Below are 57671 nucleotides of genomic sequence, written 5' to 3' on the forward strand. Positions count from 1 at the left end.
CCGGCGCGCACACCCACACAAACCCCGCTTGCGATTAGGCCTCTTCACTCGGCAGATGCGACTGCGGCTTTTCTGTGCTTGCTCGCGCAGTTCCCCGCGCCCCTACAGGGCTACGGCACGTGGACCCACTGGGCCTTGCTCGGCGTGCCCTGATCGTCCGTCACGAACAGCATGTACCAGCCCGATTCGACCATGCTGCGGTTCTTCGGCACCGTCACCGTGACCGAGTCCTTCGACTTCGTCAGGTCGAGGGCGATCGACGTCTGGTCGATGTCCGTCACATGCGTCGACGCACTCGGCTTGATGAGACGGGCCGTCTTGATGGACGAGGCATGCTTCGTCGGGAACGTGCCCGACTCGCCCCGCCGGATCGTCTTCGGCCCCTTGTCGAGGCTCGGCTGCGAGCCGTGGTAGAGGTACGGCGGCGTGTAGATCTCGATGCGCTGCTCGAACTCGCCCGGCTTCGTGTTGGCCTTGTCGGCGTAGAGCGAGTCGGAGCCGAAGAACATCACGCGGCCGTCGGGCAGCAGGATCGAACCCGAGTGGTAGTTGCGGCCCACCTCGGGGTCGGCCACGCGCCGCATCTCGCCCGTCTTGGCGTCGTAGATCCGCGCCTGGTGGATGTTGGAGTCGCTGCGCCCGCGGTAGTCCTCGGAGCCGCCGGAGATCAGCACGGTGTCGTCCGGCAGCGTCGAGATCTGCGGGTAGCGCGTGCCCTTCTCCAGTTCGGGGCCGTCCACGAACTTCGGGGCGTCCGCCTTCAGGTCGACGATGCGGGTCTTCTTGCTGGACTCCTTGGACTCGCCGACACCGCCGCCGCCGACCACCATGTACTTCTGGTCCTGGGCGGGCGGCAGTTCGACCGTGCCTGAGGTCTCCATGAGCTTCTGGTCGCTCAGGCCGGGGATGCCCTGCCACTTGTTGGTCTTCAGGTCCCAGATGCCGGGCTTGCGGCCGACGTCGTCGGGGCCGTACCCCGCGTTGGAACCGGAGTAGAAGAGCTTGCCGTCGGCCATCTGGAAGATCGCCGGGTAGGTCGGGAACTGCCGGATCCCCTTGGTGTACGTCCACTTCTTGGTCTTGGGGTCGTACACCTCGTTCTTGCCCGGGACCAGCTGGCCGATCTCGTCGAGGCCCGAGGTGGAGAGGATCTTGCCGTCCGTGAGCGTGGTCAGCGTGGGGTACCAGCGCGCCTCGTTCATCGGGTCGACCTTGATGTACCGCTCGGCGATCGGGTCGAACTCGAAGGTGTCCTTGATCCCCTGGAAGTCCTTCTTGTCCAGGGCGAGCTTCTGCGCCATGCCGTAGACGTTGCGGGTGTCGGAGCCCTTCAGGCCCTGGATGCGGTAGTTGTCCTGGGTGCCCGTCTCGTACTTGGCGCCGCTCCTGGCCGCCTCCACATAGACCCTGCCGAGGCCGGGCTCGGTGCGCAGGAACTCGCCCGTCTGCTTGTCGAAGACCTTCTTCGCCTTCTCGACCAGGACGTTGTCCTGGGAGACGAACGTCTTGCCGTTCTTCTTGCCGGTGAACTTCGTGCCCGCAGGGATCGTCTTCGGCTCGTCCGGGTCCTCGTTGTGGACGATCATCAGGCCGCCGGCCTTGGTGATGTCGCCCTTCAGCTTCTCGTAGCGCTGGGTGCCGCCCGCGATCAGCAGATTGCCGTTGCCCAGCTGGGTGTGGCCCGTGCAGAACAGGTCGGTGGGCGTCGGGATCTTCTTGATGGTGTTCTTGACCGGATCCCACAGCCGGGTGTCGAACTTCTTCTTGTCGAAGTTCTTCTGGTTGTTGCCGGACCCCGCGACCAGCAGGACCTTGCCGGTGTGCAGGAGAGCGGCGTGGATCGTGTTCTGGCGGTACTCCTCGGGGAAGTCGATGACCTCCCAGTGGCCGTTGTCCGCCTTGTACTCCGGCTTGTTGATCTTGTAGTCGTGGTACTTCTCCGAGCCCACGCGCCAGAGCCACGGTCCGTTCATCCCTGCCAGCGCAAGGACGACCGCCGCGCCTATCGCGATGCGACGGGCGCGGCGGCGGCTGGAACGGTCTTTCATTTCTTACGTCCCCCAAGGGAAATCTGCATGGTCTGGTCGGGCGCTGCCCAGCTGGGCTTCTGCTGCGGCGCGTGCGGGGCGGAGTGCCCGCCCGGCGGGGCCGGTTGGGCCTGCGGCAGCGGTGCCGTGGCGTCACGCTGCTGCGGGACCATCGTCTCCGCTCCCGGTGGCGGTGCGGAAGTACCGGATTCCACCGCCGACTTGGCCTTCTTCTTGTCCTGGCGCATGCCCCAGCGCCACGCGAAGATGGGCGCCGCCGTGATCAGCAGGGCGAAGGTGGCCCAGGTGATCATCGCGGGGTGGGAGTGCCCGTACACGAAGGAGGCCGCCATCGAGGCGCCGAAGACCAGAATGAAGAACAGGTGGATCCGGAAGGTCCCGAACAGCGTGTCGGGGCTGGCCGAATCGCCCTTGGGGGTCACCACGAACTTGCTCTTGCGGCGCAGGGCGGCGTCCATCAGCGAGCGGGCGTAGACCGGCGCGGAGAGCGCCGACATCACCATGCCCGCCACACCGCCGGAGCCCTCGGGCTCGTGCGGGGAGACGTTGTGCCTGCGGTTCCAGATGTAGAGCCCGATCTGCAGCGCCGATGCGTTGCCGTACAGCATCAGCCAGATGGTCGGGTCGATGTTCACGCCGGATGCGCCGAGGCCCAGGAACAGCGCACAACTCAGCGCGGCCAGGATCCAGTTCATGGCGGACATCGGGTAGAAGATGACCATCATCGTGTAGTTGAAGAGACGGCCGGGCGGCAGCGAGAAGGGCGCCTTCCAGAACTGCTTGAGGATCGTCTCGTACGTCCCCCGGGACCAGCGCAGTTGCTGCGTGAAGAAGTCGGTCCAGGCGTTGGGGCCCTCGCCCACCGCGAGCACGTCAGGCGTGTAGACGGACTTCCACTTCTTGCCGGTCCCCGGGTTGGTGGCGCGGTGGATCTCGAAGCCCGTCGCCATGTCCTCGGTGATCGAGTCGTACAGACCGCCGATCTGCTTCAGTGCCTTGATGCGTACGGCGTTGGAGGTGCCGACGAACATCGGGGCGCCGTAGGCGTTGCCGGCGCGCTGGATCAGCGCGTGGAAGAGGAACTGCTGCGACTCGGCGGCCTTGGTGACGAAATTGTCGTAATTGCCGTAGACCTGCGGGCCGATGACGAAGCCGACGTTCTCGTCGCGGAAGAAGCCGAGCATCCGCTCCAGGTAGTTCGGCATGGGGACGTGGTCGGTGTCCACCGATGCGAAGTAGTCGTAATCGTCGCCGTGCGCGTCCAGCCAGGCGTTGTAGTTGCCGTGCTTGGTCTTGGCGCGGTGCGGGCCCTTCGCCATGTTCCACTTCGCGACGCCCTTGCGGGAGAAGTGGTGCACGCCGAGCCGCCGGCAGACCTCCTTGACCTCCGGGTCGTCACCCTCGTCGAGGAGCCAGACATGCATCGGACCGCGGTGACGGATCTTGACCGCGGCCTCCAGGGTCTTCGTCACCATCTCGATCGGCTCCTTGCCGGGCACGAACGAGGTGAGGAAGGCGACTCTGGTGCCGGTTTCGGGCACCACCGGTATCGGGTCGCGGGCGACGAGCGTCGCATGGGCGTTGGAGAGCACGTTCATGCAACGGAAGAACTCGATCAGGCCGATCGAGACGAGCATGACGACGTCGAGCACCGGCAGCCATTCGTTGGCCACGTAGTCCCGCTCGGTCCAGTGCTCGGGCTGCAGGAGCCAGGCAAGGAGGACCAGGGAGAGCAGCGGGGCCGCGCCCAGCATCAGCGCGGCCCGGATGCGGTGCGGCTCCTGGGAGAGCAGCGAGCGGTACTGGACCTTGTACGGCTTGCTCGGGTCGGGCTGGGTCAGCGGCCCGGCGAGACGGCTGTAGTGCTCGTAGTCGTACCGAGGCAGCGTCTTCTTGATCCGCCGGAAACCCCCCGTCCTGTGCGACGGCACCCGCAGTTGGGTCGTCTGTGACGGGTCGTTGTGCCGCGCGCCCGTCGGCGTCGACGTCATGAGTCATCCCCCCGCGCGCGGTCGCCCGCGCGTTCGTTGGTCCTTCCGCCCGGTCGGGTCCCCCTGCAGACCGTCACGAGCGCATCAGTGGCAGGCCACCGTCCCCTTAGACATAGAACGACGACCTTCCGGTTGCATGATGCCCCCCTCGGCATCGCTTCATGAACGGGACCCCCGTCCCTGCCCCGCCGCGGACCGGACGGGCCCCCAACTGCCCCGTATCGTCCGCCTCATGAGAGCCAATGGCTCCAGGACAGGGTTCTACGCCGCACAGCATGATCGCAAGGGCGATACAAGGTGTTTACCGGTCATACGAGCGATTTGAGGCAACCACTGAGGTGGGCGAGGTCAGACGCGTGCGGATGTTACCGAAGTGTTCCCGTATGGCTCGCTCCGCCCGGACCACGTCGCCCGACTTCACGGCGTCGAGGATCTCCCGGTGCTGGCGGCAGGTGACCCTGGGATCCTGCGGTACGTCCACCAGATCCGTGCGGACCCGGTGGAAGGCGTCCCAGAACGCCTCGAGGACCTCACCGAGCAGCTGGTTCCCCAGGCAGCGGTAGAGCGTGGTGTGGAACGCCCGGTCGGTCTCGGCGCGCACCTCGCCGTCCGGGGACGTCGCCTCGGTGTCCATCCGGTCGACCAGGGCGTCGAGTTCGGCCAGGTCGGCCGCCGGTATACGACCCGCGAGACGCGCGATCAGGCCGGTCTCCACGGCCTCCCGCAGCTCCAGGAGCTGGAGCAGGCTGTCCTCGCCGCGGTAGTGCCCGGCGACGGTGCGAAAGGTGAGGCCCTCGATCATCGGCGCCATCGACATCGGGCCGACGTAGGTGCCGAAGCCGTGCCGGATCTCGACGATCCCCATGGCCTGGAGCGCCTTGAGCGCCTCGCGCACCGAGTTCCTGCTGACGCCGAGGAGCTCCATCAGCTCGGGCTCGGTGGGGAGGGAGGCCCCGGAGGGCAGCCGCTGGTCGATGATGAGCTTCTTGATCCGCTCCTGGATGTCGCGCGCCATGGCGCAACGGTAGCGGCAGGGGAGTGCGGGCGGGCACGACGAAAGCCCCCCGCCGAAGCGGAGGGCTTTCGCTGTCTGTGCGCCGCCAGGGACTCGAACCCCGGACCCGCTGATTAAGAGTCAGCTGCTCTAACCAACTGAGCTAGCGGCGCCTGCTGACCTGGATAACTCTACCGGACGTCCGGGGGTGCTCCTGACCAGCCGGGGGCCGTCCGGCGGTCGGGGGCGCGCGACGGGGCGGACGGGGGGTCCGGGAGCGGGCACCGCCCGACGGGGGCGATCCATCATTCGGACCGTCAACATGCGGTATCCCGGGACAGTTGAGAAACTGACGGACGTGCAGATGCGCGGACATTCTTTTCTGGGGTGTGAGGGGAATCGCATGGAGGACGCTCCGGTATTCGAGGAATTCGACCCCGAGAGCGACTGCGACTGCCCCGGCTGTATTCACTGGCGCCGCACGACGGCACACGCGCTTCCGCTGCGGCTCGGGGGCCACCCGGCGGCGCACGGCGCGCGCCGGGTCCTGGTCCTCGCGGCGGCGGCCGGCACGGTGCTCGGCGGGCAGGCGCTGCCCGCCGCGGCATCCGTCGAGGTGGGGGACCATCCGGCGCGGCCGGGTGCGGGGCCTGCGGGTGACGAGCCGGACACTCCGCAGGGCGGTAAGAGTGCGCTGCACGGTTCCTCCGGGAGCCCGGCGGCGGGGGCCACGGCCGCGGCCTATCGGTCGACCACCCGGGCGGCGATCATCAACCGGGCCAAGAAGTGGGTCGCGGCGAAGGTGCCGTACAGCATGGAGAGGTACTGGTCCGACGGCTACCGGCAGGACTGCTCCGGCTTTGTCTCGATGGCGTGGAACCTGAGCGGCAATGAATGGACGGGGAGCCTCGACAAGTACGCGGTGCGTATTTCCCGGGATCAGTTGCAGCCCGGGGACATTCTTCTCTTCCACAATCCGGCGAACCCCACGAAGGGCTCGCACGTGACGATTTTCGGGGGATGGACGGACTACACGCGCACGCATTACATCGCGTACGAACAGGCCCGCCCGCACGCCCGGAAACAGGCCACGCCCTATGCGTACTGGTCCTATGGGGACCGCTATCTGGCCTATCGCTACAAGGGGGTGACGGGCGGCACTCCCGGGGGCTCCGCCACGGGATCGGGATTGGGCTCGGGATCGGGTTCGGGGTCCTCGGCGACCAGGTATCCGGGGGCGGGGTCCTTCGGTCCCGGGGCGAACAACAGTCATGTGACGCAGCTGGGCAAGGCGCTGGTGGCGCGCGGCGGCAAGCGCTTCTACCGGTCGGGTCCGGGGCCGCGCTGGAGCGAGGCGGACCGCGGGGCGACCAGGGCGTTCCAGCGGGCGCAGGGCTGGCGGGGCAAGGACGCGGACGGGCTGCCGGGGCCGACGACGTGGTCGTACCTGATGAAGGGGAAGGGGCGGAACATCCCCGCGGCGGGCGCGGGCGGCGGTCCGGCAGGTGACCCGGCAGGTGGCCCGACGGGCGACAGCGCGGGCGCCCCCGCGTATCCGGGCCGCGGTGTCTTCCGCCCCGGCCAGTCGCACACGGCGATCGAGCAGCTCGGCAGACAGCTCCTGAAGAAGGGCTTCGGCAAGCACTACGCCCGGGGCCCTGGCCCGCACTGGGCGGAGAGCGACCGCCGCAACGTGGAGGCGTTCCAGCGCGCCCAGGGCTGGCGGGGAGCGGCGGCAGACGGCTTTCCGGGGCCGGAGACGTGGCGGCGGTTGTTCCGGTGAGCGGGGTGCGCATGAGCTCCGCTCAAGGGGAGCCGCGTGTGAGACCCGGTCACGGGTGTGACTCAGGCACGGATGGGATCGAGGCACTAATGACGCGGAGGCACGGATGAGTGCGACGGCAGCTTCACAGCCACAGTCACCGCAGTCCGACGGGGCGCCCGAGGCCGGGGGTGCGCGGACGGCTCGGGTGATTCAGAGCGAGGCCACCACCGAGATCCCCGTCCACCTTCTCTTCCGCGACGACCCGGACGACGCGACCGGGGTTCCGCTGTCGCCCGCCGTGGTGCGGCGCAGGCAGGGGACCGGGGAGCAGCCCCGGGCCGCGGCTCGGCGGCCCGCGCCGCAGCCCGCCGCCGTGGTCGCCGAGCCGGTGGTGCGGGCCGTGCCCGACGTCGACCCCGCGCTCGTGGAGCGGCGGGCGCGGGTACTGCCCGGGATCGCCGGGGTGCTCGGCGGGTGCGCGGGCGTCGCCGGGTGCGCGCTCTCGCTGTGGTGGGCGGGGGTGCTGCCCGAGCCCGCGGTGCGCGCGGCGGGGCTGCCCGGGTACGGCGGCGCCGGGCTCGGCGCCGCGCAGTGGGCCTCGCTCGCCGGGTCGGGGACGCTCGGCCTCTTCGGGTTCGGCGGCCTGGCCCGCGGCAGGGTCGGCCGCGCCTGGGTGCTCAGCCTCTTCGGCCGCTACCGGGGCACCGTCCGCCGTACCGGCCTGCTCTGGGTGAACCCGCTGCTGCTGCGCCGTCGCGTCGACGTACGGCTGCGGCATTGGAGGAGTGAGCCGATGCCCGCCGTGGACCGGTGCGGGGTCGCGCTGCGCGTCGTCGTCCTCGTCGTGTGGCGGGTGAAGGACACCGCGCGGGCGACGCTCGCGGTCGAGGACCACCAGGAGTATCTGCGGGAGTGCGTGGAGGCGACCACGGCCCGGGTGCTCTCGCGGCTGCCCGCCGACGCCTTCCACGACGACGCCCCCACCCTGCGCGACGCCGAGGCCGTCGGCGCCGCGCTGACCCGGGCGCTCGCCGCCGACGCGGAGGCGGTCGGCGTCGAGGTCTTCTCGGCCCAGCCGACCCGCATCGAGTACGCCCCCGAGGTCGCCGCCGTGATGCAGCGCCGCCGGGTCGCAGCGCTCGACGCACGGCACCGCGACACCGTCCTGACCTCGGTGGTCGACTCCGTCGAGGACACGGTGACGCGCCTGACCACCCGGGGCCTTGTGGAGCTGGACGACTACGAGCGCAAGGCCTTGGTGAAGGACCTGACGGTGGCGTTCTATACGGGCCATGGAGAACACCGATGAGCGGAACGCCGATGGGCCGAGCGCCGATGGGCTGAGCGCCGGTGGGACGCGGGGCCTCGCCGCCCTCGCCGCCGACGCCTGGAAGCTGACGGCGGGCGTCCCGCGCGCCGTCCTCGGCATCGCGGGCCCGCCGGGCACGGGCAAGTCGACGCTCGCGCGGGCCCTGGGCGAGCGGCTCGGCGAGGGCGCCGCGTATCTGCCGTTGGACGGATTCCACCTGTCCAACGCCCAGTTGGCCCGCCTCGGCCTCACCCACCGCAAGGGTTCGGAGCCGAGCTTCGACGTCGCGGGCTATGTCGCGCTGCTGCGCCGGGTGCTCGACGACCCGGCGCACGACATCTACGCACCCGACTACGACCGCACGCTCCACGAGCCGATCGCCGCCCGTCACCTCGTGGCGCCCACCGCCCGGCTCGTGATCACGGAGGGCAACTACCTCGCCTGCGATCTGCCCGGCTGGCGCACGGCGTACGACCTCATGGGGGAGTGCTGGTACCTCGACTCACCTGGAGAGGTACGTCAACAGCGACTGGTGGAGCGGCAGTTGGCGGGCGGCAGGTCGCCGGAAGAGGCCGCGGACTGGGTCGCTACGAACGACGACCCCAACGGTGAACTCGTCGCGACGTCCCGTGAGCGATGCGGACGGATCCTCTCCACGATTGGTATGGACATGTTCAACTAACGGCAATAATCTGAACTTGGTCTAGACCGCAGTGCGCGCACGTCCCACGGAACTCCCCACGTTCAGCAGGAGCAGGAGCGGCACATGCGAAACAAGAAGATGTACGCGGCCCTGGTCGGCCTCGGCACGGCCGGCGCGTTCGCACTCTCCGCCGGCGGTGCGAGCAGCCACGGCTACACCGACCTGCCGGCCAGCCGGCAGATCAACTGTGCCAAGGGTGTGGTGACCGGCTGCGGTTCGATCCAGTACGAGCCGCAGAGCGTCGAGGGCCTCAAGGGCTTCCCCGCCGCGGGGCCGGCGGACGGCAAGATCTGTTCGGCGGGCATAGCCGGCTTCGACCAGCTCAACTCGCCAAAGACGCCAGGTGGCGGGGCCTGGCCGACGACGAAGGTGAGCGGTGGTCAGAACTACACCTTCCGCTGGCAGTTCACCGCGCGGCACCGCACCACGGACTTCAAGTACTACATCACCAAGCAGGGTTGGGACGAGAGCAAGCCGGTGACCAGGGCGGCCCTGGACACCACGCCGTTCCTCAGTGTCCCGTACAACAGCCAGCAGCCGCCCGCGACGCTGTCGCACAGCGGCACGATCCCCGGTGGCCGCAGTGGGCACCATGTGATCGTCGCGGTCTGGACGGTCGCGGACACGGCCAACGCGTTCTACGCCTGCTCGGACGTCCAGTTCTGATACCCCCTCGTCAGTTCTGAGCAATGCTTGAGGAACTTCCCCACACCCCACGGGTAGGTTCTGCGCACGCCGTGCACGACCTCACGGCGTGCGCGGAGCCGTGTGCATGAGCCGTGCGGGCGGCCTCGCGGGCCGAATCGAATATCGGGGGATTCTCATGGAGTTCATGTTCTACGTCGTGCCGGGGTTCATCGCCGTCGTGGTGATCCTCATGGCGGTCAAGGTGATCAAGCGTTCCGCCGAGGTGAGCAGTGCCTGGAGCAGCGGTCTCACGGCCGAGGCGCGCTGTCTGCGGACGTACACGACGACCAGCGGCCACGGCGACAGCAATCACGTGTCCACCACGCTGCACCACGTCTACGAATTCACCACCCGTGAGGGCCGTGCCGTCCGCTTCGAGGAGGAGAACGGACCCGCGACGACCGTCGAGGGCGACATCGTCACCGTGCACTACACGGACCGGCGCCCCGAGGCGGCGACGGCCCACGCGCCGCGTCCCTTCACGATGGCGGCGAGCACCATCGGGCTGCTCTGCTTCTTCGGCCTGATGCTGATCTTCTGCGTGTACTTCATGGTCTCGGCGAACGACTTCTTCGGGGACGACGTGTTCAGTGACATGCCGTGAGGCGAGACCTCGGCCCTCCCGTCCTTCCGCCGCCCTCGCCCTCCACATCTGACGGGCTGTCAATTATCGTGCGCGGCCATGAAGAGCACCGGGAACACGACGGTCGCGGAACTCGTACAGGCGCGGTGGGGCGACCACCGCACCGGGCTGCGCCACGCCGGAGGGGAGCTGAGCCACCACCGGGTGACGGCGGGCGCGGCGGCCAGGGCGGCGCTGCTCGCGGACCTGCTGCCCCGCCGGGGCGAGCCGCATGTCGGCGTCCTGCTCGACAACACCCCTGAATATCCGATGTGGTTGAGCGCGGCGGCGCTCGCGGGCGCGGCGGTGGCGGGCATCAATCCGACGCGGCGCGGCGCCGAACTCGCCCGCGACATCCTGCACACCGACTGCCGGGTCCTGGTGACCGAGCGGGCGCATCTGCCGCTGCTCGACGGGCTCGAACTCCCCTCCGTACGCATCCTGGTGACCGACACGGACGCGTACGAGGAGCTGCTCGCGCCCTACGCCGACGCGAAGCCGGAGATCGCGCGGGGGGCCGGGCCGAAGAGCCGGATGCTGCTCTACTTCACGTCCGGTTCGACGGGCGCGCCCAAGGCGGCGATCTGCAGCCAGGGCCGACTGGCCGCGGCGGGTGCCTCGCTGGTCGAGCACTTCGGGGTCAGGGCCTCGGACACGCACTACATCTGCATGCCGATGTTCCACGGCAACGCGGTGATCGCCGACTGGGCGCCGGCGCTGGCCGCGGGGGCGGGGGTGGCGCTGCGGGCCCGCTTCTCGGCGTCGTCGTTCCTTTCCGACGTACGGGACTTCGGGGCCACGTACTTCACGTACGTCGGGCGGGCGGTGCAGTACATCCTGGCGACGCCGGAAGGCGCCGACGACCGGGAGAACCCGCTGCGGGTCGGGTTCGGGACCGAGGCGGGGGCGGTGGACGCGGCGCGGTTCGAGGAGCGGTTCGGGGTGCGGCTCGTCGAGGGGTACGGGTCGTCCGAGGGCGGGGCGGCGATTCAGCGGACGCCGGGGACGCCTGCCGGGGCGATCGGGCGGGCGGCGCCGGGGGACGACCTCGCGGTGGTCGATCCCGGGACGCGGCGGGAGTGCGAGGCTGCGCGGTTCGCGGCGGACGGGAGGCTGCTGAACGGGTCCGCGGCGATAGGGGAGTTGGTGAACCGGGGGCCGAATCCCTTCGAGGGGTACTGGCGGAACGAGCAGGCGCAGGCGGAGCGGGTGCGGGGTGGGTGGTACTGGACGGGGGATCTCTTCTACCGGGACGGTAACGGGTTCCTGTACTTCGCCGGGCGTACGGATGATCGGTTGCGGGTGGACAGCGAGAATCTGGCGGCCGCGGTGATCGAGGGGATTCTTGCGCGGTATGAGGGGGCCGAGGCGGTCGCTGTGTACGCGGTGCCGGATCCGGTGGCGGGGGATCAGGTGATGGCGGCGGTTGCGCCGCCGCGGGGTTCTTCTTTCGATCCGCTGTCCTTCTCCGAGTTCCTGCTGGCGCAGGGGGACTTGGGGACGAAGATGGCGCCTCGGTTCGTGCGGGTGGTGGAGCGGATGCCGGTGACCGCGACGAACAAGGTGGCGCGGAGTGAGTTGCGGCGGGTCGGGTTTCGCTGCGGGGGGTTGGTGTGGTGGCGGCCGCCGGGGGATGCGGAGTATCGCCGTCTTACGGCGGCTGATGTGGTGTCGCTGGTTGCGCAGTATCGGGTGCGGGGGCGTGAGGCGTTACTGGACGTGTGACGTTGGTTGGTTGCTCGGGGGTATCTCCTGGCCCGCCGCTCCGCGGCGGATGTCTCCCACCCACCCGCCCGTTCACCCCGCAGTGGATTTGCGGGCGTAGGAGCAGAAGGGGCTGCGGGCGGCGGTCGCGCTCAGGGAGCGGCGGCCGACGCTGCCGGTCCTCGTGCTCAGCCAGTACGTCCAACGGTCCTACGCCGCCGAGCTCCTGGACATCGGGGACGGCACCGGCGTCGGCCATCTGCTCAAGGACCGCGTCGGCCAGGTCGAGCAGTTCGTCGAGGGACTCACGCGGGTCGCGGAGGGGAAGTCGAACGCGGCGATCGCCGGGGAACTGGTCGTCTCCGACACGGCGGTGGGCAAGCACATCGGCAACATCCTCGGGAAGCTGGACCTGCCCCCGGCGGACGGCACGCACCGCAGAGTGCTCGCGGTCCTCGCCTGTCTGAGGGCCTGAGGGAACCGAGCCCGTCTGCGGGCGTGAGGGATCCGTGGGGAGTGAACGCAAGTGCGGCCCGACGCCCGTACGAACGATTACGATCCACGTTCATGAGCACGTCAGACCAGCCCGAAGTCACCGCGGATGTCACGGCGGATGTCACGGCGGAAGCCACCGCCCTGCCCGGCCCCACCCCCGCCGCCCGCGCCCGACGCGCCCGCATCGCCGCGGCCTCGTTGCTGATGGCCGCGGCGGCGGTGGTCCTCGCGCTGCGTCTGGCGAGCCGTTCCTCCGTCCTGGTCGTCGGGGTCTACGGACTGCTGCTGATCCTCTGCGGCGGGGTCATCGAGCTGAGCCGCCGCGGCCGGACCAGGCTCGGCACCTGGCTCCTCGCCGCGGGACTCGCGGCGGCGCTGGTCATGGACGGGGTCGTTCTGTCGTAGGAGCGGCCGCAGTTGGGGTTGTCGGGGTGAACTCCCTTATCCCGTACCGCCGGTGGAAGCGCCGCATCGGGCCCGGTGCCCACCAGGCCCGGCGGCCCAGCAGCGTCATGGTCGCCGGGACGAGGAACATCCGCACCACGGTGGCGTCGATGAGGACGGCCAGGGTCAGGCCGAGACCGATCTGCAGGATCGGTGAGAAGCCGCCGGTCATGAACCCGGCGAAGACGATGGCCAGGAGCAGCGCCGCACAGCTGACCACGCGGCCGGAGCGGCGCAGGCCCTCGACGACGGCGGTGCGGTGGTCGCCGGTCTCCACCCAGCTCTCCCGCATCCGGGACAGGATGAACAGCTCGTAATCCATGGCGAGTCCGAACGCGATGGCGATGATCAGCGGCGGCGCGGTCAGGCTCAGCGAGCCGAGCCCCTCGCCGCCGAGCAGCGAGGCCCCGTGCCCGTCCTGGAAGACCCAGGTGACGACGCCGAGCGCGGCGCCCAGGCTGAGCAGGGTGGTGACGAGGGTGCGCAGCGGGATCAGGACGGATCCGGTGAAGGCGAAGAGCAGCCCGAACAGGCCGACGAGGACGGTCAGTACGGCCCACGGGGCGCGGTCGGCGAGCATCGAGCGGAAGTCGACGAGGCGGGCGGCGTTGCCGGTGACCCGGACCGGCTCGTCGCCGCGCAGCTCGCGGATCCGCTCGACCAGACCGGTCGCGGTCGGGCCGTCGACGGAGCCCTTCGGTGTGAGTTCGAGCAGGACCGTGCCGTCGGAGAGCCGTTGGCGTTCGGCGGCGGCGATGCCGGGCAGGGCGCGGATCTTGCGCTCGCAGTCGGCGGGGGCGCCGGGCCTGATGAGGACGCCGACGGGGCTGGTGTCGACCTCGGGCGGATAGTGCTCGCGCACGGTGTCGTAGAGCTGCCGTGCCTCGGTGTCGTGGGGCAGCTGGCGGGCGTCTCCGATGGTGATCCGCATCCCGAAGGCGGGGACGGCGAGCAGGACGAGCGCGGATCCGACGAGGACGAGTACGGCGAGGGGGCGGGCGGCGGAGAAGCGGGCGAGGCGGGCGAAGAACTCGCCCTCACGCCCGGCAGGGACGGCAGGGGCGGCAGGGGCGGCCTTGCGCAGCCGGGACCTGGCGGAGATCTTCCCGCCGAAGCGGGCGAGCAGCGCCGGCAGCAGTGTCAGCGCCGCCAGCATGTCGACGACCACCACGGCCCCGGCCGCGAGGCCCATACTGCGCAGGAACGGGCTGGAGAACCAGATGAGCCCGGACAGGCTGATGGCCACGGTGAGGCCGGAGAACAGGACGGTGCGCCCGGCGCGGGCGACGGTGGCGTGCACGGCCGCCGCCACGTCCTGGGTGTGCGCGCGCTCCTCGCGGAAGCGGACCACCATCAACAGGGCGTAGTCCACGGCGAGTCCGAGCCCCAGCATCGTGACGATCTGGACGGCGTAGACGGAGATGTCGGTGAACAGGCTGAAGCCGTAGAGGATGAGGAACGCCCCGGCGACGCCGCTGACGGTGACGAGCAGCGGGAGTCCGGCCGCGCGAAGGCCGCCGAAGATCAGGAGCAGCACGATCAGGACGGCGGGCAGGGTGATCAACTCGGCCTTCGCCACGTCCTCCTGGGCCCGCGTGCCCATCTGCTCGCCGAGCAGCGGGCCGCCGCTCACCGCCACGTCGGCGGCGTCGATCTCCCGGATCAGGTCGGCCGCGTCGCCGACCGTGTCGTCCTCGGCGTCGTCGTCGAGGCCGCCCTTGAGGGTGACGGGGATGAGGAGCGCCCGGCTGTCCTCGGCGACAAGGCCGTGCCTGTCGTACGGGTGGGGGACCTCGGCGACGCCGGGCAGCGCGCGCACCGCGGCGACGGCGCGGTCGACCTCGGCGCGCAGCCTCGGCCGGTCGACGCCGCCGTCGGTGGAGACGACCGCGGTGATGGAGGCGCCGGACGGGTCGAGGTCGTCGAGGAGTTCGTCCGCGACGACCGACTCGCTGCCCGGCACGTCCTCCACCGTCGAGGTCAGGTCCCCGAAGACCCGGGTGCCGAAGCCGAGTCCGAGGACGAGCAGGCAGATCCAGACGGCGATCACGGTGAGCGGGCGGCGGGTCGCCGTCCTGGCGAAGGTGGCGAGCATGACGGCTCCTTGGCGGTTTTCGGGATACGTGACTCAGAGTCGTCCCGGAGCGCCGCCGCCGGATCGCCGCGCGGAGCGGTCTTGCGGCCTCCCTCGCGGGGACGAGGCCTCACTCGCGCGAGGGAGACGGCCCTGCCACCGGAGCGGCGCCGCAGCCCCGGCGCGGCGGACGCCCCGACGCCGTGGGCTCTCCCGCGCAGGGAGAGCCCGCCTGCGGAGGGAGAGCCCGCCTGCGGAGGGAAAGCCCGCCTGCGGAGGGAGGCACAGCCGCGAAGGGAAGGCCCACCTGCGGAGGGAGGCGGGGCCTGCCGAAGGCCGCCTGAGTGGCGTCGCTCGCCCGGCGCGGCGGGAGTCCCTGCCGCGGTGAGGGGGCTCGGTCGTCGTCCGTCCGCTCACCGAGAGCGTCCGGGCGCCGTGCCGCTCTCCTGCGAGGGGGAGGACCCGTGGTGGGAGGGCCCGCCCGTGGTGGGGAGGCCCCGTGGTGGGAGGGCCCGCCCGTGGTGGGGAGGACCCCACGGTGGCAAGGCCCCACGAAGGCAAGGCCCCACGAAGGCAAGGCCCCACGAAGGCAAGGCCACCCGCGAAGGCAGGCTCAGCCGTCGTCCGGCTCGCCCGCGATGACGAGGCCCGTTTCGTACGCGCAGATCACCGCCTGTACGCGGTCCCGCAGCCCCAGCTTCGAGAGCACGTTGCTCACATGGGTCTTCACGGTGTGCTCGCTGACCACGAACGCCGTCGCGATCTCCGCGTTCGTCAGGCCGCGGGCGAGCAGGCGCAGTGTCTCCTCCTCGCGGGCGGTGAGCACGGTGAGGCGTGCGGAGGGCCGCGCGCCCCCGGCGCCCGCTCCCGTGCCCCGCAGGCTCTGCCCGCGCCGCACGATGTCCGCGACCAGGCGCCGCGTCACGGTCGGCGCGAGCAGTGACTCGCCGGCCGCGACGACCCGCACCGCGTGCACCAGGTCGTCCCTGCGGACGTCCTTGAGCAGGAAGCCGCTCGCTCCCGCGTACAGCGCCTCGTACACGTACTCGTCCAGGTCGAAGGTGGTCAGCATGACGACCCGGCAGCTGGACTGGGCGCAGACCCTGCGCGCCGCCTCGATGCCGTCCATGCCGGGCATGCGGATGTCCAACAGGATGACGTCCGGGGCGTGTTCGCGGACCGCGGCGACCGCCTGGGCGCCGTCACCCGCCTCCGCGACCACCTCGATGTCCGGCTGCGCGTCCAGGATCATGGAGAAGCCGCTGCGCACCAGCTCCTGATCGTCGGCGACCACCACCCGGATGCTCATCCCCCAAGGATGCCGTGGGCAGCCGCGCCACGACACGGAATCCTCCGTCCGGTGCGGGGCCTGCCTCCGCGCGGCCCCCGCAGGCCGTGGCCCGTTCGTGGACGCCGATGAGGCCGTGCCCGCCGCCCGCACTCCCGGTGGGGCCGCGCCCGTCGTCCGTCACGGTCACCGTCAACTCGGCGGCAGACCAGGCGAGTTGCACGCGGACGCGGGTGGCCCTCGCGTGCTTCACCGTGTTCGTCAGCGCCTCCTGGGCGATGCGGTACGCCGCGACCTCGGCGTCCGGGCTGAGCGCGCGCGGCAGTCCTTCCACCGTCAACTCGGCCTCCACGCCCGCCAGTCGGACCTGTTCGACCAGTCCCGCGAGGGCGCCGAGGGTGGGCTGCGGTCCCCTCTCGCCGCCGCCCCGCGGCTCCTTGAGCACCCCCAGGATGCGGCGCAGCTGCGCCATCGCGTCGCGGCCCGCGGCGGCGATGGCGTCGAACGCGGCCTCCGCGCGCGGCGGATCGCTGCGCACGACCACGGGCCCGGCCTCCGCCTGTACCACCATCAGGCTCACCGCGTGGGCGAGGATGTCGTGCATGTCCCGTGCGATGGTGGCCCGTTCGAGGGCCACGGCCCGCGCGGTCTCGCTCGCCCGCTCCCGCTCCAGGCGCCGGGCCCGGTCCTCCAGGGCCGCGGTGTACTTGCGCTGCACGCGGGCCAGGCTCCCCAGTGCGTACGCGCTGACGAGGCTCAGCAGGTGGAAGGGGTACTCGTAGGGCTCCGCGCGCTCGTGGAACGCCATGGTGACCGTCGTGCCGATGAGCCATCCGGCCAGCATGATCCGCCGCTGCCACGGCTTCGTCAGGGCGGCCACCGTGTAGAGGGCGACGAGACCGCCGTACACGATGTCCGGCGGCGGCCGGTGGTACAGCGCCATGGCGGGTGTGAAGCAGGCGACCAGGCAGGCCACGAGGAAGGGCGCGCGGCGCCGCCACACCAGCGGCACCGCCGTCCCCGCGGCGAGCAGGAACCCCGGCAGGGACAGGGCGTCGCCGCCCTCCTCGGGGAAGAGGAACTGCAGGGAGACGGCGAGCAGGACGAGGGCGGCAAGGGCCGTGTCGACCGCGTACGGCGGGGCGGCGCGCAGCCGCGCGGCGGTCCGCGAAAGGCCGGTCCGCGAAAGGCCGGTCCGCGAAAGGCCGGTCCGGGAATGTCCGGGCCGGGAATGTCCGGGCCGGGACAGGGGGCTCCGGGACAGGGGGCTCCGGGACAGTGCAGGCATACGGCGGCTCCTCGGGACAGGAGAGCCGTGCCAGTATCACGGCGTCCGCCCGGCGCCGTCCTCACCGGTGCGAGGGATATCCCGCGGCGGACAGGACGGCGCCTCAGGACTCCAGGTACCGCAGCACCGCGAGCACCCGGCGGCTGTATCCGGTGGTGCGGGACAGGCCGAGCTTGTCGAAGATCGCGTTGAGGTTCTTCTCGACCGCGCTCAGCGAGATGTGCAGCTTCTGCCCGATGGCCGCGTTCGTGTGCCCCTCGGCCAGCGCCTCCAGGACGGTGCGCTCCCGGGGCGTGAGGCGCGTCAGCGGGTCGACGTGCGTGGTGCGGATCAGCAACTGCCGTACGACTTCGGGGTCGATGGCGGCGCCTCCGGCATGGACCCGCTCCAGCGCGTCGAGGAACTCCTCGACCTGCGCGACCCGGTCCTTGAGGAGATAGCCGACCCGCTCGGCGCTCGACGTGAGCAGCTGCGCCGCGTAGTTGCGCTCCACGTACTGCGACAGGACGACCACTCCGATCTCGGGGCGCGTCTCACGGATCTTCACCGCGGCCCGCAGGCCCTCGTCGGTGTGGTCCGGGGGCATCCGGATGTCGGTGACGACGACGTCCGGGGTGTGCGCTTCGACCTCGGCGAGCAGCGCGTCGGCGTCGCCCACGGCGGCGAGGACCTCGTGGCCCTCCTCGGCGAGCAGCCGGACAAGGCCCTCCCGCAGCAGGGTCGAGTCCTCGGCCAGGATTACGCGCACGGCAGCTCCGCGGTGATGGTGGTGGGTCCCCCGAGGGGGCTGTCGACCTGCAGTGTGCCGTCGAGCGCGGCGACCCGGCTGCGCAGCCCGGTCAGTCCGCTGCCCGCGGGGTCGGCGCCACCGACGCCGGTGTCGCGTACGAGGACGGAGAGCGAGGCCCCGTCCCTGCGCACCCGCACGAAGACCTCGTCGGCGGATGAGTGCTTGGCGGCGTTGTTCACGGCCTCGGAGACCACGAAGTAGGCGGCGGTCTCGACGGCCGAGGGCAGCGGGTCCGGGACGTCGTACTCCATGCGGACCGGCACCGCGCACCGCTCCGACACCCCGCCGAGTGCCTCGCGCAGGCCCAGGCTGTCGAGGGCGGTGGGGTAGACCCGCCAGGCCACCTCGCGCAGTTCGGTGAGGACTTCCTGGGCCTCCTTGTGAGCCTGCTCCAGGAGGGCGTCGGCCCGCTCGGGGGTGCGGCCGCGGCGGGCCCGGCCGAGCAGCATGGCGAGCGCGACGAGCCGCTGCTGGACGCCGTCGTGCAGATCGCGCTCGACCCTGCGGCGCTCCACGTCCACGGCCTGGACCACCGCCGCCCGGCTGGTGGCCAGCTCGTCGATGCGCCGCTGGAGCAGCTCGCGCTCGGAGGGGCCGAAGCACTCGCGGGCGAGCCGGGCGTCCTGGTCGGTCAGCGCGCGAAGGCCCTGCACGGCCAGGAAGAGCAGGGTGCCGCCGAGCACGATCTGGCTGAGCAGGTCCACCCAGGTCATGGAGGTGTCGACGAGCGAGACGGCGAAGATCCCGGCGAGCACGGCACCGAAGTCGACCAGGCCGACCACCACGGCGCACAGCAGTCCCGAGTACGTACGGAGCGCGAGGTAGCGCAGGATCTGCTGGTCGGAGGCGCGGTGGTCGGGGAACGTGTCGTGGAAGAAGAGCGACCTGCGCCGCCGCTCCAGGGCGGTGAGCCTGCGCGCCCCCGAGGCGAGCAGCGCGTGGGCGCGGGAGCGGGTGCGCGGCCAGAGCAGGAAGGCGCCGAGCGCCGCGCCGGCGACGACGAAGTAGATCAGCCCGAGCACGGCGGTGAGACAGCCGACGAGCACACCGGTGACCCTCAGCACGAACGGGGCGGCCACGGGCTCCTTCACGTCGTCCGACATTAGTCGACCCCTAGTCGACGCGGCGGTGCCGGGCCCCGGCACCGACCTCGGGCCGGTTACGGGAGCGCACGCGGACCACCACGTACGCCGCGACGCCCGCGAGGGCCAGGACCAGGACGACCTTGGAGAGCAGACCCACGTATGTCTCGACCGCGTCCCACTGGTCCCCGAGCCAGTAACCGGCCATGACGAGCACCGAGTTCCAGACCAGGCTGCCCAGCGTGGTCAGGGCGAGGAAGACCGGCAGCCGCATGCGCTCCACGCCGGCGGGCACGGAGATCAGGCTGCGGAAGATCGGCACCATCCGGCCCAGGAGGACGGCCTTGGTGCCGTGCTTGGCGAACCACGCCTCGGTGCGCTCCAGGTCGGAGATCTTGACCAGCGGCAGCTTCGCCCACAGCGCGTGCATGCGCTCGCGCCCGAAAAGCACGCCGATCCAGTAGAGGGCGGCCGCGCCGACCACCGAGCCGAGCGTGGTCCACAAGAGCGCGGAGAACAGGCTGATCACGCCCTGCCCCGCGGCGAAACCGGTGAGCGGCAGGATCACCTCGCTGGGCAGCGGCGGGAAGAGGTTCTCCAGGGCGATGGCGAGCCCGGCGCCGGGACCGCCCAGCGTGTCCACGAGGTCGGCGGCCCAGCCCGCGATGCCGTCGGCGGGCTCCTTGGGGAGGGCGAGCGTCATGAGGTCCATGGAAGCAACGCTAGAAAGCGCAGGTCAGTAGCGGTATGGGGGTTGCCGTCGAGCCGGGGTGCGGTTTTCCGCACCCCCGTGGGCGCGCGGGCCGGTGGAGGGCAAGGCCCTGGCTCCGGTGGCTTGACAAGCGTATATTGCATGAGAAAGCTTCAGCTGACAGGTACCCCCCCAGGACGGCAGAGGTGAGCCATGACCAGCGAGGAGCTTCTGGCCTTCCTGGCTGCCGTGGGTCACGCCCAGCGTCTGCGGGTCATCACCGAGCTCGCCGACGGCCGGATGTACGTCAGTGAACTGGCCCGCCGTCTGAAGATGTCCCGGCCGCTGCTCTACATGCACCTGGAGCGCCTGGAGAAGGCCGGCCTCGTCGAGGGGCACCTGGAGCTCTCCGCGGAGGGCAAGGCACTGAAGTACTTCGAGCTGGCGCCCTTCGACCTGCGCCTGAACGTGGAGACGATCCTTGAGGCCGCAGAACAGGACCGCAGGGCGACCGAGGCCGTGGACGCAGCCGCCGAATCCACGGGTACGCAGTAACTCAATGAACCTGAAGGGGAAGCGCACATGACCGGCGCTGTCATCGCCATTGCCATCGTTCTGATCGCCGTCGGCGGCATCACGGCGAGTGTGGCCGCGTACTTCAGACTGCAGCGCCACCGCGCCGACGCCGTGGCCATGGCCGAGTACCGCAGGCTCGCCGAGGAGGCGGTTGCCAACCAGGTCGCCCTGCAGGGGCAGTTGGCCGAATTGCACGACAGGGTCAAGTCCGTCGAGAGCCTCCTGCGCAGCGTCGACTGACAGGCAGGCCGACAGTCAGCGCCGTGTCAGCGGGCGCCGGGAGCATGGGGTTCGGGCCAGGGGCCCGAACCCCATACGACTCGGACATCGGAGCGCGCGACGTGTCGAACCCTTTTGACGACCAGGACGGAACGTTCCTCGTGCTGGTGAACGACGAAGGCCAGCACTCCCTTTGGCCCGCGTTCGCCCAGCGGCCGCAGGGCTGGCAGGTGGCCCTCGACGAGGGACCGCGCGACGCCGCGCTCGCCTTCATCGAGGAGAACTGGACCGACATGCGCCCGCGCAGTCTGCGCGAGGCCGCCGGCGCCCAGGCCTCTTGAGTTCCCGTCGGTTCGCCCGGATGCGGGAGGAACAACAGTGAGCATGGCGATTCAGGCGGAGGGGCTGCGCAAGCGCTACAAGCAGCACGAAGCGCTCAGCGGAGTCGACCTGGAGGTGCCGGCCGGGACGGTGTTCGGCCTGCTCGGCCCCAACGGGGCGGGCAAGACGACCACCGTGCGCATGCTGGCGACCCTGGCCGAGCCGGACGGCGGGCGCGCCGAGGTGGCCGGGTTCGACGTGGTGCGCAGGCCGCACGAGGTGCGCAGGCGGATCGGCCTCGCCGGGCAGTACGCGGCGGTGGACGAGCTCCTCACGGGGCGGGAGAACCTCGTTCTCATCGGCAGGCTGCTGCACCTGGGCCGGCGCGCGGCGCGGGAGCGCGCGACGCGGCTGCTCGACCGGTTCGAGCTGACCCACGCGGCGGACCGGCCCGCGCACACCTACTCGGGCGGCATGCGGCGCCGCCTCGACCTGGCCGTCTGCCTGGTCACGAGGCCCTCGGTGCTCTTCCTCGACGAGCCGACCACCGGCCTCGACCCGGTGAGCAGGATGGCGCTGTGGAACGCGGTCCGTGAGCTGGTGACCGACGGCGTCACCGTGCTCCTGACCACGCAGTACCTCGACGAGGCCGACGCCCTCGCCGACCGGATCGCCGTCGTCGACACGGGGCGGGTCATCGCCGAGGGGACCCCGGACGAGCTCAAGCGCAAGGTCGGGGACGAGCGTCTCGAGATCGTGGTGGCACACCCGGACGACGTGGCCACCGCCGTCACCGCGCTGCGCAGCAGCTCCGCGGACGAGCCGTCCGCGGACCCGGAGAGGCGCACCGTCTCCATCGCGCTCGGCGACGGCATGACCGGCATCGAGAACGCCGCGTCCGCACTGCGGCAACAGGGCGTGGAAGTCGTCGACTTCGCCCTGCGCAGGCCGACTCTGGACGACGTCTTCGTGACGCTCACCGGCCAGTCCGCCTGATCGCTTCCTCTCGTACGCGTACGAGTTCTTCGTCACGAGGCTCCTTGAAAATCCCGCCCCTTGGTCAGGGGCGGGACATATCCGCTCGCAGCAGAGCCCGAGCCGGTTCAGAGACTCTCATCACCTGCGGAACAGCTGACCAACGGGGGCAGTAACCCATGCAGAGAATCCACTTCACCGCTGCCGACATAGCCAGAACCAGGCTGAAGACGACCACGGGGCCGCTCGTCGAGACGGCCTTCGCCTACGGTCTGCTCGGACGGTGCGTGGGACCGCCGTACGTGCGCTGGTACCGGCAGGTCGCCAAGCGTCTTTCCGTCCGGCCGCAGGGGAGGTCCGGGGGCATCGGCGCGGTGAGCGACCCCGCGGCGCTGCTGCGGCTGATCGAGCGCGACGAGGCCGCCGGGCTCTCGGAGGTCTGGCGCGAGGGGATCGCGCCGTACTGGGACCGCATGGTGGCCTATCTGGAGGCCGAGAGCGAGGCGCGCTGCCGCGTGGTGATGGGCGGCGGGGTGGAGCTCCTGCTGGCCACCCTGCACCCCCGGATCACCTGGCGGGCGCAGGTCCTCGAGATCCCCGGCGGCCCCGACGAGGACGTCTTCCTCGAAGGACGCGGCCTCGCGCTCGTCCCCTCCGTCTTCCTCAACCACCGGCCCGCCCAGGTCATCGGGGCGAAGGAGCAGGGCGGCGAACTCGTCCTCGCCTTCGCCGCGCCGCCGGACGTCCAGCGGGCGGCGACCCTGTGGGACGCGCCCGACGACACCGCCCAGTCGCTCGGGGCGCTGGTCGGCCAGACCAGGGCCGCCGCGCTGCGGGTCCTGCGCGCCACCTGCACGACCAGCGAGCTCGCGGAGCGGCTCGGCATCTCGGCGGCCAGCGCGAGCCAGCACACCAAGGTGCTGCGCGAGACCGGCCTCATCACCACCCGGCGGATCCGCAACACCGTGCTGCACTCGGTGACCCCGCTGGGCATCGCCCTCCTCGACGGCCTGCCCGCGCAGCCCGTGCCGGGCCGGGTGCGCACGCTGGACGCCGTTCCCCGGCAGATGGTTCTGCGCGCCTCATGACCCCTCGTACGTAAGGGAGTTGCCCCACCCGCACGGATGCTGCGGAACGCGTCCCCCGGCCATGGTTTCCCACGGCCGGGGGACGCGTTCGTGCGCGGGGTCACTCGCGGATGCCCACCACTCCGCTGGGCCGGTGGCGCAGCACCAGCGCCGCCGAAAGGAGTGTGGTGAACAGGGTCAGCGCGAAGGCCGAGCCCACCACCGTGGCGAAGATCCACCCCGGGCCCTCCGGCGTCGGCTTGCCGAGCACGCTCAGGCTCAGCGGCACCAGTGTGAGGACCGCGACCAGGACGCCGAGCAGGACACCGGCCACGGAGACCAGGAACGCCTCCACCGTCATCATCCGCAGCACCTGCCTGCGGGTGGCCCCGATGAGCCGCTGCAGCATGAACTCGCGGCGCCGCTCGGTGGTCGCGAGGACCTGCGTGTTGACCAGCGCGATCGTCGAGTAGGCGATGACCACGCCGAGCACCATGTACGCCATCCAGGCCTGGGTGTCGTCCTCGTCCGCGTGCACGGCCTTGACCGTGGTGCGCGGCAGGACGTTCAGGCCCGGCTGTTCCCCGGCCAGCTTCGACAGGGTCCCGGTCAGCTCGGCGGGGTCCGTCCCCGGCTTCGCGGTCACCGTGATCTGCGGGACCAGACCGGAGTCGGTGTGCGGGACGAGGAGCGTGGCGGGCACCAGCGCGGTCTCGTAGCCGCGGCGGGCGCCGACCGTGGCGACCAGCTTCAGGCGGACCTCCGTGCCGTCGCCGAGGCGCATCGGCACCTTGTCGCCGATCTCGTGGCCGCCGGTCTCCGACGAGGGCAGCGCGACGGTGTCGCCGCGCAGGTCGTCGAGGCTGCCGGTCTTGGCGCGGAAGGCCGTGGTGCCGGTGACGCCCTCGGACGTGACGCCCTGCAGTGGCATCTCGGTGGGCTCGAAGTCGCCCTCGTCGATCTCGCTCTGGGTGGGCGGGGTCTTCGGCTCCAGATAGCCGAGCGTGGAGACCTGGGCGGAGGCGGCCGCCACCCCGGGCTGCTTCTCGATGGTGTCCACCATGGACAGCGGCAGACCGCCGGCGACGGAGGTGACCGCCAGATCCGCCCTCATGTTCTCGTCGAACGCCTGCTGGGAACCGCTGGACTGGGTCGTCTGCAGATAGATCAGCGCGGTGGCCAGGCCCGTGGCGAGCATCACGGGCATCACCGCGCCCGCCATGCGGCTGCTCCGTGCCTTCGCGTTGAGCGTGGCGAGGCGGCCGGAGAGACCGGTCAGCGCGCGCAGCGGCCAGTGCAGCACGGCTGTGATCACCTTGGCGAGGCCCGGGCCGAGCAGACCGAACCCGACCGTCCAGAGCATCGCCGCGGGCGTCGCGGTGCTGCCCGCCATGGGGCCCTCCAGGCTCGCGGTGACCAGCGCGAGCGCGGCGCCGCCGCCGAGGAAGAGCAGCGCGAAGATCAGCCGCGGGACGCTCAACCACTTGCGTTGCAGGGAGGCTTCGGCGAGCGCCTCGGTGGGCCGGGTGCGCGCCGCGCCGCGAGCCGAGATGAAGGCGGCGCCGAGTGCGGTGAGCAGGGCCGCGCCCACGCCGACCACCATCGGGATCCAGCCGGCGCGGTAGGCGAGGTCGTCGGGGACCACGTCGCCGCTCGCGAAGGCGTCGAGCAGCCACCTGCCGACGTGCGGGCCGGGATAACAGGCGAGCGCGGTGGCGATGACGGCGACGAACAGCGTCTCGCCGAGGATCATCCGGCGCAGCTGTCCCGGTGTGGTGCCGATGGCCCGCAGCAGGGCCATCTCGCGCTGCCGCTGCTGGATCGAGAGCCCCATGGTGCTGGACACCACGAAGACGGTGACCATCGCGGACAGGCCGCCGAACACCGAGGCGAGGGTGACCAGTTTGGTGCCGTCGGTGATGATCGTGGGGTTCTCCGCCCAGCCGCGCTTGTCGCCGGTGAGCACGGTGGCGGGCTCGTCCTCCACCGCCTTCTTGATGTCCCCTATGACGTCGCCGCGGTCGGCGCCGGGCTTCGTGAGCACGCCGATGTTGTCGAGCTTGTCGGGCCGTCCGCTGACCTGTGCGGCGGCCTGGTCGGAGAGGAAGACGGCGCGCTTGTCGTCGGAGTCGGAGCCGGAGCCGGAGGCCGATCCGGCACCGGAGTTGGACCCGGACTCCGTGGCCAGGCCGGAGATCTTGAACCGCTTCGCCCCGCCGTTGACCATGAACTCGGCCCGGTCGCCGGGGTTCAGCCCGGCCCGCGCGGCAAGGCGCGCGTCGAGCACGACCTGGTCGGCACCGGCGGGTGCCTTGCCCTCGGTGATCCGGTAGGGGGCGAGCGCGGCGGAGGACCAGCCGTGGCCCGACACCTGCGCGGGCTCCCCCTTGCCGCCGCCCCGCATCAGCGTGGCGTCGAAGGAGCGGTCCGGCAGGGCCTTGGCCACGCCGGGCACCGCGCCGATCGTGTCGGCCAACCGCGCGTCGAGCCGCAGGCGTTCGGAGAAGACGTACTCCCCGTGGGTGCCCGGGTGGCTCTGGTCGCCGGTGACCACGATCGGCGCGACGCCGAGCCGTTGCGGGGGAGCGGCGCTGCGCAGACCGGTCTCGAAGAGGCCGCCGCAGCCGATCACGATGGTCGCGCCGAAGAACAGCGCGATGAACGAGGCGATGAAGCCGCCCTTGTGGAACCGCAGGGAGCGGAGCGCGACGCCGATCATCGCGGCACCCCGCCGTGTCCGGCCCCGCCGTGTCCGGCCCGTACCGCGGCCGACTCCTGGCCCCAGGCGCCCAGGTGCGTCATGCGCTCGGCGACCTGGTCGGCGGTCGGCCAGTCCAGGTGGCTGACGAACTGTCCGTCGGCGAGGAAGAGCACGCGGTCGGCGTGCGAGGCGGCCACCGGGTCGTGGGTGACCATGACCATGGTCTGGCCCGCCTCGCGGACGGCCTCGCGCAGCAGGGTGAGGACCTCGCGGGCGGCGTAGGTGTCGAGGGCGCCGGTCGGTTCGTCGCCGAAGATCACCGCGGGCCGGGTGATCAGGGCGCGGGCGATGGCGACGCGCTGCTGCTGACCGCCGGAGAGCTCGCCGGGGCGGTTGTTGCGGCGCTGCGCGAGGCCGACGCGCTCCAACACCTCGTCCACGGCTGCCTTCTTGGGGCGGCGGCCCGCGAGCCTGAGCGGCATGGAGACGTTGTCCACCACGTTCAGCGCGGGCAGCAGGTTGAACGCCTGGAAGATGAAGCCGATCCGCTCGCGGCGCAGCTTGGTCAGCTCGCGCTCCTTGAGCGGGGAGAGGTCCACGCCGTCGAGCAGCACCTTGCCCGAGGTCGGCCGGTCGAGCCCGGCCGCGCAGTGCAGGAAGGTGCTCTTGCCGGAGCCGGAGGGGCCCATCACCGCGGTGAAGGTGCCCCGCGGCAGGCTGATCGTCACGCCGTCGAGGGCGGCCACCTGGTTCTTGGACCTGCCGTAGACCTTGCGTACGGCCTCGAGCTGGACGACGTCCCGGGACTGCGGACTCGGTGTCCCCGTCATGTGATGTGTCCTTCGCTGGTGGTGAGTCCGGTGGTGGTGGTGAGTCGGGTGCTGGGGGCGAGTCCGGTGCCGGTGCCGGTGGCGAGTCCGGCGCCGGTGGTGGGTCCGGCATCGGTGGTGGGTCCGGGGCGTGGGCCGGTCGACACGAGCGCGAGGGGGCCGGGCTCGGTGAGGATCCGCTTGGCCCGCGCCAGGGGGTCGGGCGGCGGGCGGAGCAGCTTGTGGGCCACGGTCAGGTGCAGGCGGGCGGCCGCGACCACGAGGTACGAGGCGTACAGCGCGAGCGCGAGACAGACCGCCGCGACGAGCAGGGCGGTCGGCCAGCCGTCGATCCGTACGCCCGGGTCGCCGTCGTCGGGTCCGCCGATCCACGGGCCGTGCAGCCGACTGCCGTCCGCCTGGGTGGAGTTGACGGACCAGAACCACAGCGGGAGCGAGACGCCGGCGAGGAGCGGCAGCCACACCAGGAGCGCGAGCAGGTCGAGCAGCAGGAGGAAGGGGAACAGCACGACCAGGCAGACGCAGTCCCGGAAGAAGACGGGGTCGGCGCAGCGGGCCCTGAGCTGTTCCACGAGCCCCGGTTTCGTGGGCTCCTGATACGCGTACGGGATCGGCTCGTCGACCAGGACGGCGCGGCCCCTCTCGACCTGGGCGCAGCAGCGTACGACCCAGGCGGACCCGACGGTCAGCGCCACCGAGACGGTGAACTGCATGAACACGAGGCCGAGTACGACGCCGGTGGCCGCGACCGCGAACAGGGCGGGGCCCGCCACCAGATAGCCGGCCAGATAGCCGGTCGCGCGCCAGGGCGCGGCCGAGCACAGCATCCGCAGCGGATTGCGGCGCACCGGCAGCCGGCTGCCGGGCATGAGCGCGATCATCCGACGCTCCGCAGCAGACCCTCGACGGACCGCACACGGTCCTCGAGCGCGCTCAACTGCCCCTGCAGGGACTGCTGGACGGCCGCCGACTCCTCGGCGAGCCTGCGGTACGAGGCCATCGCGGCGGCGTCGGCGCGATGGCGCTGCAGCCGGAAGTACGCGACCACGCTGCCCGTGATGCCGCCCACGACGAGCAGGATGACGGCGATGGTGATGACGGCGCCGGTCATGTGGGGGTCCCCTTCATCTTGACGTGCCCTTCCGTGTCCTGTGCGTCCTGGCCCTGTGCGTCCTGGCCCTGTGCGTTCTGGCCCTGTGCGTTCTGGGCGTCCTGCGTGACCTGTGCGACGGCCTCGACGATCGTGCGGATGTCCACGTGCAGGTCGAACGGCGCCAGTTCGACGTACCGCAGCGCCTTTCCTCCCCGGGAGAGTTCCCGGTGTCCGACGACCAGGCCCGCCTTCTCCAGGCGGGCCAGGTGCATGGAGAGCAGCGGCCGGGACATCTCCAGGCGGCGGGCCAGCTCGCTCACGTACAGCCGGCCGTCGGCGAGTTCGGCGACGGCGCGCAGGCGTTGGTGGTGGCCGATGGCGGCGAGAACTGCCAGCAGATCCTCGCTCGTCATAGGCCACCCTCTCCCCACATCCCGAAGCATGTAAGTTGAGACTGACACATGACGGTGCGTGCCGTCAAAGGTAAGTTCTCGCCTTCTGGTGCCCTGCGCCTTCCGGCGTCCGGCGGCGTGAACGCGCGAAGGTCCGCCCCTGCGGGCAGGGGCGGACCTCGTGGCGCTGTGCGTTCGGTGGCAGAACGGTCAGATCCGGGACCAGGCGCGGAATTCCCGCAGCCCGTAGAGGAGCGGTGCCACGGCGTGCCTGCGGGTGATCAGGCGGGCTTCGCCGAAGACGGTGACGTGGTCGCCGGTCCGGTGGGTCATGACCACGTCGCAGTCGGCGATCGTGTGCGCGTCGTCCACCAGGTGCGGGCCGCCCGCGTCCGTCGCCTGCTCCCACGGGGTCATGCGGAAGCGCTCGGGGTTGCCGGAGGCGAACAGCTTCGCCACCTCCTGGGCGCCCTCGTGCAGCAGGTTCACCGCGAAGGTGCCCCGCTCCAGGATCGCCTCCAGGGTGGGGCTGCCGTGGCGCAGGCAGACGAGCAGGGTCGGCGGGTCGAGCGAGACGCTGGACACCGAGGAGCACGTCATGCCCCGCGGCGCCCCGTCGTGACCGGTGGAGGTGACCACGCCGACGCCGGACGGGAAGCCGCTCATCATCGAGCGGAAGCCGTCGGGCGTCGCCTTGTCGGCCTCCGGTTCGACGTCTACGGTGCGATCGGTCATCGGACGCTGCTTTCTTTCGCTGCGGCAACCGTCCCGGGCTCGCCCGCGCGGGGCTTCCCGCGGTCGAGGAGCGTCAGGAGCGGTCCGGTCATGGCGGTGGTGGCGAGTGCCATCACGATCAGCGCCAGGACCATGGGCGCCGTGAGGATTCCGGAGCTGAGACCGGCCTGGAGGACGATCAGTTCGGTGAGCCCACGGGTGTTCATCAGGACGGCGATCGTGCGGGCGGTCTCGGGGGTCTGGCCGCCGCCGCGGGCCCCCAGATAGCTGCCGAGCCCCTTGCCCAGACACCCGAGCGCGACGGCCGAGCAGATCAGCGGCCACGAGGCGTCGGCGAACGACTTCGTGAGCACCGTGATGCCGGTGACCACGAAGAAGGCGGGGGCCAGGGCGCTGCCCGCCCGGGTGACGGTGTCCACCGCGCGCTCCCAGGGGGCGTCCTCGTCCTGCGGGATCGCGAGGCCCACCAGGGCGGCACCGAGGATCGCCGTCATGCCGAGGTGCTCCACGGCGAGCGCGACCGCGAGGGCGCTCGCGCCGAGGACCGTCGCCGCGGTCCTCGGCAGCCGCACGCAGACGTTGCGCGCCGCCTGCGTGCGCAGCGTGTACCGGACGACCAGGGCGCACACCGCGCCGAACGCGAGCGCCCGTACGGAGTGCAGCGAATCGGCGAGGCTCCCCTTGCCGAGGCTGATGGCGAGGGTGAGAAGGAGCCAGCCCACCGCGTCGATGAAGATCGCCACGGCCAGCGCCATCCGGCCCGCGGCCGATCGGGACATGCCCCGGTCCGCCAGGATCCGCGCCATCACGGGGACGGCGGTGATGGACATCGACACCGCGACCATCAGGACGAAGGCGGGCAGCGGTGCGTCGCCGCGCGCCGCGGTGTCATCGGTGAGGAGCACGAGGGAGGCCAGGAGCACGCCGGTCAGCAGCGGTGGCACCAGGGACCCCGCCGCCACCCAGGCCATGGCGCGCCGCGGCGGCCTGCCCTGGTCGGTCCCCAGCTTGTGGGCCAGGCCGACCAGGAACAGCACGAGACCGGCCTGGGAGATGAGCTTGAGCAGGTCGAACACGGAACCCGGCAGGACCGTCTCGAAGGTGTCCCGGCCGACCAGGGCGATCACGGCGGGGCCGGAGAGCAGCCCGAACACGATCTCCCCGATGACCTCGGGCTGACGCAGGGCGCGGGCGACTCTCCGGCCCGCCAGAGCGAGCAGCAGGATGACGCCGAGCGCCACCGTGACATGGGCGAGGAGCGGCGCGAGATCCAGAACGTGGCTTTCCAGCATGTCCATGTTCGGTCCGCCGCCCGTCAGTGGTGCTGGGCGAAGTACTCGTATGCCGCCGGAAGCACCTCGGTCAGACGCCGGGTCTTCTCGCGGATCTCCGTGAACTCCCGCTCGGCGGCGGCCCCGTCGGACAGCGCGAGCGCCTTGGAGGGCTTCAGGTCGATGCCGCCCATGCCGAGCAGAATGCACATGTACGAGTACGGCGGCAGGCCGTGGTAGTACGGGAAGATCGTTTCGGAGTCCGGGAGTTGGGTCTTCCAGGACTCGATGCGCTCGGCGAGCGCCTCGGGAATCTTCCGGGTCTTGGCGTCGCGCCAGTACTGGTTGTCGCTCCGCTTCGCGGCGACGTAGTGCAGGACGAGGAATTCCCGCACACCGTCCATCACATGGGCGATGGACTTGTTGTAGAGGTTGCGGTGGGTGGGGTTCCAGTCCTCGCCGGGGAAATTCTTGGCGAGCTGCTCGATGGCGTGGTGGATGAAGAAGATGCCGGTGGACTCCAGCGGCTCGACGAATCCGCTGGAAAGGCCGATGGCCACGCAGTTCTTGACCCAGGAATTCTCGCTGCGGCCGATCCGCATCTTGATGTGGTTCGCCTCGACGTCGGCCGCGGCGGGGCCGACGAACTCGCGCAGGGTGCGCTCGGCCTCCTCGGGGGAGAGGTAGTCCTTGGCGTAGACGTAACCGGTGCCGACGCGGCCCATCAGCGGAATCGTCCAGATCCAGCCCGCGTCCTGGGCCGTGGCGGTGGTGCACGGACGGATGCCGCGCTTCTCCATGTCCATCGGCACCTGCAGGGCGACCGCGCTGTCGTTGGGCAGCGTGTCCGCGTAGGAGATGAACGGCTCCTCGAGCGCCTTGTTCAGGAGCAGGCTGCGGAAGCCGGTGCAGTCGATGTACAGGTCGCCGGTGAGGTCGCCGTGCTCGGCGGTGGTGACGCCGCCGATCCAGCCGCGCTCGTCCAGGTTGACCTGCTTGACGTCGTCGACGACGTGCTTGACGCCCCGCTCGACCGCGTACCCCCGCAGGTACTTGGCGAGGAGCGCGGCCTCGAAGTGGTAGGCGTACGGGAACTGGGTCTTGCCCTGGTGCTCGGACATCGTCAGGCCCTGCATCTCGTCCGCGCCCTCGTCGAAGGGCTGGTCGATGAGGGTGCCGTCCAGCATGCGCGGGCTGCGCCCGGCGTCGATGACCGAGGACATGACGAAGCAGTCCTTGTCGAACCGGTCGGTCGGACCCTGCTGCAGCCACCAGTCCGTGAGCGGGAAGCCGTTGACCGACCGCATCTGCTCAAACGGGTGGTAGAAGTAGTGGTCCTTCTCGCGCCAGTTCTCGAACCGGACGGCGAGCTTGTAGGTGGCGTTGCACGCCGGCATCCAGTCCTTCTCCTTGAGTCCGAGGAACTCGAAGAAGTGGCGTATGTCGCTGAAGGTGGCCTCGCCGACGCCGACCGCGCCGACGTGACCCGATTCCACGAGAGTGACGTCTATTCGTTCTCCGAACGCGGCCTTGAGGTACGAGGCCGTCATCCAGCCGGCTGTTCCGCCACCCACGATCACGACTTTGTTCAGCACTGGTGACTCCTGTTCGGTAGCTCCACGAGTTCCGGGAAGTGGCTCCGGGCCCGTGGAGTGCAGGTCCCACGGTGGCGCCACCGAGAAGTGAGCCTAGGGGCGGGTCAAATCACCGGACAGATCATTAAGTGATGGCCGAATATCGCAGGTGGGGCAGGTGATTGATGGGGCGTCAGCATGCTGTCAGTGGCATCGGGGAGCATGAAATCGGGATTACTGGGTTGGAATGGCTCCGCCCTCCCACTGCAATGGAGTTATGGATGACAACGGAAAAACTTGTTCCGCCGTTTGCCGTGATCCCTGGCTCGCAGGTGCACAGCATTCTGACCGGCCGTGAACAGCAGACCATCGCGATGGTGGAGGCGGCCTATCGGGTGCACGGCGAGGGCGACACGGTCAACCCGCCGTCGTATTTCCTGCGTTTCCAGGACCGCCCTTCGTCCCGCATCATCGCGCTGCCCGCCTCCATCGGCGGCGAAACGAGGGTCGACGGGCTGAAGTGGATCTCCAGCTTCCCGGAGAACGTGGCGGCGGGCATTCCCCGGGCCTCCGCGGTCCTGGTGCTCAACGACCACGACACCGGGTATCCGATCGCGTGCCTGGAGAGCTCGATCATCAGCGCGGCGCGCACGGCGGCCTCGGCGGCGCTCGCCGCCGACCGGCTCTCCCGCGCCCCGGGGCGCACCCGTCCGAGGCGGGTCGGCTTCATCGGGACAGGGCTCATAGCCCGCCACATCCACACCTATCTCGCGGGGTCCGGCTGGTCCTTCGACGAGGTGGGCGTGCACGACCTGTCCGCCGAGTACGCGGGGGGCTTCCGCACGTACCTGGAGGGCGCGGGCGAGAGCGGCACGATCACGCTGCACGACAGCGCCGAGGAGCTGATCCGCTCCTCGGACCTGGTGATCTTCGCGACCGTGGCGGCGGCCCCGCACGTGCACGAGCCGGCCTGGTTCGCGCACAACCCGCTGGTCCTGAACGTCTCGTTGCGCGACCTCGCGCCCGAGGTCCTGCTGGCGTCGGCGAACGTGCTCGACGACGTCGAGCACTGCCTGAAGGCCGACACCTCGCCCCACCTGACCGAAAAGCTCACCGGTGGGCGGGAGTTCATCGACGGGACGCTGTATGAGGTCATGGAGGGGAAGGTGGAGATCCCCGCCGACCGCCCGGTGGTGTTCTCGCCGTTCGGCCTCGGTGTCCTCGACCTCGCCGTCGGCAAGTTCGTCTACGACGAGGTGATGGGGAGCGGCGACGCGCAGGTGATCGACGGCTTCTTCCACGAGGTGGACCGGTATGGCCGCGCAGGCGCGACCAGCAGCCGTTCCTGAGGCGAGGGGGCCCAAGTGCCGGTGATCTCCGTACCGGAGGACTTCCACATGGAGGACCTCTATGTGGATCTGCGGTCCGTCCTCGACGCTCCGCTCCATCTGAAGTGCGAAGGCTTCAATTTCGCCGGGTCGATCAAGCTGAAGGCGGCGTCGGCGATGATCACCGACGCCGAACGCCGGGGGGTGCTCACCCGGGACTCGGTCATCGTCGAGTCCTCGTCGGGCAACCTCGGCGTCGCCCTGAGCATGATCGCGGCGAGCCGGGGCTATACGTTCGTGTGCGTCACGGACACCCGCTGCAACCTCAACACCAGACGGTTGATGGAAGCGATGGGCGCCCAGGTGCACACCATCACCGAGCCCGACCCCGAGACCGGTTTCCTCGGCGCCAGGCTCGACTACGTACGACAGTTGTGCGCGTCCGACAGCCGTCATCTGTGGCTCAACCAGTACGCCAACCCGTGCAACTGGCAGGCCCACTACCGCACCACGGCGCCGGCCATCGCCGAGCGCTTCCCCGATCTCGACGTGCTGTTCGTCGGCGCGGGCACCACGGGGACGCTGATGGGCTGTGCCCGGTACTTCAAGGACTCGGGCCATCCGGTCACCGTGGTCGCGGTCGACTCCGTCGGCTCCGTGACGTTCGGCGGGCCGCCCTCGCCGCGGATGATCCCGGGCCTCGGGTCCGGTGTGCGTCCCGCGCTGCTGGATGTGTCGTACGTGGACGACGTGGTGCATGTGCCGGAGACGGCCACGATCCGCGTCGCGCACCAACTGGCCGCGGGCGGCTTCCTGTTCGGCGGATCCACCGGGACGGTCATCTCGGGCGCGCTCGGCTGGCTGGCCGAGCACCGGGGCGGTGAGCCGTGCACGGCGGTGGCGATCTCTCCCGATCTCGGTGAGCGCTATCTCGATTCCCTCTACCAGAGCAACTGGGTGAGCGACATCTACGGACCTCAGGCGCTGGAAGCGGGTTCGGTGGGCGCGCGCTGACGGCCCGCCCGCAGGTCCCGTACGCCGCACGGATTCCGCCGCTGCCCCCGTCAACTGCCTTGCAGGCGACGGGGGTTGCGTCGTCCTGCGCGCCCGCACGGCCGTCCCGGCGGCGCGTCGGTCCGGGGTTGACGGCCCATCGCTCCATATGTAATTTTTGACTTACACCCGTTGGGTAGGAGTGACTACCGACAAGGAGCTGGGTTCAGTGAAGAAACAGCCACTTACCGTGAAGGTGGCGAGCTGGAGTGCGCTGCACCCAGGGCGGGCCATCGCAGGATGGTTTGTGTTCGTCGCTCTGTGTCTCGCCCTCGGGAGCCTGGTCGGCACGAACAGCGCCGGCGACAAGGACTACTGGGTCGGCGAGGCCGGACGTGCCGAGTCCATCGCCACGGACGGTGACCTCCAGCACAAGTCCGCCGAGCGGATCATGGTCACCAACAAGTCCGACGCGCCGCTCGGGGCGGAGGCCCGGAGCGCCGCGAAGGACGTCGCCGCCCGGATGAAGAAGCTGGACCCGGTCCTCCACGTCGCCGACCCGGTGCGCTCGGAGAACGGCAAGATGCTGATGGTCGAGGTGACCCTGAAGGGCCCCCGCCTGGAGGCCCAGAAGCACATCGACCCGCTCCTGGAGACGACCGCCGAGGTCCAGAAGAAGTACGCGGACCTGCGCGTCGAGGAGACCGGTGACGCCTCGGTCGAGGTGGGCCTGGACGACCAGCGCGCCGACGACCTCGCGACCACCGAGACCATCACCTTCCCGATCACCCTGATCACCCTGGCCCTCGTCTTCGGTTCAGTGATCATGGTCGGTGTGCCGCTGCTGCTCGCGATCTCCTCGATCGGCGCCTCCATCGGCCTGTCCCAGCTGGTCTCGCACCTGCTGCCGGACGCGGGCGTCGGCAACAACGTCATTCTGCTGATCGGCATGGCGGTCGGCGTCGATTACACGCTCTTCTACCTCAAGCGGGAGCGCGAGGAACGGGCCCACGCGGGCGGCAGGCTCAGCCCCGAAGCCCTGGTGGGGATCGCCGCGGCGACCTCGGGCCGCGCCATCGTGGTCTCCGGCCTCGCCGTGATCCTCTCCACCGCGACGCTCTTCCTCGCCACCGACGTCATCTTCTCCTCGCTGGCCATCGGCACCATCGTGGTCGTCGCGGTCGCCGTCCTCAGCTCGATCACCGTGCTGCCCGCCCTGCTCGTCAAGATCGGCCGCCGCGCGGACCGCAAGGCCGCCCGCGCCGCCGAGCGCGGCAAGCGGGTCAAGGCCCGCAAGCCGGAGGAGACCGGCCGCCTGTGGACCGCGCTCCTGAAGCCCGCCAAGAACCGTCCGGTCGCCACCCTCGTGGTGTCGGTGCTCGTCATGCTCGGCCTCGCGGCCCCCGTCCTCGGCATGGAACTGCGCGTCCTGAGCACGGCGACCCACTCCCGCTCCATCCCCGAGATGAAGGCCTACGACCGGCTCAACGAGGCCTTCCCCGACCTGCTGGCCGAGCACTGGGTCGCCGTACGCAGCGACGCGGGCGACAAGGAGCAGACGCGCGAGGCGCTGACCGCCCTGGCCGACCGCGCCAAGGCCGACCCGCTGTTCTCCAAGAAGCAGCCCAAGCTGGAGAGCACCGACGACGGTCTGATCCACATGATGACGCTGTCCGTGCCCCACAAGCTGAACTCCTCCGAGGCACAGGACTCGCTGAAGCACCTGCGTGACGACATGATCCCGGCGACGCTCGGGAAGGTGGACGGCGCCGAGTTCGGGGTCAGCGGACCCGTCGCCCAGGACGTCGACTACCTGAAGAACCAGAACGAGAAGATGCCCGTGGTCATCGGCTTCCTGCTGCTGCTGACCTTCATCATGATGGTGCTCGTCTTCCGCTCCGTGGTCATCTCGGTCCTCGGCGTCCTGCTCAACCTGCTGTCCGTCGCCGCCTCGTTCGGCCTGGTGGTCGTCTTCTTCCAGTGGGGTCTCGGCTCGACGCTCTTCGGCTTCGAGGAGAGCGCCACCAGCGGCATCGGCTCGCGCGTACCGCTGTTCCTCTTCGTGATCCTCTTCGGCCTGTCGATGGACTACCAGGTCTTTGTCGTCAGCCGGATCAAGGAAGCTGCGATGAACGGAGTGCCCACCCGCCAAGCGGTCATCGACGGGATCAGCAAGTCCGCCAAGGTGGTCACCAGCGCGGCGGTCGTGATGGTGACGGTCTTCGCGAGCTTCATGTTCCTGCACCTGGCCGAGATGAAGCAGATCGGCTTCAGCCTCGCGGTGGCGGTCCTGCTCGACGCCTTCATCATCCGCGTGATGATCCTGCCGTCGGCCATGATCCTGCTGGGCGACGCCAGTTGGTGGCCGTCCCGCAAGATGCGCAAGGCGCAGCAGGACGCCGCCGCACAGGCCGGCAGCGTGCCGCCGCCCCCCGTCCCGTCGTCCGCGACGACGCTGCACCTGCACCGCTAGGCGGGCCCCCAGACGGACGCCGGACCGGATCCCCCGCCGGTTCGGCGTCCCCACCGCGAACGCCGGACCGGAATCCCCCGCCGGTCCGGCGTTCGGGTGCAAGGGCCATACCACCGGCCTCCCCGAGGGCCATACCACCGGCGAGTGCGGCGGCCGGCCAAGTGATATTTCCCCGAGCGCATGAATTTGGTCAGCATTGGATACGCCAGCTGCCGATAACGGGGGTTAATCGCTGTGGAAATCAAGGTCCTGGGCGCGCTCTCTCTGTCCTGCGAAGACCGAAGGTCCGCCGTCGCGTCGAAGCGGGCGAGCACCGTACTGACGCTTCTCGCCATGTCGCCCCAGGCGCCCGTCCCGTTCGACCAGCTCGTGGACGAGCTCTGGGCGGACCAGGTGATGACCAACTCCCGCAACGCCCTGCAGGCCATCGTCAGCCGGCTGCGCAGGCTGCTGCAGTCCGTCACCGGGGACAAGGGCGACGAGATCGTCCGCACCGGCAGCAACGGCTACCTCCTGGACGTGGCCCCCGAGTCGGTCGACGCGCACCGGTTCCTCGCCCTCGCCGAGGCCGGCGGCAACCTCGTGCAGCGCAACCCCGCCGAGGCCATCGTGAAGCTGGAGCAGGCGCTCGCCCTGTGGCACGGCCCCGCGCTGATGGACGCCCGTGAGGGCACCCGCTGTCGCATCCACGCGGTCCACCTGGAGGAACGCCGGATCACCGCGTTCGAGGACCTGACCGCGGCGAAGCTCGCCGTCGACGTGGAGCGCGTCTCGATGGCCGAACTGCGCCAGCTGGCCACCGAGCACTCCGAGCGCGAGCGGCTGAGCGAGCTCCTGATGCTCGCCCTCTACCGCGACGGCCGGCAGGCGGAGGCCCTCGAGGTGTTCCACGGCGCGCGCCGCAGGCTCGCCACCGATCTGGCCCTGGAGCCGGGACCCGCCCTGCACCTCACGTACCAGGCGATCCTGAAGCAGGACGTGGTGTTCGGCAGGCCGCGGCGCACTCCGCTCTATTCCGGCCAGGCCTATTCGAGCCAGGCCTCCTGACGGACTCCTGGCGATTCCAGGCGGATTCCTGACGATTCCTGGTTCCTTCGTTCCCTCGAATACACCAGGCGTTCGGATTCCCGTCTTCTTCCGCGCGCATCCGGTTCTTCTGCGCGCATCCGGTTCCGCCGGATATTCACTCATGTCCGGCCCCGCCGGATATCCATCAGGGAGGGCAAGGCTCGTGACGGCTAGGCAGAGCGGATCCGGGGACCGGCCACAGCGGCCGACGACGTCCGAGGGGGAGGCCCTCGCGTACTGGCGGGGCGTCCTGAACGGCAGCCGCTTCACCCCCGTACCGAGCTGGCGCACCGAGGTGCCGCCGCCCAAGGACCGCATCGCCGAGCGCAGGACCGTGCTGCCCGCGGGCAAGTCGGCCGCGCTGCTCGCCCTCGCCGCACGGGTCGACGTACGCCTGGAGACGCTGCTGCTGGCCGCCTGCGCCCGCGTGATCGCCGCGGTCACCGGGGAGCCGGCCGTGGTCACCGGATACGTGCCGCCGCTCACCCCCGACACGGACACGGCCCCCCTGCCCTGCCCCGTGGACGTCGGTGACGGCACCTGGCAGGAGCTGCTCGGCGCCGCCGCCGTCGCGCAGACCGCCACGGAGCGGCACCGCTCCGGCACGCTGGACCTGGCGAGGGCCGAACTCGGCCGCAAGGACGCCCTGTTCGACACCGTCGTGGTGGCCGGACGCCTGCCGGACGTGGTGGACCTCGCCCCCGACACCGTCCTCGCCGCGGGCCTGGTGCGGCGGGGCGACCGGCTCGAACTGGCCCTGAACTACCGCCTGCACGCCTTCGACGCCGACGTGGCCGGACGCGTCGCCGGCTATCTGATCTCCGCCCTCGAAGAGCTCGGCACCCGCCCGGAGTCCGCGCAGGACCAGTGGAACCCCGTCTCGGCGGCCGAGGCCGCGTACCAGCGCGAGGCCCTCGCCGGGCCCCGGCGCGAGCTGCCCGACCGGCGCTTCCACGAACTCTTCGAGGAGCAGGCGCGGTTGCGCCCCGACGACGTCGCCGCCGTCTTCGAGGACAGCTCCCTGACGTACCGGGAGCTGAACCAGCGGGCCAACCGGGTCGCCCACGCGCTGCGCCGACGCGGCCTGCGCGACGAGGACGTCGTGGCGGTCGTGACCGAACGCGACCTGGAGTGGCTCACGTCCGTCCTCGCGGTGTTCAAGGCGGGCGGCGTCTACCTCCCCGTCGAGCCGCAGTTCCCCGTCGACCGGATCACCGCCATGCTGACCCGCGGCGACTGCCGCCAGGTGCTGACCCAGCGCGGCGTGAGCGCGGGCCTGACCGAGGCGTCGGCCGGGCTCGGCGAGGTCCGGGTGGACGTCGTCGCGGACGTCCTCGCCGAGGCCCGCGACGACGAGGACCTGGCGGACCCGGGCCTGCCCGTCGCGGCGGACCAACTCGCGTACATCTACTTCACGTCCGGCTCCACGGGGCAGCCCAAGGGCGCGATGTGCGAGCACGAGGGCTTCCTCAACCACCTCCTCGCCAAGATCGAGGACCTCGGCGTCGAGGCCGGGACCGTGGTCTCGCAGACCGCGCCGCAGTGCTTCGACATCTCGCTGTGGCAGCTGGTCGCGGGCCTGGCCATGGGCGGCCGCACCGTCGTCGTCGCCCAGCGCGACGTCCTCGACGTCGCCCGCTTCGTCACGCTGCTCGCCGAGCGCGAGGTAGAGGTCGCCCAACTCGTCCCCTCCTACCTGGAGGTGGTCCTGGAGCACCTGCGCCGCCACCCGCGCGCGCTGCCCCGCCTGCGCTGCGTCTCGGTGACCGGCGAGGCGCTCAAGAAGGAGCTGACCGAGCGCTGGTTCGCCGCGCTGCCCGACATCGCGCTGGTCAACGCCTACGGCCTGACCGAGACCTCCGACGACACCAACCACGAGGTGCTGCGCCGCGCCCCCGAGGGCGCGTCGGTGCCGCTCGGCCGGCCGGTCCGCAACGTCCGGGTCTTGGTGGTCGACGAGCGGCTCAGGCCAGTCCCGCTGGGCGCGCCGGGAGAGCTGGTCTTCTCCGGGGTCTGCGTCGGCCGCGGCTACATCAACGACGAGGAGCGCACCGAGGCCGCGTACCTCCCCGACCCGGACCACCCCGGCGGCCGTCTGTACCGCTCGGGCGACTTCGGGCGCTGGCTGCCCGACGGCCGTGTGGAGTTCCTCGGCCGCCGCGACGCCCAGGTCAAGATCCGGGGCTTCCGGATCGAGATCGGCGAGGTGGAGAACCAGCTGGCGCGGGTCGACGGGGTCCGTGACGCCGCCGTCGTGGTCGTGGGCGCGGAAGGGGTACGCCGCCTGGAGGGCTGCTACGCCGCGGCCGAGCCCCTCCCCGACGACGAGCTGCGCGCGGCCCTCGCCCGCTCCCTGCCCGAGTACATGCTGCCCGGCCGGTTCCACCACTTCGACGCGCTGCCGCTCACGCCCAACGGCAAGATCGACCGCAAGCTGCTCGCGCGGCAGGCGGAGACCGCGCCCGAGGCCGCGGCCGACTCGCCCGAGGCCGCCGCGGAGTCCCCGCGCACGCCGACCGAGCACCGGCTCGCCGCGCTGTGGGCCAAGGCGCTCAAGGTCCCCGTGGAGAGCATCGGCCGCGCCACGCACTTCTTCGACGCGGGCGGCAGCTCCATCGCCCTGCTGCGCGTGGTGATCGCCCTCGACAACGCGGTGACCGCACAGGAGCTGGCCAAGGCCCCGGTCCTCAGCGACGCCGCGGACCTGCTCGACCTCAAGTCGCATCAGGCGGCGTGACCCGACACCGGACTGGAGACAGCGCAATGACAACGGTTGACGAGCCGACGGTGGTCGACGCCGTTCCCGACGGCTGGGACCTGGCGCTCACCGAGGGCCGGATCCCGGTCCTGCGGCTGCCGCAGGCCGCGGCCCCGGCCGCCGCGGACCTGCCCCGGGCGGAGATCCGGGCCCTGCTCGCCCGGCACGGCGCGGTCCTGGTCCGCGGCCTCGGCCTGGCCTCGCCCGCCGATCTGGCCGCGGCGGGACGGGCGTTGGGCGTGGTCACCATGGCCGAGCGCGAAGGCTTCACCAGCCGTCAGGCCCACGGCGACGACGTCTACTCCGCGTCGGACTGGCCCTCCGAGGACCAGCTCTGCATGCACCACGAACTGAGCTACGCCGCCGTGGTGCCGTCGACCGCCCTGTTCGGCTGCCTGCGCGCACCGCGCAGCGGTGGCGTCGCCGCCGTGGCCGACGGGGAACGCGTCCTGGACCTCCTGCCGGCGGCGCTGGTCGAGCGCTTCGAGCGCGAGGGGTGGCAACTGGCCCGCAATTACCTGGAGTTCGGCTTCTCCTGGACCGAGGCCTTCGGTACCGACGACAAGGACCGGGTCACGCGGTACTGCGCCGAGAACGCCGTCGACTGCACCTGGACCGAGGACGGCGGCCTGCGCACCCGCCAGCACCGCGCCGCGGTGCTGCGCCACCCCGCGACGGGCCGGCGGGTCTGGTTCAACCAGGCCGCGTTCCTGCACGAGTCGTCCCTGGACCCCATCATCCGTGAGCACCTGGAGGAGCTCTACGGAGTCGAGGGCCTGCCCTTCCGGACGCTGTACGGGGACGGTGACGGGGAGACCATCCCCACCGGCGTCGTCGACACCATCAACGAGGCCTACGGAAGCGCGGGGCTGAGCGAACCCTGGCAGGACGGCGACCTGTTGGTGGTCGACAACCTGCGGATGGCGCACGGTCGCGACCCCTACGAGGGCGAGCGCGAGATGGTCGTCCTCTTCGGCGACCCGGTGCGCCTGGTGGGCGCCGATCCCCGCTGACGTACGCCCGACCCGACCCGACCCGACCCGACCCGACCCGACCCGGCCCGGCCCGGCCCGACCCGGCCCGGCCCGGCCCGACGAGTCGCGTCGGCGCCTTGATGAGCCGCGTCGGCGTCTGTCAGTCCGCTGTCAGGGGTGTGCGTCAGCATCCCCGCCATGGCCGCACGAGGGGGACGGGTACGACCGATCACGGAGGGGTGAAGATCATCAGCACGCATCACATGGCAGACATCGCGCGTCGCGCGGTGTGCACGTCCAAGGATCCCGGGGAACTGCGCGACAGGCTCGACGAGTGCGGGTTCGTCGTTCTCACGCCCGACAGCCTGGGTGGCCGGACCTTCGACGAAATCATGCTGGGCCTGGGTGATCCCGTCGAGTACCACTTCGGCACCAAGCTCACCCTCGAACCCCAACAGGACTCGGGCAACGTCCAGTTCACGACGCGCGGCATGCCGCTGCACGTCGACGCGGCGTTCAACGAGGGCCCGCCGGTCAAGTACATCGGGATGCAGTGCGTGACGGCGCCCGACGGGGGCGGCGAGACCCTCGTCGCCAGTGCCGCCGCGTTCTTCGCGCACGCCCCCGCCGATCTGGTCGAGATCATGGAGGGCATCGTCATCGAGTACCGCAACCGGATCTCGGGCTACTACAAGGACAGGGCCGAGGGGGACCACCCCCGGGTGGCGCCCGTGCAGAGGGACCCCGAGACCGGCGAGAAGCGGATCGTCGTCGGCCTCACCGACCCGGACGACCCGCAGCGCACCCACGACGCGCTGGTCGTCGGCTGGACGGAGGAGGAGAGCGCGCGGCTGATGCAGAGGATCAGCGACGCGCTGCACCAGCCGAGCGTGCTCTACGCCCACTCCTGGCAGGTCGGCGAGGTGATGATCCTGGACAACCGCAAGCTCGTCCACGGTCGCGCCGCCTTCCCCGGCCAGCCCCGCAAGATGGTCCGCCTTTCGGTTTCCTGAGGTCTGGGGACGACATGGACAGCTTCCCTTCGCTGCTGCTCGACATCCGCAACCGGCCCGGCGGCGGCCTGGAGACGCGGCTCGGCACCGCCGGCCCCCGGGAGACGGGGCGGCTCGTCGTCGAGGAGCTCGACCGCTCCTGGCCGCTGCCCTCCGGCGGCGCCGACAGCTGCAACACCATCGAATGGACCGGCGACCGGGTCGTCGTCCGTACCAGCAGGCAGAACCCGACGATCCTGTACTACTGGGCCGAGCCCGGCGCGGACCGCGTCCTGATCGGGACCGACCTCGCCGAGGTGACCGCGCGGGTCCTCACCGACTTCCTCACCGACTCCGGGCCCGAGCCCGACCGAGCCCGCCGTCAGGCCCGCGCCGTCCGCGACTCCGTACGGAAGATCGGCGGCGGCAGGATCGTCACCTTCGCCCGCGCCTCGGCCGGGACGGCGGTGGAGGTCACCGAGCAGGTCGCGCAGACCTGGCACGCCTCTCCCGTCATCGGCGAGACCGCGATGGAGGCGGGGGACCGGCAGATCGAGATCCTCTGCCAGGAGATCGTCACCGCCGGTGAACCGGGGCCTGTCACCGCCGTGGTGTCCGGCGGCGTCGACTCCGGGCTCGTCGCCGCCCTCGCGAAGGAGGCGGGGATCCTCGACCACCTCGCCACGCTGGGCACACCGTGGGGCAACGAGTACGCCGCCGCGGACGAACTCGGCGCCCACCTGGGGATGCCCGTCCAGCATCTCGACCTGTCCGAGGAGGACATCCTCCGGGCGATCCCGGAGACCGTGCGCATGCTGGGGCGCCCCAGCCGGGAGGCCGTCGCAGGGGGAGTCAACCTCGTCGCGGTCTACCAGCAGGGGCGGATTCCCCGGGGAACGGTGCTGACCGGCGTCGGCGCCGACTTCATCAACTCCGGTCTGCGCGTCGAGGCGGGGCCCGTCCCCGATCTGCGGAAGGCCGTCCGCGAGTGTCTCGAAGGCGCCGCGCTGGCAGGGGAGTTGTCGGGGATCTCGGCCGCCGCGCACGGCTACGTCCTGCGGCACATGTACTGGAACACGCCCGTCATCCAGGCCGCTCTCGACACGGTGCCCGGCGTCATGCGCCACCGCGACCGCGAGAAGGGGCACATGCGGCTCGCGGCGACACGGATCCTGCCGGACGCCATCGCCTGGCGTCCCAAGCAGGCCCTGCACCACGGCAGTGGTGTCGAGGCGAACCTGGACGGAGCCGTCGCGCGCCTCATCGGCGTACCGACCGTCGACGTCGAGCGGTTCTACGACCTCGTCGGCCTGGAGCTGGTGGAGGCGCTCGCCGCGTCGCCGCACGAGCCCGTCGACTCGGACAAGTGCCTGGAGGCCGCGATATCCGCCTACAACCGCGCCAACCGTGACAACCGCTGACCGCACCCGCGATGAGCTTTCGCGATGACCTTTCGCGATGACCTTTGAGGAAAGGGGAGTTGAGACATGGCGCTGATCGACGTCGTCGATGTCGACCGGACGAGGGTCCTGACGCTCGCGCACGAGAAGCCGACCAACCCGTTCGGCAAGGTGATGGCGGAACTCTTCATGGAGATCATCCGTGAGGCGGACGCCGACGACGGCGTCGACGCCATCGTGGTCAGCGGCGGCCACGACCGATGTTTCAGCGCGGGCGGCAACTTCAACGAGGCCCGTCGGCTCGCCACGGACGAGGCGGTCAACGACACCATCGACTGGTGCAGCGACCTCTATCTTTCGGTCCTGGACACCGGCAAGCCCACGGTCGCCGCGATCGACCGGCACGCGATCGGCCTCGGCTTCCAACTGGCCATGATGTTCGACTGGAAGGTCATGTCGACCCGCGCGGACCTGGTCATGCCGGAGCTGGAACACGGCATCGGCGCGTCCATGGCCGCCACGATCCTTTCGACCTCCGTCGGCTACGACATGGCCCGCCACGTCGTCATGTCCTGCCGGCCCATCGCGCCCGAGACCGCGCTCGGCCTGCGCCTGGTGGACGAGACGTGCGAGCCCGAGTTCCTGCTCGACCGTGCCATGCAGCGGGCCCGGCGCATGGGCCGGTACCCGAAGGTCGCCTTCTCCGCGACCAAGCGCGTCCTCACGAACCCCATGCGGTCGGCCCTGGAGAACTCCCGCGAGGACTCCAAGGCGGTGCACCGCGCGACGTTCGGCGCCAAGGCGATGCACCGGCACTTCGACAACGTCCTCGGAACGCACGACCACGAGGCCGCGAGCGCCACGTCATGACCGGCGCCCCGGTCTACGCCGCCCTGCGCGCCGTCGCGGAGGCGGCCCCGGACGCTCCGGCGATGGTCGGCCACGACGGCACCGTGACCTCGTACGGCCGACTGCTCGAAGCGGTGGACACCCACGCGGAGTCGCTCGGCGGCGCGGCCGGGGCCAGGCCCGTCGTCGGCCTGGCGGTGGACGATCCGCTCACCTTCGTCGCCGCCTACTTCGCGGCGGCCAAGGTCCGGTACGTCGCCGTACTGCTCGACAGCAGGGCGACGCCGGAGGAACAGGCGCGTCTGGCCGCCAAGTTCGACCTGGACCTGCTCGTGGGCGAGGGGGGCGTCGAGCCGGTCGCCGGCGGCTCGGGCGACGGCTCCCGCAGGCCCCACGCCTACCGCCCCGACGACTTCGTCGTGCACTGCACCTCGGGCTCGACCGGCGTGCCCAAGGGCATCGTCATGAGCCAGGCGGCAGTGATGGAGCGCGTGCGCTCCTGGTCCCTTGAAGGCGAACTCACCTCGTCCGACGTGGTGTTGTGCGCCCTACCGCTCTGGCACGGGCACGGCATCGACGTCCTGGCCCTGCCCACCTTCCTGAACGGCGCGAAGGCGGTCTTCACGCGCGGCGGACAGCTGACCGCACGCGGCCTCGCCCGGGTGATCCAGAAGCACGCGGTGACCATCGTCAGCGGGCTCCCGGTGATGTACCAGATGCTGGTGGCGGCGGACGGCGTCGACAGGGCGGCGCTCGGCTCGCTCCGCCTCGCCCTCACCGGCAGCGCGCCCATCAGCGCCGACACCCAGGCCCGCTTCGGCGAGCGGTTCGGCCTGCCGCTGCGCCAGGGGTACGGGCTCGGCGAGATCGGCATCATCACGTACGACGCCAAGAACACCGGGCCGGGGACGATCGGCCTGCCCATCTCGGGCATCGACTGGCGGTTCGATCCGGGCGGCACGGACGGTACGGACAGCACGGACGGCGGCTCCGAGCTGCTGGTCCGCGGGCCCGCGCTCGCGCGCGGGTACTACCGCGACCCCGAGGCGGAAGCGGCCATGTTCGTGGACGGCTGGCTGCGCACGCACGACCTCGTCGTGGCGGAGCCCGACGGCTGGTTCATCCGGGGCCGCAAGTCCACGTTCATCAACGTCACCGGCAACAAGGTCGCGCCGATCGAGGTCGAGACGGCCCTGCGCGCCTGCGAAGGCGTCGCCGACTGCGCCGTCGTCGGGCTGCCCGACGGCGAAGGCGGCGAACAGATCGCCGCCCTGGTCGTCGGCGACGCCACCTGCGACCCGAACGCGGTCCGACAGCAGATGGGTGCACGGATGCTCCCCTATCAACTCCCGCAGAAGTACGCCTTCGCCGCGTCCCTTCCCCGCACGCCCGTGGGGAAGACCGACTACGAAGCGGTGAAGCGGGTCGTCCGGGGCGGCGCCGGGGCGCGCACCTCGTGACGGCCGTCGAATGGCAGGGCCGACAGCTCGCCCACGCCCAACTGGACTCCGCCGTCGCGGAGTTGGCGAGCCGCCTCGACGCGCTCGGCGTGGCCCGTGCCTGCGTGCTCGTCATGGGTCCGCTCTCGCCCGCGTACGTGGTGGGACTCCTCGCCGCGTGGCGCGCCGACGCGGTGCCGGTGCCGGTGGACGCCGGGCTGACCCCGGACCAGTACGCGTGGCTCGACGGCAGGACCCGCCCCGCTGTGGTGATCAGCAGCGACGTCACCCCGGTGGAGCTGTACCGGGGGACGGGCGACGGCACGGCCGAGATCGTCCTCGACGCGGCCACAGGCGGGGTCGTCATCGACTCCCTGCCCGAAGTGCCCGGTCGTGTAAGGAAGTTCCGGGACGCCGACGCGGGCTACGTGATCCCCACCTCCGGCTCGACGGGCGAACCCAAGGCCGTGGTGGGCAGCCACCGGGGCCTGGCGGACTTCCTCGGCTGGTTCCGCGGCGAGTTCGAGCTGAGGGCCGCCGACCGGGTCGCCGCCATCACCCGCGTGAACTTCGACCCCTCGCTGCGGGAGCTCCTGGGCGTGCTCGGCGTCGGCGGAACGCTCGTACTGCCGCCCGTGGACGCCCAGTTGGACCTGTCCTGTCTCGCAGGTCACCTGGTCGATAGCCGCCCGACCGCGGCCTTCCTCGTGCCGTCGATCGCCGCGTGCCTCGCCCGCGAACCGCGCCTGGCCGAGGCGGGACTGCCCGAGCTCAGGCTGCTCTTCTTCGCCGGTGAGGTGCTCGGCCGACGGGTGGTCGAGGAGTGGGCCGCGCTCGCGCCGAACGCCGAGATCGTCAACCTGTACGGCCAGACGGAGGCCACGCTCGCCCAGCTGTACCGGCGTGACGTCCAGCGTCTCCCGTCGGACGGCGGCGAGGCCTGGTCGACGCCCGTCGGAAAGCCGCGCCCCGGCGTCGAGTTGACGGTCGCCGAGCCCGACGACGGAGGCATCGGCGAGGTCGTCCTCGCCGTCGAGGCTCCGGCGCTCGGGCTGCTGCGCCGCGCGTCCGAGGACGACCGCGACGGCCATGACGGCGACCGCGACGGCCATGGTGTGCACCGCGTGGACCCGTTCCCCGCGCCGCTGCCGACCGGTGACCTCGGCTTCCGGCGCGACGACGGCGACGGCGACGTGGTGATCCTCGGTCGCCGTGACAACGACATCAAGTTCGGCGGCCGACGCGTCTCCTTCCACGGCTTCGTCGACGCCGTCGAGGCCCTGGACGGCGTACGCCAGTGCGTCGTCGTGGACCGCGAGGGGCCGCAGGTGTTCGTCGCGGCCGCCGAGGAGGGCGGCCCGGAGTCGTTGCGCACGGCGGTCCTCGCCGAGGGAAGGAGCAGGGGCCTGCCGAGGTTCGCCCTGCACGTGCGGCCGGACCTGCCGATGCTGCGCAGCGGAAAGGTCGACCGGCGCGCGCTGCTCGACTCCCTCGACGCACCGACCGCCGACGGCGCGGACGACGAACCGGTGGGCGGCACCGGGTCGTCGGGGACCGAGCGGTTGCTCCGCGAGGTGCTGGGAGGCGAGGGCGGCGCGGGTAGCGAGGGTGGCGCGGGTAGCGAGGGTGGCGCGGGTGGCGCGGGTGGCTTCACCGAGGCGGGCGTCTCGTCGCTCGACCTGGTCACGGCCGTCGCGAGGATCAGGCGTGCGTACGGGATCCAGCTCACCGTCCAGGAGTGCTTCGGCCTGCGGGACGTGCCGTCGCTGGCCCGCGAGATCGACAGGAGGCGGCGCGTCCAGGGCGCCTCCGCCCCGGCGCGGACCGCTCGGACCGCTGGGACCGCCGGGACCGCCGGGACCACCGAGGAGGCGCCGGCGACCGCCGCGCCCCGCACCCGCTACCCCCTCTCCACGCGCCAGGTCGGCTACCTCCGCATCTGCATGCCCAAGGGCAACGGCAACTGGTGCAACCTCTCCCGCGAGATCAAGCTCGACGAGCGCGCCTCCGCGGCAGTCGTCGAGGGCGCCCTGCGCACCCTGCTCGCGCGCCACGACGCGCTCGGCCTGGCCCTCACCGCCGACTGGCACCACCAGACCTTCACCGCCGCCGCGGACCTGTCCTGTCCGGTCGCCGTCGTGGACACCGGCTTCCCCGTGGACTCGGCGGCGTTCCGCGAGAGCGTGCAGAAGGCCCGCGCGGAGGTGGTGTCCCGGCTGATCGACCCGACGGCACCACCGCCGATGCGGGCCGTGCTCGTCCAGGGCACCGACGGAAGTTCGGTCGTCCTGGTCGTCCACCACCTGTTCGTGGACGGCCTGAGCATGGACACCCTGACCGGTGAGCTGGACGCGCTCCTTACCGGACGTGGCCTGGACGCCGGAGTGCTTCCGGACAGCTACCGCGACTACTGTCTCGCCACGGAGCGCTCGGAACTGCCGAACGAGTCGACCGCCTACTGGCGCAAGCTGCTCGACGGCGTCACCCAGGCCCGGCTCCCCGAATCCGCCGAGAACGGCGGCCCCCAGGGCGAGTTGCTCTCCCTGCCGCTCGGCACGCTGTGCACACGCGAGGTGCACCGGATCGCGCGGGACCTCGGGGTCTCCGCGTTCACGGTCGTGCTCGCCGCGTTCGAGCGGGCGGTCGCCGACACCTTCGGCTTCGACCGGCTGCCGATCGTCGTCATCAGCCAGAGCCGCGGGGAGACCGGCACCGAGACGGTCGGCATGTTCACCACCACCCTGACCGTCCGCGGTCCCGGGGAGGCGTCGCTGCGGGCCAACACCACTGAGTTCGCATGCCAGTTGACCGAAGGTGCCGTGCACAGCGGCTGGGAGTTCGACCAGCGCGTCGACGACCTCGGCCTGGGCGGCGGCGACTGCTTCCCGCTCTCCACGGTCCTGTTCAACCAGCGCCCCATGCCGCGCGACCTGCGCGCCCGCGACCTCGGGTCGTGGCAGCCGCGGGCCCTCGGCCGGGCCCTGCCCTACCAGCTGCAGGGGGAACTCCAGATGTCCGGTGCCGAGTTGGTCGTGGCCTACTACTACCGGAAGGGCATCGTCGGCGGCGACGAGATCGCCCGCGTCCACCGCGGACTGCTGCGGACGATCCGTACGGGGGAGGGGGCGCCCCGTGCCTGACCCCTCGGCCTTGCGCGAACACGAGGCGGCGGCGTATCCGTTCGGGCCCATCCAGCGCGCCTACCTCGTCGGCGACCAGGACGGCCTCGAACTGCGCAGCCCCGCGCGCTACTACCTCGCCTGCGACGTGGACGTCTCCCGCGTGGACGGGATCCAGGCGCGGCTGGACCGTCTCGTACGCGAGAACCCGGTCCTGCGCCTGAAGGTCGGTGACGACCTGATGCCCGAGCCGGTGGCGGCAGCCGACGCGACCGTCTCCGTGACCCACCTGTCGGCGACGGAGGACTCCTTCGACGCCCTCGACGCCGGTGTGCGCGAGGAGTTCCGCTCCGACGGGCTCGCGTTCGACGCCTGGCCGCAGCTGAAGGTCACCGTGGTGCGCTCGCCCCGCAGGGCCAGGCTCCACCTCGTCTACGCGCTGTGGCTGATGGACGCCGCGTCGCTCACCGACTTCCTCGAAGCGCTGGTCGCCCCCGGCGCCGGGAGCGGCACCACCGCACTCGCACCCGCACCCGTACCCGCGCCCGCCGCGAGCCGTCCGGGAGCCCGGCGGCGGGAGCGCGACGAACGCTACTGGCGCGCGGTGGCACAGGATCTCCCGGAGGCCGCGCAGGCGCCGCTGCGGCCGGGCTGGCGGCAGTCGGGCCGCGCGGTCGCTCACCGGATGCTGGTCGTCGACGCGCCCACCGCGACCGCGATCGCCGAGCGGGCCCGGCTGCACGGCCTCACCGTCCCGATGGTCTTCCTCGGCGTGTACGGGGCGCTGCTCGGCGCGGTCGGGGGAGACAGGGCGCACACGATCACCGTCGTGCACTCGCAGCGGCAGCAGGTCGGGGCAGGGTCCGCGATCGGCAACTTCGGCACCACCGTCCCGCTGGCGGTGCCGGAGCGCGCGGGGCGCCGCTTCGTCGATCTCGCGCGCGAGGTGCAGGGCCGCTTCCTGGAGCACGCGCTGCACCCGTCCCTCAGCGGCCTCGACATCGCGCGCCTGGCGGACCCGTCCGGCGACCGGCGGCGCCTGCGGTACCCGTTCGCCTTCACCTCGGTGGAGCTCGACAGCGGGCGCGAGGCGGCGGCCGGGCTGCGGCGCGTGTGGGACGGCATTCAACTGCGCGTGCCCCAGGTCCTGTTGGACCACCAGGTCGGCATCGACGCGGACGGCAGCATCCGCCTGGGCTTCGACTGGCGCACCGACGCGTTCGACGACGGGTTCGTGGACGCCTTCATCGACGACTACGCCCTGACCGTCGCGCAGTTGGCGGAGGGTGAGGCGGGCTGGTCCGGGGCGAGCGAGCCCGTCGGGCCGGTGGCCACCACGATGCGCCCGCCCCGGCCCTCGTCCCCGCCCGCGCCCGGCGCCGAAACGCTGCACCAGCGCTTCCTGCGCACCGCCGAGCGGCTGCCCGACGCGACGGCGGTCCGCGACGAGGACGGCGACCTGACCTACGCCGCGCTGGTCGAGGCCGCCACGGACCTGGCCGAACGTCTGGTGGCGGCAGGAGCCGCCCCCGGCGACCACGTGGCGGTCCACCTCAAGCGCGGCCGGGCCCAAGTCGTCGCCATCCTGGGGGCGTTGCTCGCCGGATGCGTCTACATCCCGCTGGACCACGGCCTGCCCGCCGGGCGTCTGGACCGGATCACCCGCCAGGCCCGCCTGCGGTTCGCGGTGACCGAGGCGGAGGAGGGCGACACCGACGCCTGGCGAGGGCGCGGGGTGTGCCCCGTCACGCGCGCTCCCGGCCCGCGACGGCGGACCCCGCTGCCCGCCCCGGACGCGTCCGAAGTCGCGTACGTCATCTTCACGTCGGGGTCGACGGGGGAGCCGAAGGGCGTGGTCATCCGCCACGGCGCGGTCCTGAACACCGTCGACGCGCTCAACGACCTGATCGCCCTCGAACCGTCCGACAGCGTCCTGTCGGTGTCGTCGATCGGCTTCGACCTGTCGGTGTACGACGTGTTCGGCCCGCTGCTCGTCGGCGCGACGGTGGTGCTGCTCCCGGAGGGCGCCGCGCGGACCCCGTCGGCGTGGGCGAGGACCGTCAAGGACCACGGTGTGACGGTCTGGAACTCGACCCCGGCCCTCGCCGCGCTCCTCGCGGAGGAGGGCGGCGCCCTGCCCTCGCTCCGGTCCTACCTGCTGAGCGGGGACTGGATTCCGCTCCAACTGCCCCCGGTGCTGCGGGAGATGTCCGCGGGGACCGATGTCATCAGCCTCGGCGGCGCGACCGAGGGGTCGATCTGGTCGATCCACCACCGGGTCACGGCGGCCGACGGCGCGGGCCGCTCGATCCCGTACGGGAGGCCTCTGCCCGGCCAGGACATCCTGGTCCTGGACGCGCACGGCAGGACCTGCCCGGACTGGCACATCGGCGAGATCCACATCGCGGGCGAGGGCGTCGCCGACGGTTATCTGAACGATCCGGAGCGCACCGCCGACGCGTTCGCCGTCCACCCCGAGCACGGCTGGATCTACCGGACCGGCGACCGCGGCCGCCGCGGCCCGGACGGCGTCGTCGAGTTCCTCGGCCGCGCCGACAGCCAGGTGAAGGTGAACGGCCACCGTGTCGAGCTCGGCGAGATCGAGGCGCGGCTCGACGCCCTGGAGTTCGTGCGCTCCTGCGCCGCGTGCGTCACCGGGAACGGCAGCGGCATCGCCGCCTACGTGACGCTGTCGGCGGACGCGCCCGCCGCCTGGCGTGAGCGGTGCATGGCGGGGCTGAGGGACGAACTGCCCGCGTACATGGTCCCGTACGCGCTCGTCGCCCTCGACGAGATCCCCCTGACCGCCAACGGCAAGATCGACCAGCGCCGCCTCGCGTCCGTGCCCGCGGCCGCGCCCGTGGCGTCGCCGGAACCGGAGCCGCGCGGCAGGGGGCCGCACGTCCAGGAGGTCGAGTCCTGCTGGGCCGAGGTCCTCGGCCGGGCCGCGGGGCGTGAGGGGTTCTTCGAGAGCGGCGGCAGCTCCGTCGACGCGATCAGGCTGCTCTCGCTGCTGCGCGGCAGATACGGGTACGAGGTGCCGTTCGGACGGTTCCTCGCCGACCCCACCGTGACCGGCCTCGCCGGGCTGTGCGGGGCCGCGCGCGGCGTGCGGAGCTCCGCGGTGTGGAGCTTCGCCCCGCGCTCGGTGGCGCGGCCGCGGGGCCGCGTGGTCCTCTTCCCGCCGGTCGGCGGCGGCGTCGCGTGCTACGCCGAGCTGATCCGGGGCCTGCCGGGTGATGTCGACGTCCACGTGATCGGCTTCGATCTGCCTCTCGTGCCGTTGCGGGCAGGCGAGTCGACGCTGCCCGAGGCCGCGGAGGCCTGCCTGCGGAGCCTGCCGCCCGAGGCCGCGGAGGCGGGCGTGCCCTGTGTCTTCGCCGGCTGGTCGTTCGGCGGTGCGCTCGCCGTGGAGGCGGCGCGGTCAGCGCCGTACCCGGTGGCCCGGGCCGTCGTCCTCGACACCCCGGTGTCGGGCTCCGCGCGCCACTGCGCGGACGGCGAGGAGGCGATGCTCGACGGCTTCGTCGGCGACGTCCGGGAGGCGGGCGGCGTGGCCGTGGCCGCGGCGGACGTCGGCGGCGACCCGGCCCTGCGCGACAGGTTCGCGGTGTACCGCCAGAACATGCTGCTGCTGCGGAGCTGGCGGCCGCGCCCCTTCACGACGCCGCTCGTCGAGTTCCGTGCCGCACGGCGTCCCGCCGAACCGGACCCGGGCGCCTGGCAGTTGTGGGCGCCGAGGGTCCGCACCGTCGAGGTGGCCGGAGGGCATTTCGACGTCCTCGCGGCAGAGAACGCGCGGCGTGTCCGGGACGAGATCGAGAGGGGATTCCAGTGAACGCATCACACGCATCACACGCATCACACACATCACACGCATCGACGGTGTCCGAGGCGGTCGCCGACGAACTGGCCGGGCAGGGATACCGGATCGGTCCCGACGAGTACGAGAAGGACCTGATCGGTGCCGGGGTCAACTCCGTGAGCCTGGTCCGGCTCCTGTCCGACCTGGAGGAGCGGTTCGACGTCGAGTTCGAGGGCGCCGAGCTGTTCCGTGAACCGGTGACCGTCGCCCGGCTCACGGAAGTGATCCTCGCCGGCACGGTGGCTCGCGACGCGGAGGGGGCCTCATGACGCCCGCTTCGTCCCCGGCCCCGTCGCTCGCGGACCACGCGCCCCGTATCGCCGCCCTTGCGGGCGAGCACGCCGTGCGCAGCGAGGCGGCGCGCACCCCGCACCCCGACGTGATCGACGCGGTGGTCGCCGCGGGCTTCGCCGCGCACTTCGTGCCGCCGCCGTTCGGCGACCCGGCCCGCACGTTCACGGAGCTGAAGCGGGCCGCGGCCGTCATCGGTGCCGAGTGCCCCGCGACCGCGTGGTGCGCGGTCCTCGCCACGCTGATGGCCCGCACGGCAGGACACCTGCCGCCCGAGGGACAGAAGCGGCTCTGGGGCAAGGGCCCCGACACGCTCATCGCGGGCGGCGTCACCCCTCGCGGCAACGCCTCGCCCACCGAGGGAGGCTGGACGCTCTCGGGATCCTGGCCCTCGGTGACGGCGGCCGAGCACGCCGACTGGCTGCTCCTGACCGGCGTGGTGCACGAGGGCGGGACGGCGGGGCCCCGCGTCTTCGTCGTGCCGCGCTCCGCGGCCCGCGTCGAGAAGACCTGGGACGACATCGGCATGCAGGCCACCGGCAGCCACACCGTGGCCGTCGACGAGGTCTTCGTCGAGGAGCCGATGACGTTCCCGCTCGCTCTCCTCGCCGAGGTGGACGACCCGCGGCCCGGCCACGACGACCGCCCGGTGCCGCTCCTCGCGGTGAACACCTTGCTCTTCTGCCTGCCGATGCTCGGCGCCGCCCGCGGCGTACTGCGGCGCTGGACGCGGTCGGTCGGCGACAAACTGCACGAGCGCCAGGGCGAGTTCGACCCCCTGGTCGCGCACTACGCCGATGTGTTCGCCCGCAGCTCCAGCGAGCTGGACGCCGCCGAACTCGTCCTCGACCGCGTCGCGCGGCTCGTCGACACGGCCGAGCGCGTCGACCGCGCGGACGTGGCGCGCAACCAGCGGGACTGCGCCTTCGCGGCGGGACTGCTCGTGGACGCGGTGGACCGGCTCATGCGGGCGTCCGGTTCCAGCGGGCACAGCACCGGCCGTGCCCTGCAGCGCCTGTGGCGCGACATCCATACGGCGGGCGCGCACATGGCCCTCCAGTTCGGCCCGGCGGCGGCGCAGTACGCCCGCGAGTTCCTGCGTTCCGACACCGCACAGTGAGGGGCACCGGCATGGGCACCACCACGGACATGCGGCACCTGGCCGCCGACGCGCGGTGCGACCGCGGTCCTTCCTCGCCGTACCTGGAGAAGCTGGAGCGGTACGGCTTCGTCGTACTGGAGCCGGGCGAGGGGGAGCAGCTGCCGCTGGAGGACATCATGGCCCCGCTCGGCGCGCAGGTGTCGTACGGCTTCGGGACCCAGCTGGTCCAGGAGCAGCGGCCGGGCACCGACAATTCCCAGTTCCGTACCGGCGCGATACCGATGCACGTCGACGGACACCTCAACGCGAACCCCGTCTCCTACGTCGGCCTGGAGTGCCTCGAAGCGCCGTACGAAGGAGGGGAGACGCTCGTCGCGAGCAGCAGCGCCTTCTTCGCCGCCGCCCCCGACGCCCTCGTGGCGAGGCTGCGCTCCCTCACCATCGAGTACTGGTCGAGGGTGGCGGGCTCCGGCTTCTACGTGGAGCGGCCCGAGGGGAATCCCGTCGTGGCGCCCGTGCAGGTGGACCCGGTGACCGGGGGAGACGCGCTGTGCGTCGGCGTCGACTACCCACAGGACCCGAGCCGCAACTTCGGGGCGGCGGTGGTGGGCCACACCCAGGAGCAGAGCCTCGAACTCTTCGCGGAACTGGCCGAGTTGCTGGCCCGCCCCGAGGTCATGTACGCGCACGAGTGGCGGGTCGGGCAGGTCCTGGTGATGGACAACCGCCGGGTCGTGCACGGGCGTTCGTCCTATCCGGTCGATGCCAGGAGGAAGATCCTGCGCATCTCGGTGGGCTGATGAAGGACGCCACCCTGCCCCCGGACCCTGCCCTGCCCCCGGAAGCGGCCCTCGGCGCGGGCTCCCCCCGGCTGCGCACCGGGATCGTGCTGACCGTCCTGCTCGCCTGCCAGTTGATGATCATCCTCGACGGCACCGTCATGAACGTGGCGCTGTCCCGCATCCGCAGCGATCTGCACTTCAGCGCCACCGGACTGTCCTGGGTCGGCAACGCGTACACCCTGGTCTTCGGCGGGCTGCTGTTGCTGGGCGGCCGGGCCGGCGACTTCCTGGGCAGGCGCCGGGTGTTCCTCGCGGGCGTGGGCGTGTTCACCGCGGCCTCGCTGCTCGGCGCTCTCGCTCCGACGGCCGGGTGGCTGATCGCCGCGCGCGTCCTGCAGGGCGTCGGCGCCGCGATGGCGGGTCCCAACGCGCTCGCCCTGCTGACCTCGATCTTCACGGAGCCGAAGGCCAGGATGCGGGCCCTCGCGCTCTACTCGGGCATGGCCGGGGCGGGCTTCGCCATCGGCCTGATCGTGGGCGGCGTCCTGACGCAGTGGCTCGGCTGGCGTTCGGTGCTGTTCATCAACGTCCCCCTGGGCGGCCTGGCGGTCGTCCTCGCCGCGCGGTTCCTGCCCGCCGTTCCGCGCCACCCCGCCCGGCTCGACCTGCCGGGCGCGCTGACCGCGACCGCCGGGGTGGCCGCCCTGGTGTACGGCTTCCACAGCGCGGCATCGGACGGCTGGGCGAACGCGACGACGTGCCTCTCGCTCCTCGCGGGGGCGGGCCTGGTCGGCGTGCTGATCGCCGTCGAGAGGAAGGCGCCGCAGCCGCTGCTTCCCCTGCTCCTGTTCGCCGACCGCAACCGCGCGGCCGCCTACGCCAACGTCTTCGTCGGCTACATGGCGAGCATCCCGATGCTCTTCTTCCTCTCCCTGTACATGCAGGACGTCCGCGGAGCGAGCCCACTGGAGACGGGCGTGGCCTTCCTGCCCGCGGCCGTCCTGATGTTCGTACTGATCCAGTGGGTGCCGCGGCTGCTCAAGCGGGTCGGGCCCAAGCCGGTCACCCTGACCGGCTCCGCGTGCCTGGTCGCCGCGCTGCTCCTGCTGACCCGGCTCACCGAGGACACCGGGTACTTCCCGACGGTGTTCCTCGCGGCGGTCCTCATGGGGTGCGGCACCGGCCTGGCCCTGATGCCGCTGAGCGTGATCGTCATGTCCGAGGCGCCGCCGAGCGTCGCAGGCGCGGCGGGCGGCACGCTGCAGACCATCCAGCAGACCGGCACCGCGCTCGGCCTGTCCGTCCTGGCCACGGTGTTCGGCGTGGCCTCACGGGACGCGACAGGGTCACCGCGGCAGCTGCTGGTCACCGGCGTCACCGCCGCGTTCGCGGCCGCCGCCGTGATGGCCGCGCTGACGTTTGTGGGTTCGCTCGCCTTCCGCCGGGTGGCGCGTGGCGAGAGACCCGTCCGACCGAGCGATTCCTGAAGGCAATGCGTGGCTGAGGAGGCTGCCCAGATGTCCGTCGATCCCGTACACCGGCTGTCCGAGGATTTCTTCCAGGACCCCCACTCCGTCTACCGCGAGTTGAACGAGCACGGCCAGGTCCACCAGGTGGAGTTCCCGAGCGGCATGCGCGCCTGGGTGGTCACCGGATACGACCTCGCCAAGCGGGTGTTCGCCGATCCCGCCATCAGCAAGGAGCTCTACGGCTCGGCGGGCGAGATCGCGCAGGCCAACGCGAACACCGTGCTGCGCCTGGACCCGCCGGTGAACGACCACATGCTCTACCGCGATCCCCCGCACCACACCCGCCTGCGGAAGATCGCGATGAAGGCCCTGTCCAGCGCGGTGGTCCGTGACTTCACCCCGCGCATCGAGGAGATCGCCGAGTCGGTCCTCGACGAGTTCGCGGGCCAGGACTCCGTCGACCTCCTGACGACGTACGCCTATCCGGTCTCGGGCTCGGGGATCTGCGAGATCATCGGCATCGACGCCGCCGACCGCACCAAGTTCCAGGGCTGGCTCGCGACGCAGATCTCCACCGCGGACACGGACGTGAAGTACGCCGCCGCCATGGAGTTCGAGGGGTACGTCCACCGGCTCTTCGACGAGCGCAGGGAGAAGGCGGGCAACGACCTCATCTCGGAGCTGATGAGCCCGTCCGCCGACGGCGACCGGCTCGACCAGGACGAGATCCTGGCCATGGTGAACGCGATCCTCCTCGGCAGCGTCGGGACGGTCGCGGGCCTCATCGGCAACGCCGTGCTGATGATGACGACCCAGCCCCACCTGCAGGACGAACTGCGGGGGGACCCCGAGCTGATCCCCGCCTTCCTGGAGGAGACGCTGCGGTACGAGAGCGCGGGCAACCTCGCGTCGCCCCGATTCACCACGCAGCCCCTGGAGTTGGGCGCGCACACCATCGGCAGCGGTGAGGTCGTCCTCGTGGCGGCGGCGGCCGTGAACCGGGACGCGCAGCACTTCGACCGCCCCGACGTCATGGACGT

At 71.3% G+C, this 57671-nt stretch carries 46 protein-coding genes, 1 tRNA gene and 1 pseudogene (1 of these 48 running past the window's edge); 30 read left to right on the plus strand and 18 right to left on the minus strand.

From position 1 onward, the window contains the following. Nucleotides 1-110 precede the first annotated feature (110 nt). The 4 genes from AB0B50_RS31055 to AB0B50_RS31070 all read right to left on the minus strand — a co-directional run bounded on the left by AB0B50_RS31055 (nucleotide 111) and on the right by AB0B50_RS31070 (nucleotide 5206). Nucleotides 111-2048 carry a kelch motif-containing protein gene (locus AB0B50_RS31055; RefSeq protein WP_362339117.1) on the minus strand — a complete coding sequence of 646 codons (1938 nt, stop codon included), beginning with the start codon at nucleotides 2046-2048 and terminating at the stop codon, nucleotides 111-113. Beyond that, a complete protein-coding gene (locus AB0B50_RS31060) occupies nucleotides 2045-4039 on the minus strand; it encodes a glycosyltransferase family 2 protein (RefSeq protein WP_362339118.1) in 1995 nt (664 codons plus the stop codon). The genes AB0B50_RS31055 and AB0B50_RS31060 overlap by 4 nt, the downstream gene beginning before the upstream one ends. A 301-nt stretch (nucleotides 4040-4340) precedes the next feature. Then, a complete protein-coding gene (locus AB0B50_RS31065; protein WP_362339119.1) occupies nucleotides 4341-5054 on the minus strand; it encodes a FadR/GntR family transcriptional regulator in 714 nt (237 codons plus the stop codon). Between the two features lie 78 nt (nucleotides 5055-5132). Next, a tRNA-Lys gene (locus AB0B50_RS31070) sits at nucleotides 5133-5206 on the minus strand. A gap of 230 nt (nucleotides 5207-5436) precedes the next feature. Here AB0B50_RS31070 and AB0B50_RS31075 point away from each other — a divergent pair. From AB0B50_RS31075 to AB0B50_RS31110, 8 genes and pseudogenes are all read left to right on the plus strand, one after another. After that, nucleotides 5437-6816 carry a peptidoglycan-binding protein gene (locus AB0B50_RS31075; RefSeq protein ID WP_362339120.1) on the plus strand — a complete coding sequence of 460 codons (1380 nt, stop codon included), beginning with the start codon at nucleotides 5437-5439 and terminating at the stop codon, nucleotides 6814-6816. Nucleotides 6817-6922: 106 nt separating this feature from the next. Further along, entirely contained in the window at nucleotides 6923-8107 is a 1185-nt protein-coding gene (locus tag AB0B50_RS31080) for an SPFH domain-containing protein (protein ID WP_362339121.1), read from the plus strand. Beyond that, on the plus strand, nucleotides 8091-8789 hold the full coding sequence (locus AB0B50_RS31085; protein WP_362339122.1) for a nucleoside/nucleotide kinase family protein: 699 nt from the start codon (nucleotides 8091-8093) through the stop codon (nucleotides 8787-8789). Before AB0B50_RS31080 ends, AB0B50_RS31085 begins: the two co-directional genes overlap by 17 nt. A gap of 84 nt (nucleotides 8790-8873) precedes the next feature. Continuing rightward, nucleotides 8874-9476 (plus strand): lytic polysaccharide monooxygenase, encoded by a 603-nt coding sequence (locus AB0B50_RS31090; RefSeq protein WP_362339123.1) that lies wholly within the window; start codon nucleotides 8874-8876, stop codon nucleotides 9474-9476. A gap of 106 nt (nucleotides 9477-9582) precedes the next feature. Beyond that, complete coding sequence (locus tag AB0B50_RS31095; protein ID WP_362339124.1) at nucleotides 9583-10101, plus strand: DUF3592 domain-containing protein; 519 nt, start codon at nucleotides 9583-9585, stop codon at nucleotides 10099-10101. 78 nt (nucleotides 10102-10179) lie between these two features. Continuing rightward, the gene (locus AB0B50_RS31100) at nucleotides 10180-11844 is read left to right on the plus strand and encodes an AMP-binding protein (RefSeq protein ID WP_362339125.1); all 1665 of its coding nucleotides are present in this window, start codon (nucleotides 10180-10182) and stop codon (nucleotides 11842-11844) included. Between the two features lie 106 nt (nucleotides 11845-11950). Then, a pseudogene (locus AB0B50_RS31105) lies at nucleotides 11951-12298 on the plus strand (LuxR C-terminal-related transcriptional regulator); the annotation flags it as partial. Nucleotides 12299-12390: 92 nt separating this feature from the next. Beyond that, nucleotides 12391-12723 carry a hypothetical protein gene (locus AB0B50_RS31110; protein ID WP_362339126.1) on the plus strand — a complete coding sequence of 111 codons (333 nt, stop codon included), beginning with the start codon at nucleotides 12391-12393 and terminating at the stop codon, nucleotides 12721-12723. On the opposite strand, the gene AB0B50_RS31115 is transcribed toward AB0B50_RS31110, so the two are convergent. The 6 genes from AB0B50_RS31115 to AB0B50_RS31140 form a co-directional block, all read right to left on the minus strand. Further along, nucleotides 12698-14857 (minus strand): MMPL family transporter, encoded by a 2160-nt coding sequence (locus tag AB0B50_RS31115; protein WP_362339127.1) that lies wholly within the window; start codon nucleotides 14855-14857, stop codon nucleotides 12698-12700. The two genes, AB0B50_RS31110 and AB0B50_RS31115, sit on opposite strands and share 26 nt — an antisense overlap. 592 nt (nucleotides 14858-15449) lie before the next feature. Continuing rightward, nucleotides 15450-16145, minus strand: a complete 696-nt coding sequence (locus tag AB0B50_RS31120; protein WP_362339128.1) for a response regulator transcription factor — start codon at nucleotides 16143-16145, stop codon at nucleotides 15450-15452. Then, nucleotides 16039-17412, minus strand: a complete 1374-nt coding sequence (locus AB0B50_RS31125; RefSeq protein WP_362339129.1) for a sensor histidine kinase — start codon at nucleotides 17410-17412, stop codon at nucleotides 16039-16041. The genes AB0B50_RS31120 and AB0B50_RS31125 overlap by 107 nt, the downstream gene beginning before the upstream one ends. 103 nt (nucleotides 17413-17515) lie before the next feature. Continuing rightward, complete coding sequence (locus AB0B50_RS31130; RefSeq protein WP_362339130.1) at nucleotides 17516-18160, minus strand: response regulator transcription factor; 645 nt, start codon at nucleotides 18158-18160, stop codon at nucleotides 17516-17518. Next, nucleotides 18151-19305: a sensor histidine kinase gene (locus tag AB0B50_RS31135; RefSeq protein ID WP_362339131.1), complete on the minus strand. Its 1155-nt coding sequence runs from the start codon at nucleotides 19303-19305 to the stop codon at nucleotides 18151-18153. Before AB0B50_RS31135 ends, AB0B50_RS31130 begins: the two co-directional genes overlap by 10 nt. A 10-nt stretch (nucleotides 19306-19315) precedes the next feature. Then, a complete protein-coding gene (locus AB0B50_RS31140) occupies nucleotides 19316-19996 on the minus strand; it encodes a DedA family protein (protein WP_362339132.1) in 681 nt (226 codons plus the stop codon). A gap of 192 nt (nucleotides 19997-20188) precedes the next feature. Here AB0B50_RS31140 and AB0B50_RS31145 point away from each other — a divergent pair, with 192 nt between their 5' ends. The 5 genes from AB0B50_RS31145 (at nucleotide 20189) to AB0B50_RS31165 (ending at nucleotide 23154) form a co-directional block, all read left to right on the plus strand. Next, nucleotides 20189-20530 (plus strand): winged helix-turn-helix domain-containing protein, encoded by a 342-nt coding sequence (locus AB0B50_RS31145; protein ID WP_362339133.1) that lies wholly within the window; start codon nucleotides 20189-20191, stop codon nucleotides 20528-20530. Nucleotides 20531-20557: 27 nt separating this feature from the next. Beyond that, nucleotides 20558-20791: a hypothetical protein gene (locus tag AB0B50_RS31150; RefSeq protein WP_362339134.1), complete on the plus strand. Its 234-nt coding sequence runs from the start codon at nucleotides 20558-20560 to the stop codon at nucleotides 20789-20791. Between the two features lie 101 nt (nucleotides 20792-20892). Continuing rightward, nucleotides 20893-21111, plus strand: coding sequence for an MbtH family protein (locus AB0B50_RS31155; protein WP_362339135.1), 219 nt, complete (start codon nucleotides 20893-20895; stop codon nucleotides 21109-21111). A 43-nt stretch (nucleotides 21112-21154) separates the two neighbouring features. Further along, nucleotides 21155-22087 carry an ATP-binding cassette domain-containing protein gene (locus AB0B50_RS31160; protein ID WP_362339136.1) on the plus strand — a complete coding sequence of 311 codons (933 nt, stop codon included), beginning with the start codon at nucleotides 21155-21157 and terminating at the stop codon, nucleotides 22085-22087. Nucleotides 22088-22245: 158 nt separating this feature from the next. Next, the gene (locus AB0B50_RS31165) at nucleotides 22246-23154 is read left to right on the plus strand and encodes a winged helix-turn-helix domain-containing protein (RefSeq protein WP_362339137.1); all 909 of its coding nucleotides are present in this window, start codon (nucleotides 22246-22248) and stop codon (nucleotides 23152-23154) included. Between the two features lie 100 nt (nucleotides 23155-23254). Here AB0B50_RS31165 and AB0B50_RS31170 read toward each other — a convergent pair whose 3' ends face one another. The 8 genes from AB0B50_RS31170 to AB0B50_RS31205 form a co-directional block, all read right to left on the minus strand. Beyond that, entirely contained in the window at nucleotides 23255-25852 is a 2598-nt protein-coding gene (locus AB0B50_RS31170; RefSeq protein WP_362339138.1) for an FtsX-like permease family protein, read from the minus strand. After that, nucleotides 25849-26664, minus strand: a complete 816-nt coding sequence (locus tag AB0B50_RS31175; RefSeq protein ID WP_362339139.1) for an ABC transporter ATP-binding protein — start codon at nucleotides 26662-26664, stop codon at nucleotides 25849-25851. Before AB0B50_RS31175 ends, AB0B50_RS31170 begins: the two co-directional genes overlap by 4 nt. Continuing rightward, nucleotides 26661-27545, minus strand: coding sequence for a sensor domain-containing protein (locus tag AB0B50_RS31180; RefSeq protein ID WP_362339140.1), 885 nt, complete (start codon nucleotides 27543-27545; stop codon nucleotides 26661-26663). Before AB0B50_RS31180 ends, AB0B50_RS31175 begins: the two co-directional genes overlap by 4 nt. Continuing rightward, nucleotides 27542-27775 carry a hypothetical protein gene (locus tag AB0B50_RS31185; RefSeq protein ID WP_362339141.1) on the minus strand — a complete coding sequence of 78 codons (234 nt, stop codon included), beginning with the start codon at nucleotides 27773-27775 and terminating at the stop codon, nucleotides 27542-27544. The genes AB0B50_RS31180 and AB0B50_RS31185 overlap by 4 nt, the downstream gene beginning before the upstream one ends. Beyond that, nucleotides 27772-28170: a winged helix-turn-helix domain-containing protein gene (locus AB0B50_RS31190; protein WP_362339142.1), complete on the minus strand. Its 399-nt coding sequence runs from the start codon at nucleotides 28168-28170 to the stop codon at nucleotides 27772-27774. Before AB0B50_RS31190 ends, AB0B50_RS31185 begins: the two co-directional genes overlap by 4 nt. 189 nt (nucleotides 28171-28359) lie before the next feature. Next, on the minus strand, nucleotides 28360-28884 hold the full coding sequence (locus AB0B50_RS31195; RefSeq protein WP_362339143.1) for a flavin reductase family protein: 525 nt from the start codon (nucleotides 28882-28884) through the stop codon (nucleotides 28360-28362). Then, on the minus strand, nucleotides 28881-30182 hold the full coding sequence (locus AB0B50_RS31200; protein WP_362339144.1) for a cation:proton antiporter: 1302 nt from the start codon (nucleotides 30180-30182) through the stop codon (nucleotides 28881-28883). The genes AB0B50_RS31195 and AB0B50_RS31200 overlap by 4 nt, the downstream gene beginning before the upstream one ends. A gap of 17 nt (nucleotides 30183-30199) precedes the next feature. Then, nucleotides 30200-31750 (minus strand): tryptophan halogenase family protein, encoded by a 1551-nt coding sequence (locus AB0B50_RS31205; RefSeq protein WP_362339145.1) that lies wholly within the window; start codon nucleotides 31748-31750, stop codon nucleotides 30200-30202. 260 nt (nucleotides 31751-32010) lie between these two features. Here AB0B50_RS31205 and sbnB point away from each other — a divergent pair, with 260 nt between their 5' ends. The 17 genes from sbnB to AB0B50_RS31290 all read left to right on the plus strand — a co-directional run. Next, entirely contained in the window at nucleotides 32011-33078 is a 1068-nt protein-coding gene (gene sbnB / locus AB0B50_RS31210; RefSeq protein WP_362339146.1) for a 2,3-diaminopropionate biosynthesis protein SbnB, read from the plus strand. A 15-nt stretch (nucleotides 33079-33093) separates the two neighbouring features. Further along, complete coding sequence (gene sbnA / locus AB0B50_RS31215; RefSeq protein WP_362339147.1) at nucleotides 33094-34071, plus strand: 2,3-diaminopropionate biosynthesis protein SbnA; 978 nt, start codon at nucleotides 33094-33096, stop codon at nucleotides 34069-34071. Nucleotides 34072-34300: 229 nt separating this feature from the next. Further along, nucleotides 34301-36523, plus strand: a complete 2223-nt coding sequence (locus AB0B50_RS31220) for an MMPL family transporter (protein WP_362339315.1) — start codon at nucleotides 34301-34303, stop codon at nucleotides 36521-36523. Nucleotides 36524-36757: 234 nt separating this feature from the next. Further along, nucleotides 36758-37570, plus strand: a complete 813-nt coding sequence (locus AB0B50_RS31225; RefSeq protein ID WP_362339148.1) for an AfsR/SARP family transcriptional regulator — start codon at nucleotides 36758-36760, stop codon at nucleotides 37568-37570. A gap of 184 nt (nucleotides 37571-37754) precedes the next feature. Beyond that, the gene (locus AB0B50_RS31230) at nucleotides 37755-40328 is read left to right on the plus strand and encodes an amino acid adenylation domain-containing protein (protein ID WP_362339149.1); all 2574 of its coding nucleotides are present in this window, start codon (nucleotides 37755-37757) and stop codon (nucleotides 40326-40328) included. Between the two features lie 26 nt (nucleotides 40329-40354). After that, nucleotides 40355-41362 carry a TauD/TfdA family dioxygenase gene (locus AB0B50_RS31235; protein ID WP_362339150.1) on the plus strand — a complete coding sequence of 336 codons (1008 nt, stop codon included), beginning with the start codon at nucleotides 40355-40357 and terminating at the stop codon, nucleotides 41360-41362. A 224-nt stretch (nucleotides 41363-41586) separates the two neighbouring features. Beyond that, entirely contained in the window at nucleotides 41587-42336 is a 750-nt protein-coding gene (locus tag AB0B50_RS31240; protein WP_362339151.1) for a TauD/TfdA family dioxygenase, read from the plus strand. 14 nt (nucleotides 42337-42350) lie between these two features. After that, nucleotides 42351-43736: an asparagine synthase C-terminal domain-containing protein gene (locus AB0B50_RS31245; RefSeq protein ID WP_362339152.1), complete on the plus strand. Its 1386-nt coding sequence runs from the start codon at nucleotides 42351-42353 to the stop codon at nucleotides 43734-43736. 66 nt (nucleotides 43737-43802) lie between these two features. Then, complete coding sequence (locus tag AB0B50_RS31250) at nucleotides 43803-44585, plus strand: enoyl-CoA hydratase/isomerase family protein (RefSeq protein ID WP_362339153.1); 783 nt, start codon at nucleotides 43803-43805, stop codon at nucleotides 44583-44585. Next, entirely contained in the window at nucleotides 44582-46024 is a 1443-nt protein-coding gene (locus tag AB0B50_RS31255) for a class I adenylate-forming enzyme family protein (protein ID WP_362339154.1), read from the plus strand. The genes AB0B50_RS31250 and AB0B50_RS31255 overlap by 4 nt, the downstream gene beginning before the upstream one ends. Further along, nucleotides 46021-49143, plus strand: coding sequence for an AMP-binding protein (locus AB0B50_RS31260; RefSeq protein WP_362339155.1), 3123 nt, complete (start codon nucleotides 46021-46023; stop codon nucleotides 49141-49143). The genes AB0B50_RS31255 and AB0B50_RS31260 overlap by 4 nt, the downstream gene beginning before the upstream one ends. Continuing rightward, nucleotides 49136-52960: an amino acid adenylation domain-containing protein gene (locus AB0B50_RS31265; protein WP_362339156.1), complete on the plus strand. Its 3825-nt coding sequence runs from the start codon at nucleotides 49136-49138 to the stop codon at nucleotides 52958-52960. The genes AB0B50_RS31260 and AB0B50_RS31265 overlap by 8 nt, the downstream gene beginning before the upstream one ends. 47 nt (nucleotides 52961-53007) lie before the next feature. Continuing rightward, nucleotides 53008-53256, plus strand: a complete 249-nt coding sequence (locus tag AB0B50_RS31270) for an acyl carrier protein (RefSeq protein WP_362339157.1) — start codon at nucleotides 53008-53010, stop codon at nucleotides 53254-53256. Continuing rightward, nucleotides 53253-54398 carry a hydrolase gene (locus tag AB0B50_RS31275; RefSeq protein WP_362339158.1) on the plus strand — a complete coding sequence of 382 codons (1146 nt, stop codon included), beginning with the start codon at nucleotides 53253-53255 and terminating at the stop codon, nucleotides 54396-54398. The genes AB0B50_RS31270 and AB0B50_RS31275 overlap by 4 nt, the downstream gene beginning before the upstream one ends. 11 nt (nucleotides 54399-54409) lie before the next feature. Then, entirely contained in the window at nucleotides 54410-55180 is a 771-nt protein-coding gene (locus tag AB0B50_RS31280) for a TauD/TfdA family dioxygenase (protein WP_362339159.1), read from the plus strand. Beyond that, nucleotides 55180-56649, plus strand: a complete 1470-nt coding sequence (locus AB0B50_RS31285; RefSeq protein WP_362339160.1) for an MFS transporter — start codon at nucleotides 55180-55182, stop codon at nucleotides 56647-56649. The genes AB0B50_RS31280 and AB0B50_RS31285 overlap by 1 nt, the downstream gene beginning before the upstream one ends. Nucleotides 56650-56679: 30 nt before the next feature. After that, a protein-coding gene (locus AB0B50_RS31290) for a cytochrome P450 (RefSeq protein WP_362339161.1) crosses the window boundary here: on the plus strand, nucleotides 56680-57671 show its 5' portion. 214 nt of this gene lie beyond the right edge of the window; the window shows 992 of its 1206 coding nt (coding positions 1-992); the start codon lies at nucleotides 56680-56682; its stop codon lies beyond the right edge, outside the window.

Source organism: Streptomyces sp. NPDC041068 (genome assembly GCF_040647455.1).
GTDB lineage: Bacteria > Actinomycetota > Actinomycetes > Streptomycetales > Streptomycetaceae > Streptomyces.

Excerpts from the sequence above, each read along its gene's own strand:
- AB0B50_RS31135 (WP_362339131.1), bottom strand. The coding sequence starts at position 19,305 with ATGTCGGACGACGTGAAGGAGCCCGTGGCCGCCCCGTTCGTGCTGAGG.
- AB0B50_RS31120 (WP_362339128.1), bottom strand. The coding sequence starts at position 16,145 with ATGAGCATCCGGGTGGTGGTCGCCGACGATCAGGAGCTGGTGCGCAGC.
- AB0B50_RS31075 (WP_362339120.1), top strand. The coding sequence starts at position 5,437 with ATGGAGGACGCTCCGGTATTCGAGGAATTCGACCCCGAGAGCGACTGC.
- AB0B50_RS31235 (WP_362339150.1), top strand. The coding sequence starts at position 40,355 with ATGACAACGGTTGACGAGCCGACGGTGGTCGACGCCGTTCCCGACGGC.
- AB0B50_RS31255 (WP_362339154.1), top strand. The coding sequence starts at position 44,582 with ATGACCGGCGCCCCGGTCTACGCCGCCCTGCGCGCCGTCGCGGAGGCG.
- AB0B50_RS31185 (WP_362339141.1), bottom strand. The coding sequence starts at position 27,775 with ATGACCGGCGCCGTCATCACCATCGCCGTCATCCTGCTCGTCGTGGGC.
- AB0B50_RS31090 (WP_362339123.1), top strand. The coding sequence starts at position 8,874 with ATGCGAAACAAGAAGATGTACGCGGCCCTGGTCGGCCTCGGCACGGCC.
- sbnB (WP_362339146.1), top strand. The coding sequence starts at position 32,011 with ATGACAACGGAAAAACTTGTTCCGCCGTTTGCCGTGATCCCTGGCTCG.
- AB0B50_RS31195 (WP_362339143.1), bottom strand. The coding sequence starts at position 28,884 with ATGACCGATCGCACCGTAGACGTCGAACCGGAGGCCGACAAGGCGACG.
- AB0B50_RS31245 (WP_362339152.1), top strand. The coding sequence starts at position 42,351 with ATGGACAGCTTCCCTTCGCTGCTGCTCGACATCCGCAACCGGCCCGGC.
- AB0B50_RS31165 (WP_362339137.1), top strand. The coding sequence starts at position 22,246 with ATGCAGAGAATCCACTTCACCGCTGCCGACATAGCCAGAACCAGGCTG.
- AB0B50_RS31115 (WP_362339127.1), bottom strand. The coding sequence starts at position 14,857 with ATGCTCGCCACCTTCGCCAGGACGGCGACCCGCCGCCCGCTCACCGTG.
- AB0B50_RS31160 (WP_362339136.1), top strand. The coding sequence starts at position 21,155 with ATGGCGATTCAGGCGGAGGGGCTGCGCAAGCGCTACAAGCAGCACGAA.
- AB0B50_RS31180 (WP_362339140.1), bottom strand. The coding sequence starts at position 27,545 with ATGATCGCGCTCATGCCCGGCAGCCGGCTGCCGGTGCGCCGCAATCCG.
- AB0B50_RS31280 (WP_362339159.1), top strand. The coding sequence starts at position 54,410 with ATGGGCACCACCACGGACATGCGGCACCTGGCCGCCGACGCGCGGTGC.
- AB0B50_RS31065 (WP_362339119.1), bottom strand. The coding sequence starts at position 5,054 with ATGGCGCGCGACATCCAGGAGCGGATCAAGAAGCTCATCATCGACCAG.
- AB0B50_RS31190 (WP_362339142.1), bottom strand. The coding sequence starts at position 28,170 with ATGACGAGCGAGGATCTGCTGGCAGTTCTCGCCGCCATCGGCCACCAC.
- AB0B50_RS31285 (WP_362339160.1), top strand. The coding sequence starts at position 55,180 with ATGAAGGACGCCACCCTGCCCCCGGACCCTGCCCTGCCCCCGGAAGCG.
- AB0B50_RS31060 (WP_362339118.1), bottom strand. The coding sequence starts at position 4,039 with ATGACGTCGACGCCGACGGGCGCGCGGCACAACGACCCGTCACAGACG.
- AB0B50_RS31140 (WP_362339132.1), bottom strand. The coding sequence starts at position 19,996 with ATGGACCTCATGACGCTCGCCCTCCCCAAGGAGCCCGCCGACGGCATC.
- AB0B50_RS31170 (WP_362339138.1), bottom strand. The coding sequence starts at position 25,852 with ATGATCGGCGTCGCGCTCCGCTCCCTGCGGTTCCACAAGGGCGGCTTC.
- AB0B50_RS31175 (WP_362339139.1), bottom strand. The coding sequence starts at position 26,664 with ATGACGGGGACACCGAGTCCGCAGTCCCGGGACGTCGTCCAGCTCGAG.
- AB0B50_RS31145 (WP_362339133.1), top strand. The coding sequence starts at position 20,189 with ATGACCAGCGAGGAGCTTCTGGCCTTCCTGGCTGCCGTGGGTCACGCC.
- AB0B50_RS31250 (WP_362339153.1), top strand. The coding sequence starts at position 43,803 with ATGGCGCTGATCGACGTCGTCGATGTCGACCGGACGAGGGTCCTGACG.
- AB0B50_RS31095 (WP_362339124.1), top strand. The coding sequence starts at position 9,583 with ATGAGCCGTGCGGGCGGCCTCGCGGGCCGAATCGAATATCGGGGGATT.
- AB0B50_RS31055 (WP_362339117.1), bottom strand. The coding sequence starts at position 2,048 with ATGAAAGACCGTTCCAGCCGCCGCCGCGCCCGTCGCATCGCGATAGGC.
- AB0B50_RS31275 (WP_362339158.1), top strand. The coding sequence starts at position 53,253 with ATGACGCCCGCTTCGTCCCCGGCCCCGTCGCTCGCGGACCACGCGCCC.
- AB0B50_RS31100 (WP_362339125.1), top strand. The coding sequence starts at position 10,180 with ATGAAGAGCACCGGGAACACGACGGTCGCGGAACTCGTACAGGCGCGG.
- AB0B50_RS31125 (WP_362339129.1), bottom strand. The coding sequence starts at position 17,412 with ATGCCTGCACTGTCCCGGAGCCCCCTGTCCCGGAGCCCCCTGTCCCGG.
- AB0B50_RS31150 (WP_362339134.1), top strand. The coding sequence starts at position 20,558 with ATGACCGGCGCTGTCATCGCCATTGCCATCGTTCTGATCGCCGTCGGC.
- AB0B50_RS31200 (WP_362339144.1), bottom strand. The coding sequence starts at position 30,182 with ATGGACATGCTGGAAAGCCACGTTCTGGATCTCGCGCCGCTCCTCGCC.
- AB0B50_RS31240 (WP_362339151.1), top strand. The coding sequence starts at position 41,587 with ATGGCAGACATCGCGCGTCGCGCGGTGTGCACGTCCAAGGATCCCGGG.
- AB0B50_RS31085 (WP_362339122.1), top strand. The coding sequence starts at position 8,091 with ATGGAGAACACCGATGAGCGGAACGCCGATGGGCCGAGCGCCGATGGG.
- AB0B50_RS31080 (WP_362339121.1), top strand. The coding sequence starts at position 6,923 with ATGAGTGCGACGGCAGCTTCACAGCCACAGTCACCGCAGTCCGACGGG.
- AB0B50_RS31110 (WP_362339126.1), top strand. The coding sequence starts at position 12,391 with ATGAGCACGTCAGACCAGCCCGAAGTCACCGCGGATGTCACGGCGGAT.